The organism is Methylobacterium crusticola (genome assembly GCF_003574465.1).
Classification (GTDB): Bacteria; Pseudomonadota; Alphaproteobacteria; order Rhizobiales; family Beijerinckiaceae; genus Methylobacterium; species Methylobacterium crusticola.
In genome coordinates, this window is sequence record NZ_QOWC01000049.1 from 1 (window position 1) to 44,046 (window position 44,046).

The window sequence follows — 44,046 nt, forward strand, 5'->3', positions numbered from 1 at the left end:
CGCGCGGGCGCCCCGGGTCGCGGCGTCCGCGCCGGCGCCGTCGATCCGGGCCAGCTTTGAACCCGCTGACGCCCTATGCTAACGAGGCGCCGGCCGGCGCCGGGCAGCCCGCGCGCCGGCGCCGGCGCAATCCCGCCACACCCGCCGCCACGAGGATCTCGCTCCCTCCATGTCCGCCGACCAGCCCACTGCGCCGCCCGCCGCCGAGGCCCCGGCCCGGCCCACCCGCTTCTCCTACGAGGAGCTGCTGGCCTGCGGCCGCGGCGAGTTGTTCGGGTCCGGCAACGCGCAGCTGCCGCTGCCGCCGATGCTGATGTTCGACCGCATCGTGTCGGTCGGCCGGGAGGGGGGCGCCCACGGCAAGGGGCACGTCCGGGCGGAGCTCGACGTGCGGCCCGACCTCTGGTTCTTTCCCTGCCACTTCCAGGGCGACCCGGTGATGCCGGGCTGCCTGGGCCTCGACGCGCTCTGGCAGCTGGTCGGCTTCTTCCTCGGCTGGCTGGGCTCGCCCGGGCGCGGCCGCGCCCTCGGGGTCGGGGAGGTCAAGTTCAGCGACCAGGTGCTGCCGAGCGTCCGCCGGGTCGTCTACGGCGTCGACCTGAAGCGCGTGCGCCAGGGCCGCCTCGTGCTCGGCATCGCGGATGGCTGGCTCGAGGCGGACGGCCGGCGCATCTACGAGGCGCAGGACCTGCGGGTCGGCCTGTTCCAGGCGGCCGCGCCCGCCGGCGGCTAGCGCCGCGGCGCCCGCCGCGATCGCGCGGAATCGGGAGCCTTCCCCCGGATGGGCGGTTGAGATTACGGCTCCGGGAGCCTAGGTGACACCCGCGTGGCGCCTCCGGGCGCCGCTCCGGAGGGTTCCGACGATCATGAGGCGTGTGGCGATCACCGGGATGGGCATCGTCTCGTCCATCGGCAATTCCACGCAGGAGGTGCTGGCGTCCCTGCGCGAGGCGCGCTCCGGCATCACCCGGGCCGAGGATTTCGCGGCCCACGGCTTCCGCAGCCAGGTCTACGGGGCCCCGACGCTCGACGCCGAGGCGGTGGTCGACCGCCGGGCCATGCGCTTCCACGGCGGCGGCACCGCCTGGAACCACGTCGCGATGGAGCAGGCGATCCGGGACGCCGGCCTCGAGGAGGCCGAGGTCTCGCACGAGCGCACCGGCATCATCATGGGATCGGGCGGTCCCTCGACGAAGGCCCTGGTTGAGGCCGCCGACGTCGCCCGGGCCAAGGGTCCCAAGCGCGTCGGGCCCTTCGCGGTGCCTAAGGCGATGTCCTCCACCGCGTCGGCGACGCTCGCCACCTGGTTCAAGATCCGGGGCGTGAACTACTCGATCTCCTCGGCCTGCGCGACCTCGAACCACTGCATCGGCAACGCCGCCGAGATCATCCAGGGCGGCCGCCAGGACATCATCTTCGCGGGCGGCTGCGAGGAGCTGGACTGGACGCTCTCGGTGCTGTTCGACGCCATGGGGGCGATGTCCTCGAAGTACAACGACATGCCCGCCCGGGCCTCGCGCGCCTACGACGTCGCCCGCGACGGCTTCGTGATCGCGGGGGGCGCCGGGGTGCTGGTGCTCGAGGAGCTCGAGCACGCCCGCGCCCGGGGCGCCCGCATCTACGGCGAGGTCGCGGGCTACGGCGCCACCTCGGACGGCCACGACATGGTGGCGCCCTCGGGCGAGGGCGCCGTGCGCTGCATGCGCCAGGCGATCGAGGGCCTGAAGGGCGCCCGGATCGACTACATCAACCCCCACGCCACCTCGACGCCGGTCGGCGACGACAAGGAGATCGAGGCGATCCGCGAGGTGTTCGGCACCGGCGCGGCCTGCCCGCCCATCGCCGCCACCAAGTCGCTGACCGGCCACTCCCTCGGCGCCACCGGCGTGCAGGAGGCGATCTACTCCCTGCTGATGATGCAGAACGGCTTCATCTGCGAGAGCGCCCACATCGAGGAGCTCGACCCCGCCTTCGCCGACATGCCGATCCTGCGCGAGCGCGTCGACGGGGCCAGGCTCGGCCACGTGCTGACCAATTCCTTCGGGTTCGGCGGCACCAACGCCACGCTGGTGCTCAAGCACGTCGACGCCTGATCCGGGCCGCGGTGGACAAGGGGGCGGCCGGGCGGGTAAGGCCGGGCCGCCGGCACCGCGCCGGGACGGGAGGACGGCTGGCGTGACAGGTTTGATGGCAGGCAGGCGCGGGCTCGTGATGGGCGTCGCGAACGACCACTCCATCGCCTGGGGCATCGCCCGGACGCTGGCCGCGCAGGGCGCGGCCCTGGCGTTCACCTACCAGGGCGAGGCGCTGGGGCGCCGGGTCGCGCCGCTCGCCGCCTCCCTGGGCTCGGACATCGTGCTGGCGTGCGACGTCGAGGACCTCGCCAGCGTGGACGCCGCCTTCGCGGCGCTCGACCGGGCCTGGCCCGAGGGTCTCGACTTCGTGGTCCACGCCATCGGCTTCTCCGACAAGGCGCAGCTCAAGGGCCGCTACGTCGACGTCACCACCCGGGAGAACTTCTCCCGCACCATGGTGATCTCCTGCTTCTCCTTCACGGAGGTCGCCCAGCGGGCGGCCCGGCGCATGCGGCCCGGAGGCGCGCTCCTGACGCTGACCTACGGCGGCGCCAGCCGGGTGATGCCGAACTACAACGTCATGGGCCTCGCCAAGGCGGCCCTCGAGGCCTCGGTGCGCTACCTCGCCGCCGACCTCGGGCCCGACGGCATCCGGGTCAACGCCCTCTCGGCCGGCCCGGTCCGGACCCTGGCGGGCGCCGGCATCGCCGACGCCCGGCTGATGTTCAACCACCAGAACGCCCACGCCCCCTTGCGCCGCACCGTGACGCTGGACGACGTCGGGGGCTCGGCGCTCTACCTGCTCTCGCCGCTCTCGGGCGGCGTCACCGGCGAGGTCCATTTCGTCGATTCGGGCTACAACATCATCTCGATGCCCCGTCCCGAGGTGCTGAAGGCCCAGGACGCCGCCGGGGTGACGGACGCCTGAGGCGCCGGCCGGTCTGGCGCGGACCCGGCCCCTCTGCGAAGCTGGCGCGCCGCCCGCCTCCCGGAGGGATCCCCCGATGTCAGACCCGCTCGCCCGCCGGATCGCGCAAGGGGCGGGGCGCGCGCCCGCCGACCTGGTGATCCGCGGCGCCCGCCTCCTCGACCTCGTCACCGGCGACCTCGCCGAGACCGACATCGCCGTCTGCGGCGACACGGTCGTGGGCACCTACGGGCGCTACGAGGGCGGGCGGGTGATCGAGGCGGGCGGGCGCATCGCGGTCCCGGGCTTCATCGACACCCACCTGCACATCGAATCCTCGCTCATCACCCCGCACGAGTTCGACCGCTGCGTGCTGCCGCGGGGCGTCACCACGGCGATCTGGGACCCGCACGAACTCGCCAACGTGCTCGGCACCGCCGCCTTCGACTACGCGCTCGCGGCGGCGGGCGAGACCGTGATGGACATCCGGGTCCAGCTCTCCTCCTGCGTGCCCGCGACGGATCTCGAGAGCGCGGGCGCCCGCATCGAGGCGGGGGACCTCGCGGCCTACCGCGACCATCCCCGGGCGCTCGGCCTCGCCGAGTTCATGAACGTCCCGGGCGTGCTCGCGGGCGACCCCGGATGCCTCGCCAAGCTCGACGCCTTCGCGGGCCGCCACGTCGACGGCCACGCGCCGCTCCTGTCGGGCCTGGCGCTCAACGCCTACGCGGCGGCGGGCATCCGCACCGACCACGAGGCCACCTCGGCGGCCGAGGCGCTGGAGAAGATCCGCAAGGGCATGACGGTGCTGATCCGCGAGGGATCGGTCTCGAAGGACCTGCACGCGCTGGCCCCCCTCCTGACCGTCGGGACCTCGCCGTTCCTCGCCTTCTGCACCGACGACCGCAACCCCCTCGACATTGCCGAGGAGGGACATCTCGACCATCTGATCCGGACCGCGATCGGCCTCGGCGTGCCGCCGCTCGCCGCCTACCGGGCCGCCTCCCTCAGCGCCGCCGCCGCCTTCGGGCTCACCGACCGGGGCCTGATCGCCCCGGGCCGGCGCGCCGACATCGTGCTCCTGGACGACCTCGCCGCCTGCGCGGTCGCGGGCGTGATCGCGGGCGGGCGACCGGTCGACGACGCGGTCTTCGCCGCGCGGCCGCGGATCCCGGCCCCGGGGCGGGACAGCGTCCGGGCCGCGCCCGTGACGCCGGACGATTTCCGGGTGGACGCTCCGGGCGCCCGCGAGACCTCCGTCATCGGCGTGGTGCCGGGGCGGATCATCACCGAGCACCGGCGCCTGACCCTGCCGGCGCGGGACGGCGCGGCCGCCTGCGATCCGGCCCGGGACGTCGTCAAGGTCGCGGTCGTGGCGCGCCACGGCACCCGGAGCATCGGGCGCGGCTTCGTGCAGGGCTTCGGCCTGCGGCGCGGCGCCATCGCCTCCTCGGTCGGCCACGACAGCCACAACCTCTGCGTGGTCGGGGCCGACGACGCCGACATGGCCTTCGCGGTCAACCGCCTGATCGCCCTCCAGGGCGGCTTCGTGGTGGCGCAGGGCGGCGCCGTCCTGGCCGAGCTGCCGCTGCCCATCGCCGGCCTGGTGAGCGACCTGCCCTTCGAGGCCGTGCGCGACGCGCTCCTTCCCCTGCGCGCGGCCGCCCGCGCCCTCGGCTGCACCCTGCCGGAGCCGTTCCTGCAGGTCGCCTTCCTGCCGCTGCCGGTGATTCCCCACCTGAAGATCACCGATCGCGGGCTCGTGGACGTGGACCGGATGGTGCTGCTCTGAGGGCGCGCCCGGGCCCGAGCCTCCAGTCCGAGGGCGGGTGGGCGCCCGGAGCTGACGCAACGTCCGCGCGCGCCCGCCGAGACTTCGTCGGCCCGGCGGCCCGGGCGATTGCGTTTCCCATCCCGGGCGACTAAGCCGGGGCGCCCTGCAATGCTGCAATGCAGCAAAATTGGTGCGACGAATGGCTGAACCGATTGTGGCGCACGAACCCGGCCCGGTCCCGGTCCTCGACGGGATCGGCGCGCTCGCCCCGCGCTTCGACCTGATCCTGTGCGACGTCTGGGGGGTGCTGCACGACGGGGTGCGCGCCCACCCGGCGGCGGGCGAGGCCCTGACCCGGTTCCGCGCGCTGCCCGGCGAGCGGCCGCGCCGCGTCGTGCTGGTCTCGAACGCCCCCCGTCCCGGGAGCGCCGTGCAGGTGCTGCTCGACGCCTTCGGCGTGCCGCGCTCGGCCTACGACGCCATCGTGACCTCGGGCGACCTCACCCGGACGCTGATGGCGGAGCGGGCCGACGCCCCGATGCACCACCTCGGCCCGGACCGGGACCTGCCGATCTTCGAGGGCCTGGATCTGCGCCGCGGTGGTCCGGACGACGCCGCCCACGTGGTCGTCACTGGCCTCCTCGACGACGAGACCGAGACCGCCGAGGATTACCGGGCGCGCCTGGAGCCCTGGCGGGCCCGCGGCGTCCCGATCATCTGCGCCAATCCCGACCTGGTGGTGGAGCGCGGCGCCAGGCTGATCCCGTGCGCGGGCGCCATCGCGAGCCTCTACGAGAGCATGGGCGGCACGGTGATCTACGCCGGCAAGCCCCACGTCCCGGTCTACGAGGCGGCGGTGGCGGCGGCCGCGGCGCTCGACGGGAGCGCCCCCCTTCCCCGGGACCGGGTGATGGCGGTGGGCGACGCGATCCGCACCGACATCGCCGGGGCCCGGGCCTACGGCATCGTCTCGGTGCTGGTGGCGCGGGGCATCCACGCGGCGGAGCTCGGCGTCGAGGCCGGCGCGAAGCTCGGCGACGTCGCCGGCTGGCTCGCGGCGCAGCCGGTCCATCCGGACGCCGTCGTGGACGTCCTGCGCTGGTGAGCGCCGCGCCGGCTGGCGCCGCGTCGGCAGGCGCCGCGCCGGTCGCTCAGGAGAACAGCGCGTCGATGGCGTCCTGGGGCGTCGCCGGCCCCTTGAGCTGCGGCCCGTTCAGCAGCAGCGTCTCGCGCCGCGCCTGGCGCCGCGCCTCCTCGGCGTCCACCTCGGCCTCGCCGTCGCGGACGTTGACGAGGGTCGAGAACTGCGAGAGGCGCTTCTCGAGCTGGCCGAGGGCATCCACCACCTTGGAGATGCGCTGGCCGGTGATGTCCTGGAAGGCGCAGGCCTCGAAGATGTCGTTGATCCGGGCCTCCACCTGCGCCCGGTACTCGTCGAGGGTCCGGGCCTCGATCACCATCATCGCCTCGGCCGCCTCCATGATGGAGTTCGTGGCGCTGGCGGTGGCCGTGACGACGCTGCCGAGCTCGTCGTGCGCCATGGGGATGCGGTCGCGCGTCAGCTCCTGGGCCCGCAGGGCCGCGATCCCGCGCTTGAGCTTGGTGATGTAGTCGGCGATCTCGATGAGTTCGCTCACCGCCATGGCGGGCCTCGCCGGCGACGGAGGTGGCTCGCCGCGGCGGGCATTGGGTGTGCGTGGCACGGGAGGCTGGCCTCCGATCAGTCGGACGAGGGATGAAACGAGGCCTTGCTTCGTCTGCCTGAGCACGTATCCGCTCCAGCGTGCCGACCCGGGCGATCACCGGGTGCCCTGCGGCCGGGGCCCGCCCCCTCGAACCCGAGGGGCCGCGGTCCCGGCGGTGCCCGCACCCGCCGGCTCAGGCGCCGCAGACGGCCTCGATCTTGGTCTTCAGCGTCTGGGCGTTGAAGGGCTTGACGATGTAGTTGTTCACGCCGGCCTTCTTGGCGGCGATCACGTTCTCGGTCTTCGACTCGGCCGTGACCATGATGAAGGGCGTGGTGCGCAGGGCGTCGTCGGCCCGCACGTGGCGCAGGAGCTCGTAGCCCGTCATCGGCTCCATGTTCCAGTCGGAGATCACGAGGCCGTACTTCTTCTGCTTGAGCTTGGCGAGCGCGCCCGTCCCGTCCGAGGCGTCGTCGACGTCCTCGAAGCCGAGCTGCTTCAGCAGGTTGCGGATGATGCGGACCATCGTCTGGTAGTCGTCCACGACGAGGATCGGCATGCCGAGGTCAAGGGCCATGGGTCCGGCTCCGTTCGCGGGCGCGACGCATCCCCGTCGCGACGAGCCCCGCTTCGATCATGAGGCGAAGCGCCGGGCGGCGCCTCCGACCCGGATATGTAATCGCTGCCCGTTGCGAAGCAGTTAAAGCGGCCGTCCGGCCCGGGTCCCCGCGCGACCTTAGGTCAAGGCGGCCGCGCCTGGACCGCGGCCCGCCTTGACCCTCCGGGCGGTTTTCGACAGGGTCGCGCCGCCTCCCGCGGGATGGGCCTCGCGGCCCCGACGCCGGGACGCGGACCACGCAGCGCCCAACCGGTCGGACCTTCATGCCGTCGAGCGACGAGACTGCCGCACGCCCCGTCGCCGCACCGATCCCGTCCTCCGTCGCGCCCCTGGTCGTCCACCGCGACGGCGAGCCGGTGCCCGCGCCCCTGCGCGGCGCGGTCGCGGCGCTGGGCAACTTCGACGGCATCCACCAGGGCCACCGGGCCCTGATCGCGACGGTCCGGGAGCTCGCCTCCGCGTCGGGTCGCCCGAGCGCGGTCCTCACCTTCGAGCCGCACCCGCGCGAGTTCTTCGCGCCCGGCCGCCCGATGTTCCGCCTCACCGGCGAGGCGGAGAAGCTCGCGGTGCTGCACCGGCTCGGGATCGGCGGGGTGTTCGTGCGCCGCTTCGATGCGGGGCTGGCCGGCACCGGGGCGGCGGCCTTCGTGGCCGGCCTGCTCAGGGCCGAGCTCGGCCTCTCCGGCGTGGTGATCGGGCACGATTTCCACTTCGGCCGCGGCCGGGAGGGCACGCCGGCGGTCCTGGAGGCGCTCTGCGCCGAGAACGGGCTCGCCTGCCGGGTCGTCCCGGCGGTGGCGGCGGGGGGCGGCGAGGCCCCGGTCTCCTCGAGTGCCATCCGGGCCGCCCTGGAGGCCGGGGACGTCGCGTCAGCCAACCACCTCCTCGGCTACCGCTGGTTCGTCGAGGGCGAGGTGCGCCACGGCGACAAGCGCGGCCGCGTGCTCGGCTTCCCGACCGCCAACCTGAGCCTGAGCTCCTGCGGCCTCGCCCACGGCATCTACGCGGTGCGCGCCCGGCTCGCCGACGGGCAGGTGCGCGACGGCGTGGCGAGCTACGGCCGGCGCCCGACCTTCGACGACGGCGCCCCCCTCCTCGAGACCTACCTGTTCGATTTCGCCGGCGACCTCTACGGGCAGCGGATGCAGGTGGAGTTCGCCGGCTGGATCCGCGGCGAGGTCCGCTTCGAGAGCGCCGAGGCCCTGGTGGCCCGCATGCACGAGGACGCCGCCGCGGCGCGGCGCCTGCTGGCGCAGGACCGCACGCCCTCGATGCTGGGCTGACGCCGCGGAGCCGGCCCCGCACGGCCGGGGCCTGCGGCCCGGCCTAGTCCGGGACCAGCTCGCGGGCCGGCCCGGTGACGTCGCGGCGGTTCCGGTCCGCCCGGGCGGGGCCCTCGGGCCCGCGTGCCCGGCCTCCCCGCGCCCGGGCGCCGTCGGCCTCCGGGATCAGCACCGGGTCGGCGGGCGTGACGGTGCCGGTCGCGTCGACGTCGCCGGACATCGCGCTCGGTGCCGGCGGGCGGTCGCGGGCGCCGGCCGGGCCGGCCAGCAGGATCGCGAGCGGCAGCGCGGCGAGCGCGAGGCGGGGCGAGGGCGTCCTCGTCGGAAGCGGGCTCATGGCGGTCCCTCAAGGATCGTGCGGGGCGCGCGGCGCCGCGACAGACCAATCCGGTCCGGCCCGTCCGCGTTCCCGGGCGGGGGGCGGCTCCGGCCGCGGATGCGATCGCGGCGCTTCCCCCGCCCCGCCGCCACTGCTAGAAGCGCCGGATGACCGTATCGCACCCGCGCGGCGCCTCGACCCGGCGAATTACGAGCCCGGCTTCCGCCTGAGGGCCGCGACGGCGGCCGCGCGGAGGCCGGGATGTCCGCCGATCGCCGCGGGCCCGATCGCCGCGATCCCTCCGGTGCCCCGGGCCGCCCCTCGCCGCCGGCGCCCGCCAGACGAGCCCTTGACGACCATGACCGAACCTCAGCCCGCCGCCGGGCGCGACTACTCCGAGACCCTGTTCCTGCCCCGCACCGACTTCCCGATGCGGGCCGGCCTGCCCCAGCGCGAGCCCGAGATCCTGGCGCGCTGGGCGCGCATCGACCTCTACGGCCGCATCCGGGCCGCCGCGGCGGGCCGGCGCAAGTTCGTGCTGCACGACGGCCCGCCCTACGCCAACGGCCACATCCACATCGGCACGGCGCTGAACAAGATCCTCAAGGACATCGTGGTGCGCACCCAGGGCGCCCTCGGCGCCGACGCGAACTACGTGCCGGGCTGGGACTGCCACGGCCTGCCGATCGAGTGGAAGATCGAGGAGCAGTACCGGGCCAAGGGCCGCAACAAGGACGAGGTGCCCGTGGTCGAGTTCCGGCGCGAGTGCCGGTCCTTCGCGGAGCACTGGCTCGGGGTGCAGCGGGAGGAGTTCAAGCGCCTCGGGGTCACGGGCGACTGGGACCACCCCTACTCCACGATGGCGTTCCCGGCCGAGGCGCAGATCGCCCGCGAGCTGATGACCTTCGCGATGACGGGCCAGCTCTACCGCGGCTCGAAGCCCGTGATGTGGTCGGTGGTGGAGAAGACCGCCCTCGCCGAGGCCGAGGTCGAGTACGAGGACCACGTCAGCGACACCATCTGGGCCGCCTTCCCGGTCGTCGCCGCCCCGGGCGCGCCCGACCTCGCCGGCGCCCGCGTCGTCATCTGGACCACCACGCCCTGGACCATCCCGGCCAACCGCGCCGTCGCCTACTCGCGCAAGGTATCTTACGGACTCTACCGTGTCGTTGCTGCTCCTCAAGAGAACTGGTCTCAACCTGGTGTTCGTTACGTTGTTGCTGACCAACTGGCGGGCGACGTGTTCAAGGCCGCCCGCGTCGAGGCGTACGAGCGGGTGGCGGAGGTTCCGGCCGAGGCGCTCGCGGGCCTGACGCTCGCCCATCCCCTGGCGGCCTGGAACCCGGGCTACGGCCACGCGGTGCCGATGCTCGAGGGCGACCACGTCACGGACGAGGCCGGCACCGGCTTCGTCCACACCGCCCCCGGCCACGGCCGCGAGGATTTCGAGCTCTGGATGGCGAGCGGCCGCGCCCTGCGCGAGCGCGGCATCGAGACCGCCATCGCGTACGCGGTCGACGCCGACGGCGCCCTCACGGAGGCGGCGCCGGGCCTCACCGGGCGCCGCGTGCTCACCGACAAGGGCGAGAAGGGCGACGCCAACAAGGCGGTGATCGCGGCCCTCACGCAGGCCGGCACGCTGGTCGCCCGCGGCACCCTCCGGCACAGCTACCCGCATTCCTGGCGCTCGAAGAAGCCCGTCATCTTCCGCAACACGCCGCAATGGTTCATCGCCCTCGACGCGCCGGTGGCGGCGCTCGGGGACGAGACCCTGCGGGCCGTCGCGCTGCGGGAGATCGCCCGGACCGAGTGGGTGCCGCCGCAGGGCCGCAACCGCATCACCGGCATGATCGCCAACCGGCCGGACTGGGTGGTGTCGCGCCAGCGCGCCTGGGGCGTGCCGATCACGGTGTTCGTGCATCGCTCGACCGGCGAGATCCTGCGCGACGAGGCCGTGAACGCCCGCATCATCGAGGCCTTCGCGGCCGAGGGCGCCGACGCCTGGTTCGCGGATGCCGACGGATCCCGGTTCCTCGCGCCCTCGCACGACCCGGCCGACTACGAGAAGGTCGCGGACGTCCTCGATGTCTGGTTCGACTCGGGCTCGACCCACGCCTTCACGCTCGAGGATCCCGTCCACTTCCCGGGCCTCTCCGGCATCCGGCGCCGGCGCGACGGGGGCGAGGACGCGGTGATGTACCTCGAGGGCTCCGACCAGCACCGGGGCTGGTTCCACTCCTCGCTGCTCGAATCCTGCGGCACCCGCGACCGCGCGCCCTTCGACGTGGTGCTGACCCACGGCTTCGTCCTCGACCCCCGGGGCGAGAAGATGTCGAAGTCGAAGGGCAACGTCGTCGCGCCCCAGGACGTGATCAAGGGCTCGGGCGCCGACATCCTGCGCCTGTGGGTGGCGGCCTCGGACTACACCGACGACCTGCGCATCGGCCCGGAGATCATCAAGACGTTCTCGGAGACCTACCGCAAGCTGCGCAACTCCCTGCGCTGGATGCTGGGCACGCTCGCCCACCACCGGCCGGACGACCGGGTGGCGGCCGCGGACATGCCGGAGCTCGAGCGCTTCATCCTGCACCGCCTCGCCGAGCTCGACGCCGAGATCCGCGACGCCTACCGGACCTTCGACACCAAGCGCGCGGTGGCGCTCCTCAACGGCTTCATGACCGGCGACCTGTCGTCGTTCTACTTCGACGTGCGCAAGGACGCGCTCTACTGCGACCCCCTGTCGTCGCCCGTGCGCCGCGCCAGCCTGAGCGTGGTCGACGAGACCTTCCGGCGGGTGACGGTCTGGCTCGCGCCCGTCCTCGCCTTCACGGCCGAGGAGGCCTGGCTGTCGCGCACCCCGTCGGAGGACGGCACAATCCACACCGAGACCCTGCCGGAGACGCCGGCGGCCTGGCGCGACGAGGCGCTGGCGCGGCGCTGGGCCAAGATCCGCCGGGTGCGCCGGGTGGTGACGGGCGCCCTCGAGATCGAGCGGGCCGCCAAGCGCATCGGGGCGAGCCTGGAGGCGGCCCCGCGGGTCTTCGTCGCCGATCCGGACTTGCGCGCCAGCCTCGAGGGCATCGACTTCGCGGAGGTCTGCATCACCTCCGACATCGCCGTCGAGACCGGCGAGGGCCCGGCGGACGCGTTCCGGCTCGACGAGGTCCGGGGCGTGGCCGTGGTGCCGGCGCTGGCGCGGGGCCGCAAGTGCGCCCGCTCGTGGAAGGTCAGCGAGAGCGTCGGCGCCGATCCGGACTACCCGGACGTGACGCCGCGCGACGCGCTTGCCCTGCGCGAGTGGGACGCCCGGCACGCCGCCCGGGCGGCGGAGTAGGATGCGCCCGCTCCCCGTCGGCCTCCTCGTCGCCCTGGCGACGCTGGTCCTCGACCAGGCGAGCAAGCTCGGCCTCCTGTTCCTCGCCGACCTGCCGGTGCGCCAGCCGGTCGTGCTGGCGCCCTTCGCCCAGCTCGTCGTGGTGTGGAACCACGGCGTCTCCTACGGGCTGTTCCAGCAGGACGGCGCCCTCGGACGCTGGGCGCTGGTGGGGATCTCCCTCGCGGCGTCGGTGGCGCTCGCGGCCTGGATGGCGCGGGCCGGGTCGCGCCTCCTCGCGGCCTCCCTCGGCCTCATCGTCGGGGGCGCCCTCGGCAACGCCGTCGACCGGGCCGCCTACGGGGCGGTGTTCGACTTCGTCCACCTGCATGCCGGCGCCTGGTCCTGGTACGTGTTCAACGTGGCCGATGCGGGCATCGTCTTCGGCGTCGCCGGCCTCCTGTACGACGGCCTCGTCCTCGAGCGGCGCCGGCCGGCGGATGCCGGCGGGCGCGCCTGAGCCGTCGCCTGTGTGTCGCGGCCGTCACAGGCGCGGCCGTCGTTGCGCCCGCCGCCCGCTGCGCCTTACGTTCGCCCGAAACCGCCCCCACGCCGGACGGGACGACGGGGCGGACCAGCGCAGGGGCCAGCATGATAGACCATCGCACGTTTCTCGCGGCCCTGACGGCCGCCGGGCTGACCGCCGCCGGCGCGGCGAGCGCCCAGGAGGGCGTCGCCATGAAGAACGCGCTCTCGTCCATCGGCCTCATCGAGCCGGAGCGCCCGATGATCACCTACCGGGAGCGGGCGCCGCTGGTGCTGCCGCCGAAGCTCGACAAGACCGCCCTGCCCCCGCCGGTGCCGCGCAACGCCGTGCGCGAGGCCAACCCGCAATGGCCGACGGACCCCGAGACGGCGGCGCGCGAGCGGCGGGCCGCCGACGCCCGCAAGCCGATCACCCGCGGCGAGCAGGGCCGCATGAACGACAACAACACCACCCTGTCGGTCTACGAGATGCGCGCCGGCCGCCGCGAGGGCGCGGGCGTGCCGACCGAGCCGACCTACAAGCCCGGCGACAACGTCAAGGAATCGTTCTGGGTCAACCCGCTCCAGCTCTTCCAGGGCCGCCGGGACGACGAGGCGAGCGCCTCGGACATCGAGCCCACCCGCGACACCCTGACGGATCCGCCGACGGGCTACCGCAAGCCCCCGAACGGCAAGCTCGCCCGCACCGACAGCGGCCCGAAGGGCATGCCGATCAACGACAAGGACGAGGCGGATCCGCGCACCTACCTGCGCTCCCGCCAGTAGGCGGCCCCGCCCCGCGCTCCCCGCGGGCCCCGCGCCGAGGCCCGTCCCCGCCCGACCGCGGGGGCGGGCCTCGGCGTTCGTGCCAGACGCATTTTAGTGCCGGGCGCCCCGTCCGGGCGGGGCGGATCCCCGTGCCCGCCTGCCTGCCGCAGCGCTCCGGTCCCGGTGCCCGCGCCGCCGCCAAGGTGCGACGCCCCGAAGCTCGGCTTGACCAGATCAGCGTCAAGCTGTGGCGTGGCGCCGGGCCGGGCCTCGATTGGTGGAGATCGGGGCCGGTCTGCGCTGGGTGCATTTCTGCGCAGTCCTCGGCTCCCACCTGCCACAAAATGCTCTAGAACACGGTGTCCAAGGGCCCACGACGCCGGTGGCGGGCTTGAGCGATTCGCGTGGGCCGCTCAAACCCTTAAACGAAGCCGGTCCACGATCAGCACGGGCGGTACGCGTGACCGCCCGGTAAGGTAGATCAGGATGCACGAATTCAGGAAGCGCACCGTCCCCGGCCCGATCCGATCCCCGGGCGCCACCCTGCGCGGCGACGCGGCGCCCTTCGGGCGGGCCGAGGCGGGAGGACCGGAGGTGGCTTCCTTCGTGCTCGACAACGGCCTCGACGTGGTCGTGGTCCCTGATCACCGCGCCCCCGTCGTCACCCACATGGTCTGGTACCGCAACGGCTCGGCGGACGATCCGCTCGGCCAGTCGGGCATCGCGCACTTCCTCGAGCACCTGATGTTCAAGGGCACGGAGCGCCACCCGGTCGGCGCCTTCTCCAAGGCGGTGTCGAGCCTCGGCGGGCAGGAGAACGCCTTCACGTCCTTCGACTACACGGCCTACTTCCAGCGCGTCGCCCGCGACAACCTGGAGACGATGATGCGCTTCGAGGCCGACCGGATGACCGGCCTCATCCTCGACGACGCCGTGGTGGCCCCGGAGCGCGACGTGGTGCTGGAGGAGCGCCGCATGCGGGTCGAGACCGACCCCTCGGCGCAGCTCTCCGAGGCGATGGCGGCCTCGCTCTTCGTCCACCACCCCTACGGCATCCCGATCATCGGCTGGATGCACGAGATCGAGGAGCTGAACCGGGTCCACGCCCTCGACTACTACCGGCGCTTCTACACCCCGGAGAACGCCATCCTGGTGGTGGCCGGCGACGTCACCGCCGACGAGGTCCGGCGCCTGGCCGAGGGCACCTACGGCGCGGTGACGCCCCGGGGCGCCCGGCCGCTGCGCCTGCGCCCCCGGGAGCCCGAGCCGCGGGCGGCCCGCCGCCTCAGCGTCGCCGACCCCAAGGTCGAGCAGCCGACGCTCCAGCGCCTCTACCTGACGCCCTCCTGCATGACCGCCAAGGGCGGCGAGGGCCACGCCCTCGAGCTCCTGGCCGAGGTGCTGGGCGGCGGGCCGACCTCCTACCTCTACCGTACGCTGGTCATGGAGCAGGGCATCGCCGTCAACGCCGGCGCCTGGTACATGGGCTCGGCCATGGACGACACCCGGTTCTCGGTCTACGCGGTGCCGTCCGAGGGCGTCAGCCTGGAGAAGCTGGAGGAGGCCCTCGACCGGGCGCTCGCCCGCGCCCCGGCCGAGGCCCTGTCCGCCGACGCCATCGAGCGGGCCAAGACCCGGCTCGTCGCCGAGACGATCTACTCCTCCGACAGCCAGTCGTCCCTCGCCCGCATCTACGGCTCGGCGCTCGCCATCGGCGAGAGCATCGAGGAGGTGCGCCGCTGGCCGACGGAGATCGAGGCGGTGCAGGCGGCCCGGCTCGCCGCGGTGGCGGAGCGCTACCTGATCCCGGCCCGCTCGGTGACCGGCTACCTCGTCAAGGCGCGCGAGGCCGACGCCCCGGCGACGCTCGTCGCGGCGGCCGCCTGAGCCTGCCCCTTGCGAGCCTCGTCCCCGGGAGGCTCGTCCCGCCACGCCTCGTCCGGGCGGCCCGATCGCACGCGGCCACCCGCCACGCACAGAGACCAAGAGGTCCCCATGACCCTGGCAGACGCCGCCTCCCGCACTGCCGCCGTCAGCTCCCCCTCCTCCCCGACCCAGGCCCACGCCGTGCTGTCGGCCCGCGGCATCGAGGCCTGGCACGTCGAATCGCCCATCGTCCCGCTGATCGCCCTCGCGTTCACCTTCGAGGGCGGCGCCGCCCAGGATCCCGAGGGCAAGGCCGGCGTCGCCCAGATGCTGTCGCGGCTCCTCGACGAGGGCGCGGGCGACTACGATTCCGACACGTTCCAGGAGCGCCTCGCGGCCCGCGCCATCGAGCTCAACTTCCACGCCGGGCCCGACGCGGTCGGCGGCTCGCTCAAGATGCTGGTCAAGCACGCCGACGAGGCGGTCGAGCTCCTGGCGCTGGCGCTCGCCCGGCCGCGCTTCGACGAGGCCGCCATCGAGCGCGTGCGGGCCCAGATGCTCGCCGGCCTGCGCTACCAGCAGAACGACCCCGGCGTGATGGCCTCGCGCCGCTTCTTCGCCGAGGCCTATCCGGGCCACCCCTACGGCCGCGCCTCCTCGGGCACGATCGAGAGCGTGTCGGCGATCACCCGCGACGACCTCGTCGCCATGCACGCGCGCCTCATCGGCCGCGGCCGGGTCAAGGTCGCGGCGGTGGGCGCCATCGGCACCGACGCCCTGGCGCGCGCCCTCGACGCGGCCTTCGGCGCCCTGCCGGAGGGCGGCCCCCTCGCGGCCGTGCCGCGGGTCGCCATCGCGGGCCTCGGCCGGCGCATCGTGGTCGACCTCGACGTGCCGCAATCGGTGATCCGCTTCGGCACCGACGGGGTGGCGTGGCGCGACCCCGACTTCATCCCGGCCTACGTGCTGAACCACATCCTGGGCGGCGGCGCCTTCACGTCGCGCCTGTTCCAGGAGGTGCGCGAGAAGCGCGGCCTCGCCTACTCGGTGGGCACCTCGCTCGTCAGCCACCGCGCCGCCGCGATGACCTGGGGCTACACCGCGACGAAGAACGAGCGCGTCGCCGAGTGCCTGGCGGTGATCGCCGAGGAGATCGCCCGCCTGACCGGCGACGGCCCCTCGGACGAGGAGCTCCAGAAGGCCAAGGACTACCTCACGGGGTCCTACGCGCTCGGCTTCGACACCTCGACCAAGATCGCCCACCAGCTCGTGCAGGTCGCCTTCGAGGGCCTCGGCATCGACTATATCGGCCGGCGCAACGGCCTGATCACCGCCGTGACCCAGGACGACATCCGCCGCGCCGCCGCCCGCACCCTCGGGGACGGACGGCTGCTGGTGGTGGCGGCGGGGCGGCCGACGGAGATCTGAGCCGGCGCCGTCACGCCATCACGTCGGCGTCACGCCATCACGGTGGCGTCACGCCATCACGGTGGCGTCACGCCATCACGTCGGCGTCGGGCGGGCGCAGCGGGTCGAGGTCGGGCCGCAGCACCACGCTCTCCTGCTCGTTCGGGTCGGTGCGGGCGATCACCGCCGTGCAGGTCTCGGTGCGGCTCGCGTTGTAGGGCAGGTGCGGCACCCCGGCCGGGATGTAGACGAAGTCGCCGGAGCGGCTCCAGAGGTGCTGCTCCAGCCGCGCGCCGTACCACATGCCGGCGACGCCGGTGAGGACGTGCAGGGCGGTCTCGTGGGCCTCGTGCAGGTGGGCGCGGGCGCGGGCGCCCGGGGGGAGCGTCACGAGCTGCATGTGGAGCCCCCGCGCGCCGACCGACTCCGCCGAGACGGCGGGCGCGTAGGTCAGCGCCTGCTTGCCGACGAAATCCGGCCCGGGCCGCACGACCCGGCAGGTGGCCGCCTCCGGACCCGCTCCTTCGAATGCCTCGCTCATCGTGCGGCGCCTCCCTCGCGTCTCGGCCCCATCCTAGCGCGGTCCGCCGCCGCCGGGCAGCCGGGGACTTGCGCGGGACCGTGCGGCTACGCTCTAAGCGCCGGGACGGCGCGCCGCCGTCGCCCGCGCGCCCCGCCGATGTCCCTGCCCGCCGATCCCGATCCCGCCTGGAAGCGGCGCCAGCGCTCGCGCGGGCACGTCGCCCTGGCGGTCGTCCGGACGTCCAGCGGCGCCACCCGGGTGAGCGACCTCGCCGAGTCCGGCCCCTTGCGCCTGCGCCTGCCGCGGCCGGAGCCCGGCCCCCTCGAGGCGGTGCTGCTCAACAGCGCCGGCGGCATCGCCTGCGGCGACGCGTTCGAGGTCGAGGCCGCCCTCGGGCCCGCGACCGACGTCGTGCTGACCACCACGGCGGCGGAGAAGATCTACCGCTCCGACGGGCCGACGACCGCGCTCCGCGTCGCCCTCGCGCTCGACGCGCGGGCCGCCCTGGCCTGGCTGCCGCAGGAGACCATCCTGTACGACGGCGCCCGCCTCGTCCGCCGCCTCGAGGCCGACCTCGCGGCGGACGCGCGCCTGACCCTGTTCGAGGCCCTGGTCTTCGGCCGCGCCGCCCGGGGCGAGACGGTGCGGTCGGGGATGCTCCACGACCATTGGCGCGTCCGGCGCGGGGGCCGCCTCGTCTACGCCGATTCGCTGCGCCTCGAGGGACCGGTGGCCGACCGGCTGGCCCGGCCCGCGATCGCGGGGGGCGCCCGGGCGCTCGCGACCCTGCTGCACGTCGCCCCCGACGCCGAGGCGCGCCTCGAGGAGGCCCGGGCGCTCCTCGCGGCATCCGGCTGCGAGGCCCTCGGCGTCGAGGCCGGCGCCAGCGCCTGGAACGGCCTGATGGCGCTGCGCCTGCTCGCGCCCGAGATCGGCGCCCTGCGGACGGTCGCGGCCCGGATCGTCGCGGGGTTCCGCGGGCGCCCGATGCCGCGGGTGTGGCAGACGTGAGCGGGCGCGGCGCCCCAGCCGGCGCGGGCCGGCGCGGCGGCCGGGGCCGGCCGGCGGCTCGGTTCTTGCCTCCCGGCCGAGCCTTGTGGAGGATGGAGGCACCCCTGACCCAGAGGATCCGCCCGTGCTGCTGACACCCCGCGAGAAGGACAAGCTCCTCGTCGCCATGGCGGCCCTGGTGGCCCGCAACCGGCTGGCCCGGGGCGTGCGGCTCAACCACCCGGAGGCGGTGGCGCTGATCACCGACTTCGTGGTCGAGGGCGCCCGCGACGGCCGCACCGTGGCCGAACTGATGCGGGCGGGCGCCCAGGTGCTCGACGCCTCCCAGGTGATGGAGGGCGTGCCCGAGATGATCCACGACATCCAGGTCGAGGCGACCTTCCCGGACGGCACCAAGCTCGTCACGGTCCACCACCCGATCCGCGGCGAGCCCGCCGCGGAGGTGCCGGGCGCAGTGACGACGCCGGAGGGCGAGATCGTCTTCAACGAGGGCGCGCCGCGCACGCTGATCGAGGTCGCCAACACGGGCGACCGGCCGATCCAGGTCGGCTCGCACTACCACTTCTTCGAGACGAACCCGGCGCTGCGCTTCGACCGCGACCGGGCCCGCGGCCAGCGCCTCGACATCGCGCCGGGCACGGCGGTGCGGTTCGAGCCGGGCTCGACCCGCGAGGTGGCCCTGGTGCCGATGGGCGGCGGACGGGCGGTCTACGGCTTCCGGGGCGACGTGATGGGGACGCTCTGAGGCGGGCCGGGCGGATCCGGCCCCCGGGCCGGATCCCTCGAGCCGCCGGTTCTCCATCCTGTCCGCCCGGACGCCGTGTCCGCGGGCCGGGCCGCCGCCCGCCCCTCCTCCGTCCCCCGCCAGACCGGAACGCGCTCCCCATGTCCAACACCCCAAAGCCCGCGAGCCTGCCGCGCGCCGCCTACGCGGCCATGTTCGGGCCCACCACGGGCGACCGCATCCGGCTCGCCGACACGAGCCTCGTCGTCGAGGTCGAGCACGACCACACCCGCTACGGCGAGGAGGTGAAGTTCGGCGGCGGCAAGGTGATCCGCGACGGCATGGGCCAGAGCCAGCTCGCCAACGCGGCCGGCGCCGTCGACACGGTGATCACCAACGCGGTCGTCCTCGACCACTGGGGCATCGTGAAGTGCGACGTCGGCCTCAAGGGCGGGCGCATCGCGGCGCTCGGCAAGGCCGGCAACCCGGACATCCAGGACGGCGTCACGGTCGTGGTCGGGCCCGGCACCGAGGTGATCGCGGGCGAGGGCAAGATCCTGACCGCGGGCGGCTTCGACAGCCACATCCACTTCATCTGCCCCCAGCAGATCGAGGAGGCGCTCAATTCCGGGGTCACCACCATGCTGGGCGGCGGCACCGGGCCGGCGCACGGCACCTTCGCCACCACCTGCACGCCCGGCCCCTGGCACATCGCCCGGATGATCGAGGCGGCGGACGCCTTCCCGATGAACCTCGCCTTCGCGGGCAAGGGCAACGCCTCGCGGCCGGAGAGCCTCGAGGAGATGATCCGGGCCGGCGCCTGCGCGCTGAAGCTGCACGAGGACTGGGGCACCACCCCGGCGGCGATCGATTGCTGCCTCTCGGTCGCCGACGCCCACGACGTGCAGGTCATGATCCACACCGACACGCTGAACGAGTCGGGCTTCGTCGAGGACACCATCGCGGCCTTCCGGGGCCGGACCATCCACGCCTTCCACACCGAGGGCGCGGGCGGCGGTCACGCGCCCGACATCATCAAGGTGGCGGGCCTGCCCAACGTGCTGCCCTCCTCCACCAACCCGACCCGGCCCTTCACCCGCAACACCATCGACGAGCATCTCGACATGCTGATGGTGTGCCACCACCTCGACCCGTCGATCCCCGAGGACCTCGCCTTCGCGGAGAGCCGCATCCGCAAGGAGACGATCGCCGCAGAGGACATCCTGCACGACCTCGGCGCGCTCTCGATGATGTCGTCGGACAGCCAGGCCATGGGGCGCGTCGGCGAGGTGGTGATCCGCACCTGGCAGACCGCCGACAAGATGAAGCGCCAGCGCGGCGCCCTGCCGGGGGACGCCTCGGGCCACGACAACGCGCGGGCCAAGCGCTACGTCGCCAAGTACACCATCAACCCGGCCATCGCGCACGGCGTGTCGCGCCACATCGGCTCGGTCGAGCCCGGCAAGCTCGCCGACCTGGTGCTGTGGTCCCCGGCCTTCTTCGGCGTGAAGCCGGACCTCGTGATCAAGGGCGGCACCATCGCGGCCGCCCCCATGGGCGACCCCAACGCCTCGATCCCGACGCCGCAGCCCGTGCATTACCGCCCGATGTTCGGCGCCTTCGGCCGCGCCCCGGCCTCGACCGCCCTCACCTTCGTGTCGAAGGCCGCCATGGAGGCGGGCCTGCGCGAGCGGCTCGGCGTGGCAAAGCCGATGGTGGCGGTGGAGAACGTCCGCGGCGGCATCTCGAAGAAGAGCATGATCCACAACGACGCCACGCCGGTGATCGAGGTCGACCCCGAGACCTACGACGTGCGCGCCGACGGCGAGCTCCTCGTCTGCGAGCCCGCCGACGTGCTGCCGATGGCGCAGCGCTACTTCCTGTTCTGAGCCCGCGCCGTCCCGCGGGCGATTCCTCCCTTCCGCGCCGCCGCCCACCCGGAGAATCCGTTGCCCGACGAGAGCCCCCCGGAACCCCGCTCCCCCGCCCGCGGCGCGCCCTCGCGGGACGCCGGCCCGGCGCTGCGCCGCGGCGCGGTCCGGGGCGCCGGCCGGCGCGGGCCGGTCCGGTGATCCGCGCCACCGCCCTCGTGCGCCGGGCCGACCTCGCCTCCGGCGAGATCGTCGACCGCATCGTGCTCGACCACGGCGACCGCCACCGGCGCCGGATGGCGATGCGGGGGGTCGGCGGCCTCGCGTTCCTGCTCGACCTCGCCGAGCCGGCTGTCCTCGACGACGGCGACGCCCTGCGGCTCGAGGACGGGCGCCTCGTCTGGGTCGAGGCCGCGCCGGAGCGCCTGCTGGAGATCCGGGCGCCGAGCGCGCACGCGCTCAAGCGTCTGATCTGGCACATCGGCAACCGTCACGTCCCGGCCGAGATCGGCGAGGACGCGCTCTGGATCGCCCACGACCACGTGCTGGCCGCGATGGTGGAGGGCCTGGGCGGCAGTGCGACGCCGGTCGAGCGGCCGTTCCGCCCGGAGGCCGGGGCCTACGCGGGCGGCCACGCCCACCCGGCGGACCACGCGCACGGGGACGGGCCGGCCCACGGCCACCACCACGGTCACCACCACGGCCACCCGCATGGCTGAGACGGTGCGGGACGCGCTGCTGCTGCTGGCCTGGCTCTCGCCCGGCTACCCGGTCGGGGCCTACGCCTACTCGCACGGGCTCGAATGGGCCGTGGAGGCGGGCGACGTGCGCGACGAGGCCGGCCTGCGGGACTGGCTCGCCGACGTGCTGGAGCACGGCGCCGGGCGCAGCGACGCGATCCTGGCGGCCCACGCCCACGCGGCCGCCGCGGCGGGCGACGCGACCGCCCTCGCGGCGGTGAACGACCTCGCCCTCGCGCTGGCCCCCTCGCGGGAGCTGCACCTCGAGACGAGCCAGCAGGGCCGCTCGTTCCTCGACGCGACGCGCGCCGCCTGGGGGACGCCGCGCCTCGCCGCGCTCGCGGACCACCTCGCCGGGCCGGTGGCCTACCCGGTCGCCGTCGGGGCGGCGGCGGGCGCGCACGGGCTCGACCGCCCGACCGTCCTGGCCGCCTACCTCTCGGCCTTCGTGCAGAACCTCGTCTCGGCCTCCCTGCGCCTCGCACCCGTGGGCCAGAGCGCCGGCACGCGGGTCGTCGCCGCGCTGACGCCGCGGGCGGCGGCCCTGGCCGAGGCGGTGGAGGGCCTCGCCCTCGACGCGGCCGGGACCGCGACGGTGCGGCTCGACCTCGGCTCGTTCCGGCACGAGACGCAGTACACCCGCATCTTCCGGTCCTGAGGCGCCGCGGCCCCCCGGCGGGGGACCGGGCGCCCGCGACGGACCGGTTTCCCCGCAATCGGGAATTGCTCTAGCAGGGGGCGACGACGACGCCCCGGAGCCTCCCGCCCGTGCCTGCCATCCCGGACGACCGCTCACCCCCGCCCCGCTTCAACGGCGCCCGCTACTGCCTGGAGGAGAACGCCCGCCTGCGGGGCGACAAGCCCGCCCTGGTCCTGGCGGGGGACGGCGGCCGCACGCAGGTGCTGACCTTCCGGGAGATCGACCGGGCGGTGCGGGGCGTCGCCGCCGGCCTGCGGGACCTCGGCCTCGCGCCCGGCGCCCGCGTGATGATCCGCATGGGCAACGATGCGGACTACGTCGTCGTCTACTTCGCCGCCCTGGCGGCCGGGCTCGTGGCGCAGCCCTCCTCGCCCCAGCTCACCGCCGGCGAGGCGGCCTTCCTGATGCAGGATTCCGGGGCCGCCGCCGTCGTGGCGGCCGCGGATTGCCCCCTCGACCCGGAGGCCTGCCGGGGCCGCATCGTGCTGCGGCAGGCCGACGTCGCGCGCCTGCGGGCGGGGCCGCCCCTGGCGGAGTACGCCGACACCGCCGCGGACGATCCCGCGACCCTCGTCTACACCTCGGGCACCACCAGCCGGCCGAAGGGCGTGCTGCACGCCCACCGCGCGATCTGGGGCCGCCGGCCGATGCACGAGCACTGGCTCGGCCTGCGGGAGGACGACGTGGTGCTGCACGCCGGCACCATGAACTGGACCTACACCCTCGGGGTCGGCATCCAGGACCCCTGGGCGCGGGGCGCCACCACGGTCCTGTACAACGGCCGGCGCGACCCCGGGATCTGGCCGGCCCTGGTGGCGGCCCACCGCGCCACCCTGTTCGCGGCCGTGCCGAGCCTGTACCGGCAGATCCTGAAATACGCCGACCTGCCGGCCCACGACCTCGCCTCCCTGCGCCACGGCATCACGGCCGGGGAGGCCCTCTCGCCCCAGCTGCTCGCCGAGTGGCGGGCCGCCACCGGCAAGCCCCTCTACGAGGCGCTCGGGATGAGCGAGATCTCGACCTACGTCTCGACCTGCCCGAGCGTGCCGGTGAAGCCCGGCTCCCCGGGCCGGCCGCAGCCGGGTCGCCGCGTCGCGATCCTGCCGGTCGAGGGCCCGCCCCGGCCCCTGCCGCCGGGCGAGACCGGGCTCCTCGCGGTCCACCGCTCCGACCCGGCCCTGATGCTCGGCTACTGGAACCGCCCCGACGAGGAGGCGGCGGTGATGCGCGGCGAGTGGTTCGTCGGCGGCGACCTCGCCTCCTGCGACGCGGACGGCTACGTTTGGTTCGAGGGCCGCAACGACGACGTGATGAACGCCTTCGGCTACCGCGTCTCGCCGAACGAGGTCGAGAGCGTGCTGGCGGGCCACCCGGACGTGCAGGAGGTGGCCGTGACCGAGCTCGCCGTGCGCGACGACGTGCGGGTGATCGCCGCCTTCGTGGTGCCGAGGAGCGGCGCCGCCCCGGACCGCGCGGCCCTCCTCGCCTGGTGCGGCGAGCGGCTGGCCGCCTACAAGTGCCCGCGCGAGGTGGTGTTCCTCGACACCCTGCCGCGCACGCCGAACGGCAAGGTGCAGCGCAAGCGGCTCGCGGCGGGCCAAGGGACGGCCTGAACACCGGCGGCCTGAACACCGGCGGCCGGAAATCCGGCGGCCCGGACCCCGGCGGCCTCGACCCCGGGGCGGCGCCGGCGCCGCCGCTCCGCCCGGGGCCGGCTCAGGTCGCCGGCCGGCCCTCCCCGGCCCGCAGGCGCTCCTCGCGCTCGCGCAGCTCCGCGGTCAGCGCCTCCCCGAAATCGTCGGCCCCGAGGATCGGGCGCAGCTCGACCTCCGCCTCGCCCTCCATCGGGTTCGGGCAGCGCCGCACCCAGTCGACGGCCTCCTGGAGCGAGCCGACCTCGAAGATCCAGAAGCCCGCGACGAGGCTCGACGGGTCCCCGAACGGGCCCTCCACCACGGTGCGGTCCTCGCCCGAGAAGCGGATCCGGGCGCCCCGGGCGCTCGGATGCAGGCCCTCGGCGGCGACGAGCACGCCCGCCTTCGCCAGGTCCTCGTTGTAGCGCATCATGGCGCCGATCAGCGCCTCGCCCGGCATCTTGCCGGCCTCCGTCTCCCGGGTGGCCTTCAGCAGCACCATGACCTTCATGGCCGTCTCCCCTCGACTGCCCGCCAGGCGGGCGCCGCCCGTCGCGCGGGCTCGGGCCTCAGGACGGTCGCGCCGGCCCGGCCCCGACACGCGCCTGCGCGGTTTTTCCCGCCGCCCGAATTGCGCGGGCGCGCGAATTGCAGAACTCTGCCGCCCGTCCGCACGCCAAGGAGCCCTGTGCGCGTGAAAAAGCTGTTCCTCGCCGGCCTGGCGACCGAGACCAACACCTTCGCGCCCCTGCCGACCGGTCGCTCCGCCTTCCTGGCCGACTACGCCCGCCGCGACGGCAGCCGCAACCCGCCCCGCCTGAGCAACCTCGGCACGATCACCTGGCGCCGCCTCGCGGAGGCCGACGGCCATGCCGTGGTGGAGAGCCTCACCACCTTCGCGCAGCCCGGCGGCATCACGCTCCGGGACGTCTACGAGGAGCTGCGCGACACCCTGCTCGCCGACCTCGAGGCCGCGCTGCCCGTCGACGCGGTGCTGCTGTTCATGCACGGCGCCATGGTGGCGGAGGGCTACGACGATTGCGAGGGCGACACCCTCGCGCGGGTGCGGGCGATGGTCGGCCCCGGGGTGACGGTCGGGATCGAGCTCGACCTGCACTGCCACCTGACCGAGACGATGCGCGCGGCCGCCGACGTCATGGTGATCTACAAGGAATATCCTCACACCGACATCGCCGAGCGCGCCCGCGACCTCTACGGGCTGGTGATGGGCGCCGCCGAGGGGCGCATCCGGCCCGTGATGGCCTACCACGATTGCCGCATGGTCAGCATGTGGCGGACCTCCCACCCGCCGGTGCGGCGCTTCGTCGACCGGATGAGCGCGCTCGAGGGCCGCGACGGCATCCTGTCGGTCTCGTTCGGGCACGGCTTCCCGTGGGGCGACGTGCCCGAGGTCGGCGCCAGGATGCTGGTGGTGGCGGACGGGGACGCCGCCCGGGCCGCGGCCCTCGCCCGCACGCTGGGCGAGGAGCTGTGGGCGATGCGCGCGGAGGCGGAGACGCGCCACGACACCATCGACGGGGCGATCGACGCCGCCCTCGCCTCGCGCGACCCGCGCCCGGTGGTGCTGGCCGACATCGCCGACAATGCCGGGGCCGGGGCGCCCTCGGACAACACCGCGGTCCTGCGCCGGCTCGTGGAGCGGGGCGTGCGCGACGCCGCGAGCGGGCTCTACTGGGACCCGGGCGCGGTCGCGATCTGCCGGGAGGCGGGGGTCGGCGCCCGCTTCACCCTGCGGGTCGGCGGCAAGTGCGGCGTCGCCTCGGGTGATCCGGTCGACCTCGCCGTCACCGTGCGGGGGCTGTCGGAGCACCACACGCAAGGGGGGCTCAGCGGCGGGCGCGCCGTGCTCGGCCCGAGCGCCTGGGTCGAGGCCGACGGCCTCCACCTCGTGCTCACCACGCACCGCCAGCAGCCCTTCGCGCCCGACGCCTTCACGGGGCTCGGCCTCGCGCTCGACGACAAGCGGATCGTCGTGGTCAAGTCGATGCAGCACTTCCACGCCGCCTTCGCGCCGGTGGCGAGCCGGGTGCTGTACGTCGCGGCACCGGGCGCCTGCCCGCCGGACTACGCCGCCATCCCGTACCTGAAGCGCCCCGCCCCCTACTGGCCGCGGGTCGCCGACCCCTTCGCGGAGGAAGCCCGATGAGCCTTGACCTCGCCCTCGACGCCGAGGCGATGCTGGCGTCCCTGCGCCCCTGGGTCGAGTGCGAGAGCCCGACCTTCGACGCGCCGGCCGTCAACCGCATGATGGCGCTCGCCGCCCGCGACCTCGCCCTCGCGGGGGCGCGCATCGAGATCATCCCGGGCCGGATGGGCCTCGGCGACTGCGTGCGCGCCCGCTTCCCCCATCCGGACGGCGACGCGCCCGGCATCCTGGTCCTCGGCCACATGGACACGGTGCACCCCGTCGGCACCCTGGCGCGCCTGCCCTGGCGGCACGAGGACGGGCGCTGCTACGGCCCCGGCATCCTCGACATGAAGGGCGGCAACCTCGTCGCGCTCGAGGCTGTCCGGGCGCTCGCGCGCGCCGGCGTCGCGACGCCCCTGCCGGTCACGATGCTGTTCACCTCCGACGAGGAGATCGGCAGCCCCTCGACCCGCGACCTGATCGAGGCGGAGGCGCGGCGCCACCGCGTCGTGCTGGTGCCCGAGCCCGGGCACGAGGGCAACGGCGTCGTCACCGGGCGCTACGCCATCGCGCGCTTCGACCTCGAGGCCCTGGGCCGCCCGAGCCACGCCGGCTCGCGCCCCGGCGAGGGCCGCTCGGCGGTGCGCGCCATGGCCCGCACCATCCTGGCGGTCGACGCCATGAGCAGCGACGACTGCACCTTCAGCGTCGGCGTGGTGCGGGGCGGGCAGTGGGTGAACTGCGTCGCCACGACCTGCCGGGCCGAGGCCCTGAGCATGGCCAAGCGCCAGGCCGACCTCGACCGCGGCGTCGCCCGCATGCTGGCCCTGTCCGGGACCGCGGACGACGTGACCATCACGGTGACCCGCGGCGTCACCCGCCCGGTCTGGGAGCCGGATGCCGGGGCCATGGCCCTCTACGAGACCGCCCGGGGCCTCGCCGAGGCCCTCGGGCAGCCCCTGCCGCACCGCAGCGCCGGCGGCGGCTCGGACGGCAACTTCACGGGCGCGCTCGGCATCCCGACCCTCGACGGGCTCGGGGTGATCGGCCGGGGCTACCACACGCTGGAGGAGCATATCGAGGTGGAGAGCCTGGTGCGGCGGACGCGGCTGTTCGCGGAGCTGCTGGCGACGCTCGCGTGAGGGCGGCGCCCGCCCGGGCTCGATCCCGCCCGCCCCTGGACACCGGCCGCCGCCTCCGGCTTGATGCGCGCCGCGGGGTGGCCCGCCCCCTGCATGGGGGCGCCGGACGCGACGGGGGGAGCATGGCATGCGCGCAGGTCTGACGAGGCGGTTCGTGGCGGCGGCGGTGGGAGCGGCGCTCGCGGGCGCGGCCGGCCCGGCCTCGGCCCAGGGCAAGTCGGTGCTCAAGGTCGTGATGCATTCGGGCCTGCGCATCACCGACCCGATCATCACCACGGCCTACATCGCCCGCAACCACGGCTACATGATCTACGACACGCTCTTCGCGACCGACGAGCACTTCGAGATCAAGCCGCAGATGCTCAAGGAGTACAAGGTCAGCGACGACAAGCTGACCTACACGTTCACCCTGCGCGACGGGCTCAAGTTCCATGACGGCGCGCCCGTCACCTCCGAGGATTGCATCGCGTCGATCCAGCGCTGGGGCAAGCGCGACGGCATGGGCCAGAAGCTCATGGAGTACACCGCCGCCCTGAAGGCCGCCGACGACAAGACCTTCACGCTGACGCTCAAGCAGCCCTACGGGCTGGTGCTGGCGTCCCTCGGCAAGCCGTCCTCGAACGTGCCCTTCATCATGCCCAGGCGGATGGCCGAGACGCCTGCCGACCGCAACGTCCCGGAGGAGATCGGCTCGGGCCCGTTCCGCTTCGTCAAGGGCGAGTTCCAGCCCGGCCTCAAGGTCGTGTACGAGAAGAACCCCGACTACCTGCCGCGCCCCGAGGCCCCGTCCTGGCTCGCCGGCGGCAAGGTGGCGAAGCTCGACCGCGTCGAGTGGATCAACATTCCCGACTACCAGACCGCCGTGAACGCCCTCATCAACGGCGAGATCGACTACATCGAGCAGCCGCCGCACGATTTCCTGCCGGTCCTGAAGGGCCAGAAGGGCATCGTCATCAACAACTACAACAAGCTCGGCTTCTCCAGCATGCTGCGCATGAACTGGCTGAACCCGCCCTTCGACAACCCGAAGATCCGCCAGGCCGTGCTGTGGGCGGTGAACCAGCAGGACTACCTCGACGCGCAGATCGGCAACCCGGACTTCATGCAGCCCTGCCTGGCGATGTTCGTCTGCGGGACGCCGAACGCCACGGATGCGGGCGCGCCGCCCAAGCCCGACCTCGCCAAGGCCAAGCAGCTCCTCAAGGAGGGCGGCTACGACGGGCGGCCGGTGGTGATCATGCAGCCCACCGACCTCGCCATCGTGGCGCCCCTCGCCCCCGTGACCGCCCAGGCGCTGCGCGCCATCGGCATGAAGGTCGACCTGCAGTCGATGGACTGGCAGACCCTGGTCGGCCGGCGCGCCAAGCAGGATCCGGTGGACCAGGGCGGCTGGAACGTCTTCCACACCTCCTGGGTCAACGCCGACATGCTCAACCCCATCGCCAATGTCGGGGTGAACGGCAAGGGCAAGGTCGGCGGCTGGTTCGGCTGGGCCGAGGATCCCGAGATCGAGTCGCTGCGCGACGCCTACGCCCGGGAGACCGACGCCGGCAAGCAGAAGGAGCTCGCCGCCGCGGTGCAGAAGCGGGCCTACGAGATGGGCTTCTACTTCCCGACCGGCCAGTACACCTCGCCGCTCGCCTACCGGTCCGCGGTCACGGGCGTGCTCGACGGGCCGGCGCCGGTGTTCTGGAACATCGAGAAGAAGTAGCCGCCATGATGAGCCGTTTCATCGCGGGGCGGCTCGCCGCCACGCTCCCGGTGATGGGGGTCGTGGCGGTGATCGTGTTCGCGCTCCTGCGGCTCGCCCCCGGCGACCCGGCAGCGATCCTGGCGGGCGACGCGGCGACCCCGGAGCAGATCGCGGCGATCCGGGCGCGGCTCGGCCTCGACCAGCCGATGCTGGAGCAGTTCGGCGGCTGGCTCTGGCGCCTGCTGCACGGGGATCTCGGCACCTCGATCATCTCGAACCAGCCGGTGGCCCGGCTGATCGGCGACCGGATCGAGCCGACGCTCGCCCTCGCCTGCACCACCATCCTGTTCGCGGTAGCGGTGGCGGTGCCCCTCGGCGTGGTGGCGGCCTGGCGCCACGGCACCTGGGTCGACCGGGGCGTCATGGCGTTCTCGGTGATCGGCTTCTCGGTGCCGGTCTTCGTGCTCGGCTACCTCTGGATCTTCGGCGTCGCCATGAACCTGCGCCTGCTGCCGGTCCAGGGCTACGTGTCCCTCGCCCAGGGCTTCGGCCCCTTCATCGAGCGGCTGATCCTGCCGACCCTGACCCTGTCGGTGATCTACATCGCGCTCATCGCCCGCACCACGCGGGCGAGCATGCTCGAGGTGCTCGGCGAGGACTACATCCGCACCGCCCGCGCCAAGGGCGTGCGCGAGCCCCGCGTGCTCACCCGCCACGCCCTGCGCAACGCCGCCGTGCCGGTGATCTCGGTCATCGGGCTCGGCATCGCGCTCCTGATCAGCGGCGTCGTGGTGACCGAGAGTGTGTTCAACCTCCCGGGCCTCGGGCGCCTCACCGTCGACGCGGTGCTGGCCCGGGACTACCCGGTCATCCAGGGCGTGATCCTGCTGTTCTCCGCCCTCTACGTCCTGGTGAACCTCGGCATCGACCTCGCCTACCTGCTCTTCGACCCGAGGATCCGCTATTGACCGCCCTCGACCAGGCCGGGGCGCCGCCCCGTCCCGCGCCGGCCCGCCGGGACTGGGCGCTGCCGCCGGCCCTGCGCCACCCGGGCGTGCTGTTCGGCCTCGCCGTGCTGGCGCTGGTGCTGGTGGCGGCCCTGGCGGCGCCCTGGCTCGGCACCGTCGACCCGGTCCAGCTCCGGCCGCGCCTGCGCCTGCGCCCGCCCTCCGGGGCGGCCTGGTTCGGCACCGACGCCTTCGGGCGCGACGTCTACAGCCGGGTCGTCTACGGGGCCCGGGTCTCGCTGATGATCGGCTTCTCGGTCGCCGCCGTGGCGGTGGCGGTCGGGCTCGCGATCGGGCTCGTCGCCGGCTACGTCCGGTTCCTCGACGCGGTGGTGATGCGGGTCATGGACGGCGTGATGGCGATCCCGTCGATCCTGCTCGCCATCGCCCTCGTGACCCTGTCGGGGGCCAACCTCCTGACGGTGATCGTCGCGATCACGATCCCGGAGATCCCCCGGGTCGCCCGGCTCGTGCGCGGCGTCGTGCTGACGGTGCGCGAGGAGCCCTACGTCGAGGCGGCGATCGGCGCCGGCACGCGCCTGCCGCTGCTGCTCTGGCGCCACATCCTGCCCAACACCATCGCGCCGCTGATCGTGCAGGGCACCTACGTCTGCGCCTCGGCGATCCTCACGGAGGCGATCCTGAGCTTCCTCGGCGCCGGCATCCCGACCGAGGTGCCGAGCTGGGGCAACATCATGGCGGAGGGCCGGCAGGCGTTCCAGCTCGCCCCCTGGGTGATCCTGTTCCCGGGCCTGTGCGTCGCCGCGACGGTGCTGGCCGTGAACATCCTCGGCGACGGCCTGCGCGATTCCCTCGACCCGCGCCTCGCCCGCCGCGTCGGGAGCCTGCGGTGAGCACCGCCCCCGTCCTCGACATCCAGGGCCTCACGATCCCCCTGCCCCGCGTCGGCGACCGCGCCCACGCGGTGGAGGCCCTGTCCCTGCGGGTGGCGCCGGGCGAGATCCTCTGCGTCGTCGGCGAATCGGGCTCCGGCAAGTCGGTCACCGCGCACGCCGTGATGGGCCTGCTGCCGCCGATCCTCAGGGCCTCGGGCGGCCGCATCCTGCTCCAGGGCGAGGACGTGCTGGCGGCGGGCCGCGCGCGCCTGCGCGCCCTGCGGGGCAGCCGGATGGCGATGGTGTTCCAGGAGCCGATGACGGCCCTGAACCCGGTCCTGAAGGTCGGCGCCCAGATCGACGAGGTGCTGGAGGCCCACGCCGACCGCCTCAACGCCCGGGAGCGGCGCGCCCGGGTGCTCGCGCTGATGCGGGACGTGCACCTGCCCGACCCGGAGCGCATGGCCGGCGCCTACCCGCATCAGCTCTCGGGCGGCCAGCGCCAGCGCGTGATGATCGCCATGGCGCTCGCCAACGACCCGGCCCTGATCATCGCCGACGAGCCGACGACGGCCCTCGACGTCACGACCCAGGCCCAGATCCTGAAGCTGATGCGGGAGCTCCAGGCGCGGCGCGACGCCGGCATCCTGTTCATCACCCACGATTTCGGCGTCGTCGCCGAGATCGCCGACCGGGTCGCGGTGATGCGCTACGGCCGCCTCGTCGAGGAGGGCAGCGCCGCGGCGGTGCTGCGCAACCCCCAGGACCCCTACACGCGGATGCTCATCGCCGCCGTGCCGGACGCGGTGCCGCCCCCGCCGCGCCCGCGCCCCGCCCCGGTCGCCCCGGTGCTGGCCACGAAGGCCCTGGAGAAGACCTACGGCGGGGGCCTGCTCGGCCGGGCCGGGCGCACCGTGCGGGCCCTCGACGGCGTGACGGTGGCGCTCCAGCCCGGCGAGACCCTCGGCATCGTGGGCGAGTCGGGCTCCGGCAAGTCGACGCTCGCCCGCTGCATCGCCCGCTTCGTCGACCCGACCGGCGGCGAGATCCGCCTCGACGGCGAGGACATCGCCGGCCTGTCGGTCCGCGCCCTGCACCCGCACCGCCGGCGCGTCCAGGTGATCTTCCAGGATCCCTACCGCTCGCTCAACCCCCGCCGCCGGGTCGGCCCCTCGATCGTCGAGGGGCCGCTCAACTACGGCACGCCCCGCGAGACGGCCTGGGCCCGGGCCCGCGACCTCATGGACCTCGTGGGCCTCGACGCCGGGGCGCTCGACCGCTTCCCGCACGAGTTCTCGGGCGGCCAGCGCCAGCGCATCGCCATCGCGCGGGCGCTCGCCATGGAGCCGGACCTCCTGATCGCCGACGAGGCGGTCTCGGCCCTCGACGTCTCGGTCCAGGCGCAGGTGCTCGACCTCCTCGAGGGCGTGCGCGCGCGGCTCAACCTCGCGATCCTGTTCATCACCCACGACCTGCGGGTCGCGGCCCGGCTCTGCGACCGCATCGTCGTGATGCTCAACGGGCAGGTGGTGGAGGAGGGCGAGACCGCCGCGGTCTTCGCCAACCCGCGCCACGCCTACACCCGGGCCTTGTTCGCGGCCGCCCCCGGGGCGCACCGCGCCGCGCCGGCCGCATCCGGCGCCGCGCCGGCGCTCGATGACGTTCCATGACCTAGAGTCATCTTCATTACGTAGCGTTAAGCATTGTTTCCTATGTTCGCCTCGTCGGCGGGGGCGAGACGATGCTTGGCATGGTGAACAGGAAGACCGGCGCGGGCAGCGCGCCGGCGCGGCTGGATGCCCTCGACAGGTCGCTCGCGATCATCGAGCTGTCGATGGACGGGGTCATCCTCGACGCCAACCAGAACTTCCTCGATCTGTTCGCCTACGGGAAGCACGAGCTGATCGGCCAGCACCACCGGATGTTCGTCTCCGCGACCGACGCGACCGGCGAGGCGTACGACCGGTTCTGGCAGGAGCTGAAGCAGGGCCACTTCCAGGCCGCCGCGTACAAGCGCCTCGGCAAGGGCGGGCGGGAGATCTGGATCCAGGCCACCTACAACCCGATCCTCAACCGCCGGGGCGACGCCGTCGGCATCGTCAAGCTCGCGACCGACGTCACCGAGCAGAAGCTGCGGACCATCGACCACGCCGGCGAGATCACGGCGATCCGCAAGTCGCAGGGCGTGATGTCCTTCTCGACGGACGGCATCATCCTCGACGCGAACCGCAACATCCTCGACGCGCTCGGCTACGCGCTGGCGGACATACAGGGCCGCCACCATCGCGTGCTGGTGGAGCCGGACGTCGCCCGGAGCTGGGACTACACGGATTTCTGGGCCCGGCTCGCCCGCGGCGAGTTCCAGCAGGCGGAGTTCCGGCGCCGGGGCAAGGACGGCCGCGAGGTCTGGATCCAGGCGACCTACAACCCGATCATCGGACCGGAGGGCGAGGTGGTCAGGGTGGTGAAGTTCGCCACCGACGTGACGGACGAGAAGCGCATGAGGGCGGCCTCCGGCAGCCAGATCGACGCGATCAGCCGCTCGCACGGGGTGGCGCATTTCGACCTCGACGGGCTCCTGCTCGACGCCAACGACAACTTCCTCGACACGATGGGCTACCGGATCGGCGAGGTCCGGGGCAAGCACCACGAGATGTTCGTCGAGCGCGCCTTCGCGGCGACCCGCGAGTACCAGGATTTCTGGCGGAACCTGCGCCGGGGCGAGTACGTCTCGGCGATCTTCGAGCGGGTGGGCAAGAACGGCCGCCCGGTCGCCATCCAGGCGACCTACAGCCCGATCCTCGATGCCAGCGGCCGGCCGTTCAAGATCGTCAAGTACACGGTCGACGTGACCGGCAACATCGCGTCGCGCAACCGCGCCGTCCAGGCCACGGCGCAGACGCTCATGACCGTGCGCTCGATGACCCTCGCGGCCGGCGCGATGAGCACGTCGGTGGCGGGCGTCGCCGAGGCGATGAACCGCTCGAAGTCCGCGGTCGACGAGATCCACGACAAGGCCCGCTCCGCCGACAAGTCGACCGACACCCTGCGGGGCGCCACCGAGGCCCTCGACGGGGTGGTGCAGACCATCACGAAGATCGCCGAGCAGATCAACCTGCTCGCCCTCAACGCCACCATCGAGGCGATGCGCGCCGGCCAGGCCGGCAAGGGCTTCGCGATCGTGGCGAACGAGGTCAAGAGCCTCGCCACCCAGGCCACCGTGGCGACGGCCCGGATCTCCGAGGAGATCGCCGCCATGCAGGCGGTGTCGGGGAACGTGGCCGACACGCTCGCGTCGATCAGCACGGCGATCGGCTCGGTGCAGCGCTTCGTGACCCAGGCCACGGCGGCGGTCGAGACGCAGCGCGAGGCCACCCGCGAGATGACGGACCGCATGCAGGCCGCCAACGGCGACATCGAGAGCATCGGCGAGAGCCTGACGGCCTGGCGCTAGGACGCCCGCCTGCCGGCGCGGGCACCGGTCCGGCGCGGGCACCGGTCCGGCGCGGGCACCGGTCCGGCGCGGGACTTCCCGCCAGGGACCCGGCGGCGCAACGCGGCCGAGCGCGGCGTGCGCTTCGAGCGCGACGCCGGGGGCGGGCAGCCCGCCTCCGGGCCGGCGGCGCGGGCTCAGGCGAGCCCCGGCAGGCTCAATCCGTGCGCGCGGGCGCAGTCGGCCGCCTCCGCGTAGCCCGCGTCGGCGTGGCGCATGACGCCCGTGGCGGGGTCGTTCCACAGGACGCGCTCGAGGCGGCGGTCGGCGGCCTCGCTGCCGTCGCAGACGATCACCATGCCGGCGTGCTGCGAGAAGCCCATGCCGACGCCGCCGCCGTGGTGCAGCGAGACCCAGGTGGCGCCGGACGCGGTGTTGAGGAGCGCGTTGAGCAGCGGCCAGTCCGAGACGGCGTCGGACCCGTCGCGCATGGCCTCGGTCTCGCGGTTCGGCGAGGCGACCGAGCCCGAATCGAGGTGGTCGCGGCCGATCACGATCGGGGCCTTGAGGGCGCCGCTGCGCACCATCGCGTTGAAGGCGAGGCCGAGGCGGTGGCGGTCGCCGAGCCCCACCCAGCAGATCCGCGCCGGCAGGCCCTGGAACCGGATCCTGTCCCGGGCCATGTCGAGCCAGCGGTGCAGGTGGGCGTCGTCGGGCAGGACCTGCTTCACCATGGCGTCGGTGCGGTAGATGTCCTCCGGGTCCCCCGAGAGGGCGCACCAGCGGAACGGCCCGACGCCGCGGCAGAACAGCGGCCGGATGTAGGCCGGCACGAAGCCCGGGAAGTCGAAGGCGTCGGCGACCCCCTCCTCCAGGGCCATCTGCCGGATGTTGTTGCCGTAATCCACCGTCGGCACCCCGGCGCGGTGGAACGCGAGCATCGCCCGCACGTGCGCCGCCATGGAGCGCCGGGCCGCCGCCGCGACGGCGGCGGGGTCGCTCTCGCGGCGCGCGTCCCACTCGGCCACCGACCAGCCGGCCGGCAGGTAGCCGTTGACCGGGTCGTGGGCCGAGGTCTGGTCGGTGACGCAGTCGGGCCGCACGCCGCGGCGCTGGAGCTCGGCGAAGACCTCGGCGGCGTTGCCGAGCAGGGCCACCGAGCGCGGCGTGCCGGCGCGGCAGGATTCCTCGATCAGCGCCAGCGCCTCGTCGAGGTCGCGGGCCTGGACGTCGACGTAGCCGGTGCGCAGGCGGAACTCGATGCTGCTCGCCCGGCACTCGACCGCGAGGCAGGAGGCGCCCGCCATGGCGGCGGCCAGGGGCTGGGCCCCGCCCATCCCCCCCAGGCCCGCCGTGAGGATCCAGCGCCCCGCGAGGCTGCCGCCGTAATGCTGGCGCCCCATCTCCACGAAGGTCTCGTAGGTGCCCTGCACGATGCCCTGGCTGCCGATGTAGATCCAGGACCCGGCCGTCATCTGGCCGTACATCATCAGGCCCTTGCGATCGAGCTCGTGGAAATGCTCCCAGGTCGCCCAGTGCGGCACGAGGTTGGAGTTGGCGATCAGCACCCGCGGCGCGTCCGGATGGGTGCGGAACACGCCGACGGGCTTGCCCGACTGCACCAGCAGGGTCTGGTCGTCGTCGAGGTCGCGCAGGGCCGCCACGATGCGGTCGAAGCTCGCCCAGTCCCGCGCCGCCCGGCCGATGCCGCCGTAGACCACGAGCTCGCCCGGGCGCTCGGCCACGTCCGGATCGAGGTTGTTCATCAGCATCCGGAGCGGCGCCTCGGTGAGCCAGCTCTTGGCGGTGAGCGCCGTGCCGCGGGGCGCGCGGATCGTGCGGGCGTTGTCGATGCGGGTCATGGCTGGGCCCTGGGCTTGAGGAGAGGTCCGGGTCGGGGACCGCCGCGCCCCCGTCCGGTCCGGGAGCGGGCGGCGGGCCTCACGGGGCGGCCGCCCCGTCCAGGGCCGGCAGAGGCTCGCCCGCGGCGGCCACCACGGCGCCGCTGCGCACGAGGTCGGTCGCCCGCTCGAGGTCGGGGTGGAAGTAGCGGTCCTCGTCGAGGGCCGGCACCGCCGCCCGCAGGGCGGCCCGCACCGCCTCGAGCGGCCGGCTCGACCGCAGCGGCGCCAGGAAGTCGCAGCCCTGCCCGGCCGCCAGCAGCTCGATGGCCACCACCGCCACGGCGTTCTCGACCATCGGCAGCAGGCGCCGGGCGCCGTGGGCCGCCATCGAGACGTGATCCTCCTGGTTGGCGGAGGTCGGGATCGAGTCGACGCTGGCCGGGTGGGCGCGCTGCTTGTTCTCGGAGACGAGGGCCGCCGCGGTGACCTGGGGGATCATGAAGCCGGAATTCAGCCCCGGCCGGGGCGTCAGGAAGGGCGGCAGGCCCGAGGACAGGGCCGGGTCGACCAGCATGGCGACGCGGCGCTCCGCCAGGGAGCCGATCTCGCAGACCGCGAGGGCGATCATGTCGGCCGCGAAGGCCACCGGCTCGGCGTGGAAGTTGCCGCCCGAGAGCGCCTCCCCGGTCTCGGGGAAGATCAGGGGATTGTCGGAGACGCCGTTCGCCTCCGTGCCGAGCGTCCCGGCCGCCTGGCGCAGGAGGTCGAGGGCCGCCCCCATCACCTGGGGCTGGCAGCGCAGGCAGTAGGGGTCCTGCACCCGCTCGTCGCCGACGAGGTGCGAGGCGCGGATGCCCGACCCGGCGAGCAGCCGCGCCTGCGCCTCGGCCGCCTCGATCTGCCCGCGGTGGCGGCGGAGCCGGTGGATGCGGGGGTCGAACGGCGTGTCGGAGCCCCGGGCGGCATCGACCGAGAGCGCGCCCGTCACGAGGGCGGCGCGCCAGAGGTCCTCGGCCCGGAACAGCCCGGCGAGCGCGTAGGCCGTCGAGAACTGCGTGCCGTTGAGGAGCGCGAGCCCCTCCTTCGGCCCGAGCACCAGGGGCGCGAGGTCCGCCCGCGCCAGCGCCTCGGCGGCCGGCAGGCGCTCGCGCCCGACCAGGACCTCGCCGACGCCGATCATCGCGCAGGCGAGATGGGCGAGGGGCGCGAGGTCGCCGGAGGCCCCGACCGAGCCCTGCTCCGGCACCACCGGGGTCAGGTCCCGCTCGAGCATGCCCGCCAGGAGCGCGAGGGTCTCGGGCCGCACCCCGGAGGCGCCCTGGCCCAGGCTCGCGAGCTTCAGGGCCATCATCAGGCGCGCCACCGGCACCGGCATCGGCGCCCCGACCCCGGCGGCGTGCGAGAGCACGATGTTGCGCTGGAGCGTCGCGAGGTCGGCCGCGTCGATGCGCACGCTCGCGAGCTTCCCGAAGCCCGTGTTGATGCCGTAGACCGGCTCGCCCCGGAGCACGATGGCCGCCACGGTCTCGGCGGCGCGGGCGACGGCGGGCCCGCAGGCGGGGTCGAGCCGCAGGCCCGCGCCCTCCAGGACGGCGCGCCAGGCCCGGAGCGGGACGGCGCCCGGATTCAGCGTGATCGTGGTCACCGGCCCCTCCGGATGCGCGCGTGCAGCGGGTTGAACCCCATGCGGTAGACGAGCTCGGCCGGCCGCTCGACGTCCCAGATCGCGAGGTCGCACCACGCGCCGGGATCGAGCGTGCCCACCTCGCCGAGGCGCCCGAGGGCCCGGGCGGCCTCGCGGGTGACGCCGGCGAGGCACTCCTCGACGGTGAGGCGAAACAGCGTCGCCCCCATGTTGAGCACGAGGAGCAGCGAGGTCAGGGGCGCGCTGCCGGGGTTGCAGTCGGTGGCGAGGGCGATCCGGGTGCCGTGGCGGCGGAACGCCTCGACGGGCGGGAGCCTCGTCTCGCGCAGGAAGTAGAAGGCGCCGGGCAGGAGCACCGCGACGGTGCCGGCCGCCGCCATGGCGGCGGCGCCGGCCTCGTCGGCGTACTCGAGGTGGTCGGCCGAGAGGGCGCCGTAGCGGGCCGCCAGGGCCGCGCCGCCGAGGTTCGAGAGCTGGTCGGCGTGCAGCTTCACCGGAAGGCCGAGGGCCCGCGCCGCCTCGAACACCCGGGCGGTCTGCGCGGGCGAGAACGCGATGCCCTCGCAGAAGGCGTCCACGGCGTCGGCGAGCCCCGCCCGGGCGACGGCCGGCAGCATCGTGCCGCAGACGGCGTCGATGTAGCGCTCCGCGTCCGGTTCCTCGGGCGGCAGGGCGTGGGCGCCGAGGAACGTGGTCGCGACCGTGACCGGGCGGCAGGCCTCGAGCGCCCGGGCGGCCCGCAGCGAGGCAGCCTCGGCCTCCAGGGACAGCCCGTAGCCGGACTTCACCTCCACGGTGGTGACGCCCTCGGCGAGGAGCGCGTCGAGGCGCCGGAGCGCGCCCGCGGTCAGCTCGGCCTCCGAGGCCGCCCGCGTCGCCCGCACCGTGGAGACGATCCCGCCGCCGGCCCGGGCGATGTCCGCGTAGGAGGCCCCGGCGAGCCGGCGCTCGAACTCCTGCGCCCGGTCGCCGCCGTGGACGAGGTGGGTGTGGCAGTCGATCAGGCCCGGGGTGATCCAGCGGCCCTCGCAGGCCACGGTCTCGGGCGCCTCGAGGGCGGGCGCCTCCGCGGCCGGCCCCGCGTAGGCGATGCGCCCGTCCAGGACCGCCACCACCCCGTCCTCGACGATCCCGAGGCCGGGCCGGTGCGCCGGCAGGGTCGCGAGGCGGGCCTCGCGCCAGATGCGGTCGACGTGCATCGGATCCCTCCTCGGGGGCGCGCCGTCCCGCCCTCCCGGGTCGAGGCCCGGATGGCGCCGGCAGGCGAGTATGTATAGACATAATCAGCCGCCCGGACGCCTGTCCACCCTCCCGGGCGGCGAGCGGGGTCGCATCATGCACAGCCTCTGGTTCCGCACCGCCCTCCTGCCGGACGGCTGGGCCTCCGGCGTGCGGGTCGGCATCGCGGGCGGCCGCATCGCCGCGGTCGCCCGGGACGTGGCGGCGGGCCCGGACGACGAGGTGGCGGGGGCGGGCGTGCCGGGCCTGTGCAACCTGCACAGCCACGCCTTCCAGCGCGGCATGGCGGGCCTCGCCGAGACGCGGGGCGCCCCGGACGACGATTTCTGGACCTGGCGCGAGGTGATGTACCGCTTCGTCGACCGGATGACGCCCGAGGATGCCGAGGCCGTGGCGGCGCAAGCCTACGCCGAGATGCTGGAATCGGGCTTCACCCGGGTCGGCGAGTTCCACTACCTGCACCACGACCCGGACGGCCGCCCCTACGCCGACCCCGCCGAGATGGCGGCCCGCATCGCGGCGGCCGCGCAGGAGACCGGCATCGGCCTGACGCTGCTGCCGGTGTTCTACGCCCACGGGGGCTTCGGCCCGGCGGCGCCCCACCGCGGGCAGCGGCGCTTCCTCTCGGGCCTCGACGGCTTCGGCGCCCTGATGGCCGGGAGCCGGCGCGCCGTCGCGGGCCTCGAGGAGGCCGTCGTCGGCCTCGCCCCCCACAGCCTGCGCGCCGCGACCCTGCCGGAGATCGCCGCGCTCCTGCCCCTCGCCGAGGGCGGCCCGGTCCACATCCACGCCGCCGAGCAGGTGCGGGAGGTGGAGGAATGCGTCGCCGCCCTGGGGGCGCGGCCGGTGGAGCTCCTCCTCGACCACGCGCCCGTCGACGCCCGCTGGTGCCTGATCCACGCCACCCACATGAGCGCGGACGAGACGCGGCGCCTCGCCGCGAGCGGCGCCGTGGCGGGCCTGTGCCCGATGACCGAGGCCAATCTCGGCGACGGCGTGTTTCCCCTGCCCGCCTACGCGGCGGCCGGCGGGCGCTACGGGGTCGGCACCGACTCGAACGTGCTGGTGGCGGCGGCCGACGAGCTGCGCCTGCTGGAATACGCCCAGCGCCTCACGGGCCGGCGCCGCAACGTCGTCACCGGGGAGGCCCCGTCGGTCGGGCGCACGCTGGTCTCGGCCTGCCTCGCGGGCGGCGCGCAGGCCCTCGGGGTCCCGGCGGGCCTCGCCCCGGGCCACCCCGCCGACATCGTGGCGCTCGACGCCGACCACCCGTCGCTGTGCGCCCGGGAGGGCGACGCCCTCCTCGACGGCTGGATCTTCGCCGCGCGGGCGGGGGCGGTCGACGGCGTGTGGCGCGCCGGGCGCAAGGTGGTCGCGCAGGGGCGCCACCGCGCCGGCCCGCGCATCGCCGCGCGCTACCGGGCCGCCCTCGGGAGGCTGCTGGCGTGACCCGGCCGGCGCCCGCCACCTTGAAGGAGCGCATCCGGGGCGACCTCGAGGCGCGCATCCTCTCGGGCGCGTGGCCGCCGGGCCACCGCATCCCGTTCGAGTCCGAGCTGACGGCCCAGTACGGCTGCTCGCGCATGACCGTGAACAAGGTCCTGGCGGGGCTCGCCGAGGCGGGCTTGATCGAGCGGCGGCGGCGGGCCGGCACGTTCGTGGCCCAGCCGGCGCTGCAATCGGCGGTGCTGCAGATCCCCGACATCCCGACCGAGGTCGGGGCGCGGGGCGAGCGCTACGGGCTCGAGCTCCTGCACCGGCGCACCCGCGCGGCGGGCCCGCACGACCCGGCCGCCTCCGGCCTCGTCCCGGGCCAGCCCGTGCTCGAGCTGACCTGCCGCCACCTCGCCAACGGCCGCCCCTTCGCCCTGGAGGAGCGCCTGATCAGCCTCGTCACCGTGCCGGCCGCGGCGCAGGCGGATTTCAGCACCGACCCGCCGGGGACCTGGCTCCTGCGCCACGTGCCCTGGACGCAGGCCCAGCACCGCATCACCGCGATCAACGCCTCGGCCCGGGTCGCCCGGGCCCTCGAGCTGCCGGCGGGCGGCGCCTGCCTGGCGGTCGAGCGCCGGACCTGGCGCGGCGAGGAGACGCTGACCTACGTGCAGCAGACCTTCCGGGGCGACCTCTACAGCCTCGGCGCGCGCTTCGCGCCGTGAGCCCGGCCGCCGCGGCGCCTCAGGGGTAGCCGTAGCGGGCCTTGGCGGCCGCGAGCAGGCCGAGGCCCTCGCCGTCGCGGCCGGCCGCGCAGGCGGCGGAGGCGCGGGCGAGATCGGCCGAGAAGCGCCGGCCGACCGGCGCGTTGAGGTTGCCGGTGGCGACGTCGCTGTCGACGATGGCCTGCGTGCGGGCGACGGCGGGGCCGCAGCCCCCCGTCCCCGGCGCCGCGATCGCGGCGGGCCCGACCGCGGCGGCGGGCGGGGCGCCCGGCTGGCAGCCGCCGAGGAGCCCGGCGGCCAGGAGGATGCCGGCCGAAGCGCCGGTGACGGCCAGGGCGCGGGTGACGGAGGGACGGGTGCTCTGGGGCCGGGCGCGCCCGGGCTTGTGATGCGGTGACACGGCAGGACTCTCCCCGGTGCGGCGCGCGCTCGCGCGGCCACGCTTGTCGCGCGCCGGCTCCGGGCGGTCAATCCGGCGGGAGCGGCGGTCGGCGCCCCGGGAGGCGACCTGCGGCTTGTCATCGCGCCCGGACCCCGCTAGACAGCGCACGACCCGCACCGCGTGCGATCCTGGAGACGAAGGGCCGTGGCTCACGCCGGCTCCCCGCTGCCGACCCCGACGGCCGCCCTCGCGGCGGCCCGGTCGCGCGCGCGCCGTCTCCTCGCCGGCCTCCTCCTTATCCGCCCCTGAGGGCCGTCCGGGCGTGCGCCTGGGCCTTCAGGGGAGCGCCGCCGACACCCTCCTCCGACACGCGTGCCCGTGCGGCCGGCCCCGTGAGGCGCCCCGGGCGAAGACAGGATTCCCGCCATGACCGACACGACCTCCCGCCCTGCGCCCTCGCCCGAGCGCGTGCTGATCTTCGACACCACCCTGCGCGACGGCGAGCAGTGCCCGGGCGCCACGATGACCCTGGAGGAGAAGCTCGCGGTCGCCGAGATGCTCGACGCCATGGGCGTCGACATCATCGAGGCCGGCTTCCCGATCGCCTCGAACGGCGATTTCGAGGCGGTGGCCGAGATCGCCCGGCGGGCGAAGTCCGCGGTCGTCGCCGGCCTCGCGCGGGCGATCCCGGCCGACATCGCCCGGGCCGGCGAGGCGGTGCGCATCGCGCGCCGCGGGCGCATCCACACCTTCGTGTCGACCTCGCCGATCCACCTCGCCCACCAGATGCGCAAGACCGAGGACGAGGTGCTGGAGATCGTCGTCAAGACGGTGGCCCAGGCCCGTGACCTCATCGACGACGTCGAGTGGTCGGCCATGGACGCGACCCGCACGCCGATCGACTACCTGTGCCGCTGCGTCGAGGCGGCGATCCGGATGGGGGCGACCACCATCAACCTGCCCGACACGGTGGGCTACGCGACGCCCGACGAGTACCGGGCGATGTTCCGCGCCGTGCGCGAGCGCGTCCCGAACGCCGACCGGGCGGTGTTCTCGGTCCACTGCCACAACGACCTCGGCCTCGCCATCGCCAACTCCCTGGCGGGGATCGAGGGCGGCGCCCGCCAGGTCGAGTGCACCATCAACGGGATCGGCGAGCGCGCCGGCAACGCGGCCCTGGAGGAGGTGGTGATGGCGATCCGCACCCGCTCCGACGTGCTGCCCTACGTGACCGGCATCGATGCGACGCAGCTCGTGCGCGCCTCGAAGCTCGTCGCGGGCGCGACCCACTTCCCGGTCCAGTACAACAAGGCCATCGTCGGCCGCAACGCGTTCGCGCACGAGAGCGGCATCCACCAGGACGGGATGCTGAAGAACCAGACCACCTACGAGATCATGACGCCCGAATCGGTCGGCGTTCAGAAGACCTCGCTGGTGATGGGCAAGCATTCCGGCCGCGCGGCCTTCCGCTCGAAGCTCGACGAGATGGGCTACCGGCTGTCCGACAACCAGTTCCAGGACGCCTTCGAGCGCTTCAAGGCGCTGGCCGACCGCAAGAAGCACGTCTACGACGAGGACATCGAGGCCCTGGTCGACGAGAACCTGGCGACCGCGCACGACCGCATCCGCCTCGTCTCGCTGACGGTGATCGCCGGCACCCGCGGGCCCCAGCGGGCGACGATGAAGCTCGACATCGAGGGCCGGGTCGCCACCGAGGAGGCCGACGGCAACGGACCCGTCGACGCCGTGTTCAACGCCATCCAGGCGCTGGTCCCCCACGAGGCCAAGCTCGAGCTCTACGACGTGCACGCGGTCACGGAGGGCACGGACGCGCAGGCCGAGGTCTCGGTGCGCCTGAAGCAGGCCGACCGCATCGTGACCGCCCGCGGCGCCGACCCCGACACCCTGGTGGCCTCGGCCAAGGCCTACCTGGCGGCCCTGAACAAGCTCCTGGCGGGCGCGAGCCGCCTCCACGCCCAGCACGCCGCCGCCGAGTAGCCGCGCGCGACCGCCCGTCCGCGGGCGAAAATGCCGATTCGGCACCCCCGGGGGCTGGACAGCCCCCCGCCGGATCGCTACATGCCCTCACGACCGGGGCGGTTTGGTGGCCGCCCCGCTGCCGCCCCAGGGCGTCGGGTGCATAGCTCAGTTGGTAGAGCAGCTGACTCTTAATCAGCGGGTCCTAGGTTCGAGCCCTAGTGCACCCACCAATCATCTCAAGGACTTAGCCGATCTATGAGGCGCCATTTCGACATGGCGTCGGCGGCTCATTTCGACAAAGCTTCCTTCTTCGTTCTCGCGTCCAAGCGTTTCCGCGCTCCCGCCTGCCGTTGCTTCGGTGTCGCTTGCGCGTACCTGAGCAGGGCTGCGGTAGTCAGATGGCCGCTCAGCGTGCGGAGCTGAGCGTCTGTCAGGTCGGCCTCTGCACCTTCGACGTTGCCGCCATGGCGCAGGCCCATGAACTTGACCTCGGGATCGATGCCGGCCGTTTCGCGGATATCGGCTACGCGGTGGCGGAAGTAGTCCTCGCCCCAGGGCAGGTGCGCCTTGCGACGCCGGTCGAGGCGGTCGCGGGTGACGATCAGGGTACCGTGCTTCGGAGCAGCGTCGAGTCGCTCCATCAACTCGGGCCACAGCACTGTGCCATCGGCGTCGAACAGCGGCAGCTCGACCAGTTCACCGGTTTTGTTGTGGAAGACCTGCACGAGCCCTGGCGCAGCCAGCGAGCGATAGTGGATCCAGCTAAGAGCGTCTAACAAAACCATCGTTCGAT

37 protein-coding genes and 1 tRNA gene are annotated in these 44,046 nt (G+C 74.2%); 28 read left to right on the plus strand and 10 right to left on the minus strand.

Annotation, left to right across the window (positions count from 1 at the left end):
* Positions 1-169 precede the first annotated feature (169 nt).
* The 5 genes from fabA (at position 170) to DT057_RS18230 (ending at position 5,861) form a co-directional block, all read left to right on the plus strand.
* Complete coding sequence (fabA, locus tag DT057_RS18210) at positions 170-733, plus strand: 3-hydroxyacyl-[acyl-carrier-protein] dehydratase FabA (RefSeq protein ID WP_128563524.1); 564 nt, start codon at positions 170-172, stop codon at positions 731-733.
* A 133-nt stretch (positions 734-866) separates the two neighbouring features.
* Positions 867-2,093, plus strand: a complete 1,227-nt coding sequence (gene fabB / locus DT057_RS18215) for a beta-ketoacyl-ACP synthase I (RefSeq protein ID WP_128563525.1) — start codon at positions 867-869, stop codon at positions 2,091-2,093.
* Positions 2,094-2,175: 82 nt separating this feature from the next.
* Positions 2,176-3,003, plus strand: a complete 828-nt coding sequence (fabI, locus tag DT057_RS18220; protein WP_128563526.1) for an enoyl-ACP reductase FabI — start codon at positions 2,176-2,178, stop codon at positions 3,001-3,003.
* Between the two features lie 76 nt (positions 3,004-3,079).
* Positions 3,080-4,774, plus strand: a complete 1,695-nt coding sequence (gene ade / locus DT057_RS18225) for an adenine deaminase (RefSeq protein WP_128563527.1) — start codon at positions 3,080-3,082, stop codon at positions 4,772-4,774.
* Between the two features lie 181 nt (positions 4,775-4,955).
* Positions 4,956-5,861 carry a TIGR01459 family HAD-type hydrolase gene (locus DT057_RS18230; protein ID WP_128563528.1) on the plus strand — a complete coding sequence of 302 codons (906 nt, stop codon included), beginning with the start codon at positions 4,956-4,958 and terminating at the stop codon, positions 5,859-5,861.
* A 46-nt stretch (positions 5,862-5,907) separates the two neighbouring features.
* On the opposite strand, the gene DT057_RS18235 is transcribed toward DT057_RS18230, so the two are convergent.
* Together DT057_RS18235 and DT057_RS18240 are read right to left on the minus strand one after the other, a co-directional pair.
* The gene (locus DT057_RS18235) at positions 5,908-6,399 is read right to left on the minus strand and encodes a protein phosphatase CheZ (RefSeq protein ID WP_128563529.1); all 492 of its coding nucleotides are present in this window, start codon (positions 6,397-6,399) and stop codon (positions 5,908-5,910) included.
* A 235-nt stretch (positions 6,400-6,634) separates the two neighbouring features.
* Entirely contained in the window at positions 6,635-7,018 is a 384-nt protein-coding gene (locus DT057_RS18240; RefSeq protein WP_048427618.1) for a response regulator, read from the minus strand.
* 305 nt (positions 7,019-7,323) lie between these two features.
* On the opposite strand from DT057_RS18240, the gene DT057_RS18245 reads away from it, so the two are divergent.
* Positions 7,324-8,343 carry a bifunctional riboflavin kinase/FAD synthetase gene (locus DT057_RS18245; protein WP_128563530.1) on the plus strand — a complete coding sequence of 340 codons (1,020 nt, stop codon included), beginning with the start codon at positions 7,324-7,326 and terminating at the stop codon, positions 8,341-8,343.
* Between the two features lie 43 nt (positions 8,344-8,386).
* Here DT057_RS18245 and DT057_RS18250 read toward each other — a convergent pair whose 3' ends face one another.
* Complete coding sequence (locus tag DT057_RS18250) at positions 8,387-8,680, minus strand: hypothetical protein (RefSeq protein ID WP_128563531.1); 294 nt, start codon at positions 8,678-8,680, stop codon at positions 8,387-8,389.
* A gap of 340 nt (positions 8,681-9,020) precedes the next feature.
* Here DT057_RS18250 and ileS point away from each other — a divergent pair, with 340 nt between their 5' ends.
* From ileS to DT057_RS18275, 5 genes are all read left to right on the plus strand, one after another.
* The gene (gene ileS / locus DT057_RS18255) at positions 9,021-11,996 is read left to right on the plus strand and encodes an isoleucine--tRNA ligase (RefSeq protein ID WP_203236312.1); all 2,976 of its coding nucleotides are present in this window, start codon (positions 9,021-9,023) and stop codon (positions 11,994-11,996) included.
* Between the two features lies 1 nt (position 11,997).
* Positions 11,998-12,495 (plus strand): signal peptidase II, encoded by a 498-nt coding sequence (lspA, locus tag DT057_RS18260; protein WP_128563533.1) that lies wholly within the window; start codon positions 11,998-12,000, stop codon positions 12,493-12,495.
* A 131-nt stretch (positions 12,496-12,626) separates the two neighbouring features.
* Entirely contained in the window at positions 12,627-13,286 is a 660-nt protein-coding gene (locus tag DT057_RS18265) for a hypothetical protein (RefSeq protein ID WP_128563534.1), read from the plus strand.
* Positions 13,287-13,754: 468 nt separating this feature from the next.
* Positions 13,755-15,155: a M16 family metallopeptidase gene (locus DT057_RS18270; protein WP_128563535.1), complete on the plus strand. Its 1,401-nt coding sequence runs from the start codon at positions 13,755-13,757 to the stop codon at positions 15,153-15,155.
* Positions 15,156-15,263: 108 nt separating this feature from the next.
* Positions 15,264-16,562, plus strand: a complete 1,299-nt coding sequence (locus tag DT057_RS18275; RefSeq protein WP_128563536.1) for a M16 family metallopeptidase — start codon at positions 15,264-15,266, stop codon at positions 16,560-16,562.
* Between the two features lie 67 nt (positions 16,563-16,629).
* Here DT057_RS18275 and DT057_RS18280 read toward each other — a convergent pair whose 3' ends face one another.
* Positions 16,630-17,082: a cupin domain-containing protein gene (locus DT057_RS18280; RefSeq protein ID WP_128563537.1), complete on the minus strand. Its 453-nt coding sequence runs from the start codon at positions 17,080-17,082 to the stop codon at positions 16,630-16,632.
* Positions 17,083-17,220: 138 nt separating this feature from the next.
* Here DT057_RS18280 and DT057_RS18285 point away from each other — a divergent pair, with 138 nt between their 5' ends.
* From DT057_RS18285 to DT057_RS18310, 6 genes are all read left to right on the plus strand, one after another.
* A complete protein-coding gene (locus DT057_RS18285) occupies positions 17,221-18,075 on the plus strand; it encodes an urease accessory protein UreD (protein ID WP_128563538.1) in 855 nt (284 codons plus the stop codon).
* 124 nt (positions 18,076-18,199) lie between these two features.
* Positions 18,200-18,820: an urease subunit gamma gene (locus DT057_RS18290; RefSeq protein ID WP_128563539.1), complete on the plus strand. Its 621-nt coding sequence runs from the start codon at positions 18,200-18,202 to the stop codon at positions 18,818-18,820.
* Positions 18,821-18,960: 140 nt separating this feature from the next.
* A complete protein-coding gene (gene ureC, locus DT057_RS18295) occupies positions 18,961-20,688 on the plus strand; it encodes an urease subunit alpha (RefSeq protein WP_128563540.1) in 1,728 nt (575 codons plus the stop codon).
* A gap of 179 nt (positions 20,689-20,867) precedes the next feature.
* Entirely contained in the window at positions 20,868-21,389 is a 522-nt protein-coding gene (locus DT057_RS18300; RefSeq protein ID WP_128563541.1) for an urease accessory protein UreE, read from the plus strand.
* Positions 21,382-22,068 carry an urease accessory protein UreF gene (locus DT057_RS18305; RefSeq protein ID WP_128563542.1) on the plus strand — a complete coding sequence of 229 codons (687 nt, stop codon included), beginning with the start codon at positions 21,382-21,384 and terminating at the stop codon, positions 22,066-22,068. Before DT057_RS18300 ends, DT057_RS18305 begins: the two co-directional genes overlap by 8 nt.
* A gap of 110 nt (positions 22,069-22,178) precedes the next feature.
* A complete protein-coding gene (locus DT057_RS18310; protein WP_128563543.1) occupies positions 22,179-23,723 on the plus strand; it encodes an acetate--CoA ligase in 1,545 nt (514 codons plus the stop codon).
* 103 nt (positions 23,724-23,826) lie between these two features.
* Here DT057_RS18310 and DT057_RS18315 read toward each other — a convergent pair whose 3' ends face one another.
* Positions 23,827-24,255, minus strand: a complete 429-nt coding sequence (locus tag DT057_RS18315) for a YciI family protein (RefSeq protein ID WP_128563544.1) — start codon at positions 24,253-24,255, stop codon at positions 23,827-23,829.
* Positions 24,256-24,438: 183 nt separating this feature from the next.
* Here DT057_RS18315 and DT057_RS18320 point away from each other — a divergent pair, with 183 nt between their 5' ends.
* The 7 genes from DT057_RS18320 to DT057_RS18350 all read left to right on the plus strand — a co-directional run bounded on the left by DT057_RS18320 (position 24,439) and on the right by DT057_RS18350 (position 34,025).
* Entirely contained in the window at positions 24,439-25,911 is a 1,473-nt protein-coding gene (locus DT057_RS18320) for a M81 family metallopeptidase (RefSeq protein WP_128563545.1), read from the plus strand.
* Positions 25,908-27,035, plus strand: a complete 1,128-nt coding sequence (locus DT057_RS18325; protein ID WP_128563546.1) for a M20/M25/M40 family metallo-hydrolase — start codon at positions 25,908-25,910, stop codon at positions 27,033-27,035. The genes DT057_RS18320 and DT057_RS18325 overlap by 4 nt, the downstream gene beginning before the upstream one ends.
* 127 nt (positions 27,036-27,162) lie before the next feature.
* A complete protein-coding gene (locus tag DT057_RS18330; protein WP_128563547.1) occupies positions 27,163-28,746 on the plus strand; it encodes an ABC transporter substrate-binding protein in 1,584 nt (527 codons plus the stop codon).
* 8 nt (positions 28,747-28,754) lie between these two features.
* On the plus strand, positions 28,755-29,696 hold the full coding sequence (locus DT057_RS18335; RefSeq protein WP_128563556.1) for an ABC transporter permease: 942 nt from the start codon (positions 28,755-28,757) through the stop codon (positions 29,694-29,696).
* On the plus strand, positions 29,693-30,589 hold the full coding sequence (locus tag DT057_RS18340; RefSeq protein ID WP_407068067.1) for an ABC transporter permease: 897 nt from the start codon (positions 29,693-29,695) through the stop codon (positions 30,587-30,589). The genes DT057_RS18335 and DT057_RS18340 overlap by 4 nt, the downstream gene beginning before the upstream one ends.
* Positions 30,586-32,241, plus strand: a complete 1,656-nt coding sequence (locus DT057_RS18345) for a dipeptide ABC transporter ATP-binding protein (RefSeq protein WP_128563548.1) — start codon at positions 30,586-30,588, stop codon at positions 32,239-32,241. Before DT057_RS18340 ends, DT057_RS18345 begins: the two co-directional genes overlap by 4 nt.
* A gap of 80 nt (positions 32,242-32,321) precedes the next feature.
* Positions 32,322-34,025, plus strand: a complete 1,704-nt coding sequence (locus DT057_RS18350; RefSeq protein ID WP_162501441.1) for a methyl-accepting chemotaxis protein — start codon at positions 32,322-32,324, stop codon at positions 34,023-34,025.
* Between the two features lie 176 nt (positions 34,026-34,201).
* Here the strand turns inward: DT057_RS18350 and hutU are convergent, their stop codons facing one another.
* From hutU to hutI, 3 genes are all read right to left on the minus strand, one after another.
* Positions 34,202-35,866: a urocanate hydratase gene (gene hutU, locus DT057_RS18355; RefSeq protein ID WP_128563550.1), complete on the minus strand. Its 1,665-nt coding sequence runs from the start codon at positions 35,864-35,866 to the stop codon at positions 34,202-34,204.
* Positions 35,867-35,945: 79 nt separating this feature from the next.
* Positions 35,946-37,493, minus strand: coding sequence for a histidine ammonia-lyase (hutH, locus tag DT057_RS18360; RefSeq protein WP_128563551.1), 1,548 nt, complete (start codon positions 37,491-37,493; stop codon positions 35,946-35,948).
* Positions 37,490-38,692 carry an imidazolonepropionase gene (gene hutI, locus DT057_RS18365; protein WP_128563552.1) on the minus strand — a complete coding sequence of 401 codons (1,203 nt, stop codon included), beginning with the start codon at positions 38,690-38,692 and terminating at the stop codon, positions 37,490-37,492. Before hutI ends, hutH begins: the two co-directional genes overlap by 4 nt.
* A gap of 136 nt (positions 38,693-38,828) precedes the next feature.
* Between hutI and DT057_RS18370 the strand changes: the two genes are divergently transcribed.
* Entirely contained in the window at positions 38,829-40,181 is a 1,353-nt protein-coding gene (locus DT057_RS18370; RefSeq protein WP_128563553.1) for a formimidoylglutamate deiminase, read from the plus strand.
* Positions 40,178-40,891 (plus strand): histidine utilization repressor, encoded by a 714-nt coding sequence (gene hutC, locus DT057_RS18375; RefSeq protein WP_203236313.1) that lies wholly within the window; start codon positions 40,178-40,180, stop codon positions 40,889-40,891. The genes DT057_RS18370 and hutC overlap by 4 nt, the downstream gene beginning before the upstream one ends.
* Positions 40,892-40,910: 19 nt before the next feature.
* On the opposite strand, the gene DT057_RS18380 is transcribed toward hutC, so the two are convergent.
* Positions 40,911-41,225 carry a hypothetical protein gene (locus DT057_RS18380; RefSeq protein WP_128563559.1) on the minus strand — a complete coding sequence of 105 codons (315 nt, stop codon included), beginning with the start codon at positions 41,223-41,225 and terminating at the stop codon, positions 40,911-40,913.
* A gap of 474 nt (positions 41,226-41,699) precedes the next feature.
* Between DT057_RS18380 and DT057_RS18385 the strand changes: the two genes are divergently transcribed.
* On the plus strand, positions 41,700-43,271 hold the full coding sequence (locus DT057_RS18385; protein ID WP_128563554.1) for a 2-isopropylmalate synthase: 1,572 nt from the start codon (positions 41,700-41,702) through the stop codon (positions 43,269-43,271).
* Between the two features lie 136 nt (positions 43,272-43,407).
* Positions 43,408-43,483, plus strand: a tRNA-Lys gene (locus DT057_RS18390).
* Between the two features lie 57 nt (positions 43,484-43,540).
* On the opposite strand, the gene DT057_RS18395 is transcribed toward DT057_RS18390, so the two are convergent.
* Positions 43,541-44,046: site-specific integrase (locus DT057_RS18395; RefSeq protein ID WP_203236314.1), on the minus strand; the 506-nt coding region annotated here is incomplete at its 5' end.

Coding starts and splice junctions, on each gene's coding strand:
- DT057_RS18350 (WP_162501441.1), top strand. CDS start 32,322: ATGGTGAACAGGAAGACCGGCGCGGGCAGCGCGCCGGCGCGGCTGGAT.
- DT057_RS18325 (WP_128563546.1), top strand. CDS start 25,908: ATGAGCCTTGACCTCGCCCTCGACGCCGAGGCGATGCTGGCGTCCCTG.
- DT057_RS18270 (WP_128563535.1), top strand. CDS start 13,755: ATGCACGAATTCAGGAAGCGCACCGTCCCCGGCCCGATCCGATCCCCG.
- DT057_RS18280 (WP_128563537.1), bottom strand. CDS start 17,082: ATGAGCGAGGCATTCGAAGGAGCGGGTCCGGAGGCGGCCACCTGCCGG.
- fabB (WP_128563525.1), top strand. CDS start 867: ATGAGGCGTGTGGCGATCACCGGGATGGGCATCGTCTCGTCCATCGGC.
- fabA (WP_128563524.1), top strand. CDS start 170: ATGTCCGCCGACCAGCCCACTGCGCCGCCCGCCGCCGAGGCCCCGGCC.
- DT057_RS18265 (WP_128563534.1), top strand. CDS start 12,627: ATGATAGACCATCGCACGTTTCTCGCGGCCCTGACGGCCGCCGGGCTG.
- DT057_RS18235 (WP_128563529.1), bottom strand. CDS start 6,399: ATGGCGGTGAGCGAACTCATCGAGATCGCCGACTACATCACCAAGCTC.
- DT057_RS18370 (WP_128563553.1), top strand. CDS start 38,829: ATGCACAGCCTCTGGTTCCGCACCGCCCTCCTGCCGGACGGCTGGGCC.
- DT057_RS18305 (WP_128563542.1), top strand. CDS start 21,382: ATGGCTGAGACGGTGCGGGACGCGCTGCTGCTGCTGGCCTGGCTCTCG.
- ade (WP_128563527.1), top strand. CDS start 3,080: ATGTCAGACCCGCTCGCCCGCCGGATCGCGCAAGGGGCGGGGCGCGCG.
- lspA (WP_128563533.1), top strand. CDS start 11,998: ATGCGCCCGCTCCCCGTCGGCCTCCTCGTCGCCCTGGCGACGCTGGTC.
- DT057_RS18230 (WP_128563528.1), top strand. CDS start 4,956: ATGGCTGAACCGATTGTGGCGCACGAACCCGGCCCGGTCCCGGTCCTC.
- DT057_RS18385 (WP_128563554.1), top strand. CDS start 41,700: ATGACCGACACGACCTCCCGCCCTGCGCCCTCGCCCGAGCGCGTGCTG.
- DT057_RS18240 (WP_048427618.1), bottom strand. CDS start 7,018: ATGGCCCTTGACCTCGGCATGCCGATCCTCGTCGTGGACGACTACCAG.
- DT057_RS18275 (WP_128563536.1), top strand. CDS start 15,264: ATGACCCTGGCAGACGCCGCCTCCCGCACTGCCGCCGTCAGCTCCCCC.
- DT057_RS18330 (WP_128563547.1), top strand. CDS start 27,163: ATGCGCGCAGGTCTGACGAGGCGGTTCGTGGCGGCGGCGGTGGGAGCG.
- ileS (WP_203236312.1), top strand. CDS start 9,021: ATGACCGAACCTCAGCCCGCCGCCGGGCGCGACTACTCCGAGACCCTG.
- DT057_RS18315 (WP_128563544.1), bottom strand. CDS start 24,255: ATGAAGGTCATGGTGCTGCTGAAGGCCACCCGGGAGACGGAGGCCGGC.
- hutI (WP_128563552.1), bottom strand. CDS start 38,692: ATGCACGTCGACCGCATCTGGCGCGAGGCCCGCCTCGCGACCCTGCCG.
- hutU (WP_128563550.1), bottom strand. CDS start 35,866: ATGACCCGCATCGACAACGCCCGCACGATCCGCGCGCCCCGCGGCACG.
- DT057_RS18335 (WP_128563556.1), top strand. CDS start 28,755: ATGAGCCGTTTCATCGCGGGGCGGCTCGCCGCCACGCTCCCGGTGATG.
- DT057_RS18245 (WP_128563530.1), top strand. CDS start 7,324: ATGCCGTCGAGCGACGAGACTGCCGCACGCCCCGTCGCCGCACCGATC.
- DT057_RS18285 (WP_128563538.1), top strand. CDS start 17,221: ATGTCCCTGCCCGCCGATCCCGATCCCGCCTGGAAGCGGCGCCAGCGC.
- ureC (WP_128563540.1), top strand. CDS start 18,961: ATGTCCAACACCCCAAAGCCCGCGAGCCTGCCGCGCGCCGCCTACGCG.
- DT057_RS18250 (WP_128563531.1), bottom strand. CDS start 8,680: ATGAGCCCGCTTCCGACGAGGACGCCCTCGCCCCGCCTCGCGCTCGCC.